General features: G+C 66.9%; 50 protein-coding genes (2 of these 50 only partly in view). 11 read left to right on the top strand and 39 right to left on the bottom strand.

Features of this window, described 5'->3' with window-relative positions; all coding sequences use genetic code 11:
- The 12 genes from A3AG_RS32265 to rfbB form a co-directional block, all read right to left on the bottom strand.
- Positions 1-1,087, bottom strand: partial view of a glycosyltransferase gene (locus tag A3AG_RS32265; protein ID WP_018008107.1) — the 5' end (the start) only. Its footprint begins 1,241 nt before the window's first position; 1,087 of the gene's 2,328 nt are visible here — the first part of the coding sequence; it begins with the start codon at positions 1,085-1,087; its stop codon lies beyond the left edge, outside the window.
- A gap of 44 nt (positions 1,088-1,131) precedes the next feature.
- Entirely contained in the window at positions 1,132-1,878 is a 747-nt protein-coding gene (locus A3AG_RS0125420) for an ABC transporter ATP-binding protein (protein ID WP_020384481.1), read from the bottom strand.
- 14 nt (positions 1,879-1,892) lie between these two features.
- Positions 1,893-2,675, bottom strand: coding sequence for an ABC transporter permease (locus A3AG_RS0125415; RefSeq protein ID WP_018008105.1), 783 nt, complete (start codon positions 2,673-2,675; stop codon positions 1,893-1,895).
- A 213-nt stretch (positions 2,676-2,888) separates the two neighbouring features.
- Entirely contained in the window at positions 2,889-3,980 is a 1,092-nt protein-coding gene (locus A3AG_RS0125410; protein WP_018008104.1) for an MraY family glycosyltransferase, read from the bottom strand.
- Entirely contained in the window at positions 3,973-4,770 is a 798-nt protein-coding gene (locus tag A3AG_RS32000; protein ID WP_035849603.1) for a glycosyltransferase, read from the bottom strand. Before A3AG_RS32000 ends, A3AG_RS0125410 begins: the two co-directional genes overlap by 8 nt.
- Before the next feature lie 10 nt (positions 4,771-4,780).
- A complete protein-coding gene (locus A3AG_RS0125400) occupies positions 4,781-5,824 on the bottom strand; it encodes a glycosyltransferase family 2 protein (protein ID WP_115678427.1) in 1,044 nt (347 codons plus the stop codon).
- 29 nt (positions 5,825-5,853) lie between these two features.
- On the bottom strand, positions 5,854-7,242 hold the full coding sequence (locus tag A3AG_RS0125395) for a rhamnosyltransferase WsaF family glycosyltransferase (RefSeq protein WP_145987509.1): 1,389 nt from the start codon (positions 7,240-7,242) through the stop codon (positions 5,854-5,856).
- The gene (locus A3AG_RS0125390) at positions 7,239-8,072 is read right to left on the bottom strand and encodes a glycosyltransferase (protein WP_026164462.1); all 834 of its coding nucleotides are present in this window, start codon (positions 8,070-8,072) and stop codon (positions 7,239-7,241) included. The genes A3AG_RS0125395 and A3AG_RS0125390 overlap by 4 nt, the downstream gene beginning before the upstream one ends.
- A gap of 47 nt (positions 8,073-8,119) precedes the next feature.
- Positions 8,120-8,671, bottom strand: a complete 552-nt coding sequence (rfbC, locus tag A3AG_RS0125385) for a dTDP-4-dehydrorhamnose 3,5-epimerase (RefSeq protein ID WP_018008101.1) — start codon at positions 8,669-8,671, stop codon at positions 8,120-8,122.
- Entirely contained in the window at positions 8,668-9,546 is an 879-nt protein-coding gene (rfbA, locus tag A3AG_RS0125380; RefSeq protein ID WP_018008100.1) for a glucose-1-phosphate thymidylyltransferase RfbA, read from the bottom strand. The genes rfbC and rfbA overlap by 4 nt, the downstream gene beginning before the upstream one ends.
- Before the next feature lie 10 nt (positions 9,547-9,556).
- Positions 9,557-10,471 (bottom strand): dTDP-4-dehydrorhamnose reductase, encoded by a 915-nt coding sequence (rfbD, locus tag A3AG_RS0125375; protein ID WP_018008099.1) that lies wholly within the window; start codon positions 10,469-10,471, stop codon positions 9,557-9,559.
- Positions 10,461-11,525, bottom strand: a complete 1,065-nt coding sequence (gene rfbB / locus A3AG_RS0125370; protein ID WP_018008098.1) for a dTDP-glucose 4,6-dehydratase — start codon at positions 11,523-11,525, stop codon at positions 10,461-10,463. Before rfbB ends, rfbD begins: the two co-directional genes overlap by 11 nt.
- 230 nt (positions 11,526-11,755) lie before the next feature.
- Here rfbB and A3AG_RS0125365 point away from each other — a divergent pair, with 230 nt between their 5' ends.
- Positions 11,756-12,604 carry a symmetrical bis(5'-nucleosyl)-tetraphosphatase gene (locus tag A3AG_RS0125365; protein ID WP_026164461.1) on the top strand — a complete coding sequence of 283 codons (849 nt, stop codon included), beginning with the start codon at positions 11,756-11,758 and terminating at the stop codon, positions 12,602-12,604.
- Positions 12,605-12,639: 35 nt separating this feature from the next.
- Here A3AG_RS0125365 and A3AG_RS0125360 read toward each other — a convergent pair whose 3' ends face one another.
- The 7 genes from A3AG_RS0125360 to A3AG_RS0125330 form a co-directional block, all read right to left on the bottom strand.
- Complete coding sequence (locus A3AG_RS0125360) at positions 12,640-13,473, bottom strand: lysophospholipid acyltransferase family protein (RefSeq protein ID WP_018008096.1); 834 nt, start codon at positions 13,471-13,473, stop codon at positions 12,640-12,642.
- The gene (locus tag A3AG_RS0125355; RefSeq protein WP_026164460.1) at positions 13,470-14,753 is read right to left on the bottom strand and encodes a dihydroorotase; all 1,284 of its coding nucleotides are present in this window, start codon (positions 14,751-14,753) and stop codon (positions 13,470-13,472) included. The genes A3AG_RS0125360 and A3AG_RS0125355 overlap by 4 nt, the downstream gene beginning before the upstream one ends.
- Before the next feature lie 83 nt (positions 14,754-14,836).
- A complete protein-coding gene (locus A3AG_RS0125350; RefSeq protein ID WP_018008094.1) occupies positions 14,837-15,808 on the bottom strand; it encodes an aspartate carbamoyltransferase catalytic subunit in 972 nt (323 codons plus the stop codon).
- A 101-nt stretch (positions 15,809-15,909) separates the two neighbouring features.
- Entirely contained in the window at positions 15,910-16,446 is a 537-nt protein-coding gene (pyrR, locus tag A3AG_RS0125345) for a bifunctional pyr operon transcriptional regulator/uracil phosphoribosyltransferase PyrR (RefSeq protein WP_018008093.1), read from the bottom strand.
- Complete coding sequence (gene ruvX / locus A3AG_RS0125340; protein ID WP_010813827.1) at positions 16,443-16,868, bottom strand: Holliday junction resolvase RuvX; 426 nt, start codon at positions 16,866-16,868, stop codon at positions 16,443-16,445. The genes pyrR and ruvX overlap by 4 nt, the downstream gene beginning before the upstream one ends.
- Positions 16,861-17,433 carry a YqgE/AlgH family protein gene (locus A3AG_RS0125335; protein WP_025583981.1) on the bottom strand — a complete coding sequence of 191 codons (573 nt, stop codon included), beginning with the start codon at positions 17,431-17,433 and terminating at the stop codon, positions 16,861-16,863. Before A3AG_RS0125335 ends, ruvX begins: the two co-directional genes overlap by 8 nt.
- 103 nt (positions 17,434-17,536) lie before the next feature.
- Entirely contained in the window at positions 17,537-18,244 is a 708-nt protein-coding gene (locus A3AG_RS0125330) for a 16S rRNA pseudouridine(516) synthase (protein ID WP_018008092.1), read from the bottom strand.
- A gap of 135 nt (positions 18,245-18,379) precedes the next feature.
- On the opposite strand from A3AG_RS0125330, the gene A3AG_RS0125325 reads away from it, so the two are divergent.
- The gene (locus A3AG_RS0125325; protein ID WP_018008091.1) at positions 18,380-19,939 is read left to right on the top strand and encodes a cryptochrome/photolyase family protein; all 1,560 of its coding nucleotides are present in this window, start codon (positions 18,380-18,382) and stop codon (positions 19,937-19,939) included.
- A gap of 21 nt (positions 19,940-19,960) precedes the next feature.
- Here A3AG_RS0125325 and A3AG_RS0125320 read toward each other — a convergent pair whose 3' ends face one another.
- Genes A3AG_RS0125320 through hemC form a run of 3 tightly spaced genes read right to left on the bottom strand, consistent with a single transcriptional unit; the run spans position 19,961 to position 24,350 of the window.
- Positions 19,961-21,151: a heme biosynthesis protein HemY gene (locus A3AG_RS0125320; protein ID WP_018008090.1), complete on the bottom strand. Its 1,191-nt coding sequence runs from the start codon at positions 21,149-21,151 to the stop codon at positions 19,961-19,963.
- A gap of 4 nt (positions 21,152-21,155) precedes the next feature.
- Positions 21,156-23,330 (bottom strand): fused uroporphyrinogen-III synthase HemD/membrane protein HemX, encoded by a 2,175-nt coding sequence (gene hemDX / locus A3AG_RS0125315; protein ID WP_018008089.1) that lies wholly within the window; start codon positions 23,328-23,330, stop codon positions 21,156-21,158.
- A 9-nt stretch (positions 23,331-23,339) separates the two neighbouring features.
- Positions 23,340-24,350: a hydroxymethylbilane synthase gene (hemC, locus tag A3AG_RS0125310; RefSeq protein WP_018008088.1), complete on the bottom strand. Its 1,011-nt coding sequence runs from the start codon at positions 24,348-24,350 to the stop codon at positions 23,340-23,342.
- 74 nt (positions 24,351-24,424) lie between these two features.
- Between hemC and ppc the strand changes: the two genes are divergently transcribed.
- The 4 genes from ppc (at position 24,425) to A3AG_RS0125285 (ending at position 32,086) form a co-directional block, all read left to right on the top strand.
- Complete coding sequence (gene ppc / locus A3AG_RS0125305) at positions 24,425-27,487, top strand: phosphoenolpyruvate carboxylase (RefSeq protein WP_018008087.1); 3,063 nt, start codon at positions 24,425-24,427, stop codon at positions 27,485-27,487.
- A gap of 558 nt (positions 27,488-28,045) precedes the next feature.
- A complete protein-coding gene (argH, locus tag A3AG_RS0125295) occupies positions 28,046-29,464 on the top strand; it encodes an argininosuccinate lyase (protein WP_018008085.1) in 1,419 nt (472 codons plus the stop codon).
- A gap of 291 nt (positions 29,465-29,755) precedes the next feature.
- On the top strand, positions 29,756-30,355 hold the full coding sequence (locus A3AG_RS0125290) for a TRAP transporter small permease subunit (protein WP_018008084.1): 600 nt from the start codon (positions 29,756-29,758) through the stop codon (positions 30,353-30,355).
- A 12-nt stretch (positions 30,356-30,367) separates the two neighbouring features.
- Positions 30,368-32,086 (top strand): TRAP transporter large permease, encoded by a 1,719-nt coding sequence (locus A3AG_RS0125285; RefSeq protein WP_018008083.1) that lies wholly within the window; start codon positions 30,368-30,370, stop codon positions 32,084-32,086.
- Positions 32,087-32,146: 60 nt separating this feature from the next.
- Here A3AG_RS0125285 and A3AG_RS31995 read toward each other — a convergent pair whose 3' ends face one another.
- Positions 32,147-33,061, bottom strand: a complete 915-nt coding sequence (locus A3AG_RS31995; protein WP_018008082.1) for a LysR substrate-binding domain-containing protein — start codon at positions 33,059-33,061, stop codon at positions 32,147-32,149.
- A gap of 126 nt (positions 33,062-33,187) precedes the next feature.
- Here A3AG_RS31995 and A3AG_RS0125275 point away from each other — a divergent pair, with 126 nt between their 5' ends.
- From A3AG_RS0125275 to A3AG_RS0125265, 3 genes are all read left to right on the top strand, one after another.
- The gene (locus A3AG_RS0125275) at positions 33,188-33,883 is read left to right on the top strand and encodes a glutathione S-transferase family protein (RefSeq protein WP_018008081.1); all 696 of its coding nucleotides are present in this window, start codon (positions 33,188-33,190) and stop codon (positions 33,881-33,883) included.
- Between the two features lie 243 nt (positions 33,884-34,126).
- The gene (locus A3AG_RS0125270; RefSeq protein ID WP_018008080.1) at positions 34,127-34,363 is read left to right on the top strand and encodes a FitA-like ribbon-helix-helix domain-containing protein; all 237 of its coding nucleotides are present in this window, start codon (positions 34,127-34,129) and stop codon (positions 34,361-34,363) included.
- Positions 34,350-34,775 carry a type II toxin-antitoxin system VapC family toxin gene (locus A3AG_RS0125265; RefSeq protein ID WP_026164459.1) on the top strand — a complete coding sequence of 142 codons (426 nt, stop codon included), beginning with the start codon at positions 34,350-34,352 and terminating at the stop codon, positions 34,773-34,775. The genes A3AG_RS0125270 and A3AG_RS0125265 overlap by 14 nt, the downstream gene beginning before the upstream one ends.
- A 55-nt stretch (positions 34,776-34,830) precedes the next feature.
- On the opposite strand, the gene A3AG_RS0125260 is transcribed toward A3AG_RS0125265, so the two are convergent.
- The 14 genes from A3AG_RS0125260 to apbC form a co-directional block, all read right to left on the bottom strand.
- Positions 34,831-37,101: an arginine/lysine/ornithine decarboxylase gene (locus A3AG_RS0125260; protein WP_018008078.1), complete on the bottom strand. Its 2,271-nt coding sequence runs from the start codon at positions 37,099-37,101 to the stop codon at positions 34,831-34,833.
- Positions 37,102-37,248: 147 nt separating this feature from the next.
- Positions 37,249-37,815 carry a dCTP deaminase gene (gene dcd, locus A3AG_RS0125255; RefSeq protein WP_018008077.1) on the bottom strand — a complete coding sequence of 189 codons (567 nt, stop codon included), beginning with the start codon at positions 37,813-37,815 and terminating at the stop codon, positions 37,249-37,251.
- Between the two features lie 94 nt (positions 37,816-37,909).
- A complete protein-coding gene (locus A3AG_RS0125250; RefSeq protein ID WP_026164458.1) occupies positions 37,910-38,740 on the bottom strand; it encodes a formate dehydrogenase accessory sulfurtransferase FdhD in 831 nt (276 codons plus the stop codon).
- Positions 38,741-38,796: 56 nt separating this feature from the next.
- Entirely contained in the window at positions 38,797-39,156 is a 360-nt protein-coding gene (locus tag A3AG_RS0125245) for a hypothetical protein (RefSeq protein ID WP_018008075.1), read from the bottom strand.
- 47 nt (positions 39,157-39,203) lie between these two features.
- Positions 39,204-40,430 (bottom strand): formate dehydrogenase subunit gamma, encoded by a 1,227-nt coding sequence (locus A3AG_RS0125240; protein WP_018008074.1) that lies wholly within the window; start codon positions 40,428-40,430, stop codon positions 39,204-39,206.
- Between the two features lie 49 nt (positions 40,431-40,479).
- Complete coding sequence (locus A3AG_RS0125235) at positions 40,480-40,716, bottom strand: hypothetical protein (RefSeq protein WP_018008073.1); 237 nt, start codon at positions 40,714-40,716, stop codon at positions 40,480-40,482.
- On the bottom strand, positions 40,713-41,423 hold the full coding sequence (gene fdh3B, locus A3AG_RS0125230) for a formate dehydrogenase FDH3 subunit beta (RefSeq protein ID WP_018008072.1): 711 nt from the start codon (positions 41,421-41,423) through the stop codon (positions 40,713-40,715). The genes A3AG_RS0125235 and fdh3B overlap by 4 nt, the downstream gene beginning before the upstream one ends.
- Positions 41,424-41,438: 15 nt before the next feature.
- Positions 41,439-44,471: a molybdopterin-dependent oxidoreductase gene (locus A3AG_RS0125225; RefSeq protein ID WP_018008071.1), complete on the bottom strand. Its 3,033-nt coding sequence runs from the start codon at positions 44,469-44,471 to the stop codon at positions 41,439-41,441.
- A 73-nt stretch (positions 44,472-44,544) separates the two neighbouring features.
- Entirely contained in the window at positions 44,545-44,760 is a 216-nt protein-coding gene (locus A3AG_RS0125220; RefSeq protein WP_018008070.1) for a hypothetical protein, read from the bottom strand.
- A gap of 167 nt (positions 44,761-44,927) precedes the next feature.
- On the bottom strand, positions 44,928-45,566 hold the full coding sequence (locus A3AG_RS0125215) for a TorD/DmsD family molecular chaperone (RefSeq protein ID WP_018008069.1): 639 nt from the start codon (positions 45,564-45,566) through the stop codon (positions 44,928-44,930).
- Positions 45,567-45,603: 37 nt separating this feature from the next.
- Positions 45,604-47,769, bottom strand: a complete 2,166-nt coding sequence (locus tag A3AG_RS0125210) for a 4Fe-4S binding protein (RefSeq protein ID WP_018008068.1) — start codon at positions 47,767-47,769, stop codon at positions 45,604-45,606.
- Between the two features lie 101 nt (positions 47,770-47,870).
- Positions 47,871-48,524 carry a DUF3306 domain-containing protein gene (locus A3AG_RS31990; RefSeq protein ID WP_018008067.1) on the bottom strand — a complete coding sequence of 218 codons (654 nt, stop codon included), beginning with the start codon at positions 48,522-48,524 and terminating at the stop codon, positions 47,871-47,873.
- A 31-nt stretch (positions 48,525-48,555) separates the two neighbouring features.
- Positions 48,556-49,089 carry a DUF3305 domain-containing protein gene (locus tag A3AG_RS0125200; protein WP_018008066.1) on the bottom strand — a complete coding sequence of 178 codons (534 nt, stop codon included), beginning with the start codon at positions 49,087-49,089 and terminating at the stop codon, positions 48,556-48,558.
- A 16-nt stretch (positions 49,090-49,105) separates the two neighbouring features.
- Positions 49,106-50,194: an iron-sulfur cluster carrier protein ApbC gene (gene apbC / locus A3AG_RS0125195; protein ID WP_018008065.1), complete on the bottom strand. Its 1,089-nt coding sequence runs from the start codon at positions 50,192-50,194 to the stop codon at positions 49,106-49,108.
- 336 nt (positions 50,195-50,530) lie between these two features.
- Between apbC and A3AG_RS0125190 the strand changes: the two genes are divergently transcribed.
- The gene (locus tag A3AG_RS0125190) at positions 50,531-51,169 is read left to right on the top strand and encodes a YiaD family glycine zipper/OmpA-like lipoprotein (protein WP_018008064.1); all 639 of its coding nucleotides are present in this window, start codon (positions 50,531-50,533) and stop codon (positions 51,167-51,169) included.
- 287 nt (positions 51,170-51,456) lie between these two features.
- On the top strand, positions 51,457-53,529 hold the full coding sequence (metG, locus tag A3AG_RS0125185; protein ID WP_018008063.1) for a methionine--tRNA ligase: 2,073 nt from the start codon (positions 51,457-51,459) through the stop codon (positions 53,527-53,529).
- Between the two features lie 78 nt (positions 53,530-53,607).
- Here the strand turns inward: metG and bamE are convergent, their stop codons facing one another.
- Both bamE and A3AG_RS0125175 read right to left on the bottom strand, forming a co-directional pair.
- On the bottom strand, positions 53,608-54,156 hold the full coding sequence (gene bamE / locus A3AG_RS0125180; RefSeq protein ID WP_018008062.1) for an outer membrane protein assembly factor BamE domain-containing protein: 549 nt from the start codon (positions 54,154-54,156) through the stop codon (positions 53,608-53,610).
- Positions 54,157-54,199: 43 nt separating this feature from the next.
- Positions 54,200-56,971: the 3' portion of a translocation/assembly module TamB domain-containing protein gene (locus A3AG_RS0125175; RefSeq protein ID WP_018008061.1), read on the bottom strand. The gene runs 1,356 nt beyond the window's last position; only the last 2,772 of its 4,128 coding nucleotides appear in the window; its start codon lies beyond the right edge, outside the window; its stop codon occupies positions 54,200-54,202.

The following is a 56,971-nucleotide window of genomic DNA, read 5'->3' as shown; positions in this document are numbered from 1 at the left end:
GGATCCAGGCTGGCACTTCCGGAGCCTTGAGGTCACGGCCCTCCCGGTCGCCGAAGCGCAGCCAGTGATGCAGCCCCGATGCGATCTTTCCCTGGGCCACCGACGCGCGCACGTCCTCGTTCGCATCCAGGTAAGCTTCTTCCGACCACGCCCTGACTGTGGCGCGCTGCGCCCGGGTGGGCAGCAGGCGGCCTTCCGCACGACCGAACAGTCGCCAGTGGTCCTTGCCGGACTTCATACTGCGCGCGCGCACGGCGTCCCTGACATCGGGATGGACCCGAAGATAAGCTTCCTCGTCCCAATCCGTGTCGGCCGCATCCACGGCAGGCGTATCCGTTGCCGGCGCCGACTTCCCTGCCAGTCCCAGCAAATCGGCACGGTCGAACAGGGAGGAATGCCGGATCAGCCGCGAGCGCTCGCTCGCAGCCGCATTACGGCTGCCCGAGGCCTTCAGCCGGATGAAGTGCACCGTATCGGCGGCAACGACATGCATGAAGCCTGCGGCAATCGTGTCGCAATTCCAATGCCAGTCTTCGTAGCCGAAACCGGAGCTCGCGGGCGTATCGCGATAAGGGATGGCCAAAAGCGTCTCGCGACGCACCACGCATAGTGCGGTCCACGCATTCTCGACCAGCAACTGTGACGCGCGAAAGTCGGCATCGCGCTGGTCCGGATGCCGCAGGATCCAACGCTCGGCACCGAAGTAGACGTTGTAGTCGGGATGGACGATATAGGCGGGGTTCTCGCGCGCTTGCCGCAATGCACTGGCCAGCCAGTTCTCGGAGCAGAGGTCGTCCCCATCAAGGATTGCGATGTACTCGCCGCGGGCATGCTGAGCGCCGTGGATTCGCGCCAGGCCCGGATCGCCGAAGTCGGTCGTCAGAATCCGCGTATCCGGCGGAAGGTGCGGGCTGCGCTGGAGATATTGCAGCGTTTCGCCGTCGGCTCGATCCGCGACCAGCAACAGCTCCGTACGGGCTCCCTTGACAGCCGCAAAGCGCATCGCACGCGCGATGCTGGCCAGGGTCTTGTGAGCAAGGATGCCTTCCTGGTGCAGCGTAACGATGCACGAGATATCAACCGTCATACGGACATCTTGATCAATGTGATTGGGCCGCGGCGCGGAGCAGCTTAATGATTGGCCTCGTAGACCGGCAGGACTTCCTCGACCGCACCCGCCATGCGGATCTTTCCGTGCTCCAGCCAGATGACCTTGTTGCACATCTTGCGAATGACCTCATTCGAATGGATGGCCAGCACCACGATCTGGGCGCGATTATGCAGATCATGCAGGCGCGCGTTGGCCTTGTCCTGGAACGATGCGTCGCCAACCCCGATCACTTCGTCAAGCAGCAGGATATCCGCGTCAACAGCAGTGGACACTGCAAAAGCCAGCCGCATGCGCATGCCGCTGGAGTAGGTGCGCAGCGGCAGGTCAAGCGAATCGCCGAGGTCGGTGAATTCGGCAATATCCTTTTCCTTGGCACGCAATTCGGCATCGCTCATGCCGAGCAGCAAGCCGCGCAGGCGGATGTTCTGGTAGCCCGTCGAGTTCTCGTCCATGCCGAGGCTGATATCGAGCAGCGGCACCGCCTTGCCCTGACGGTCATAGCTGCCCGAGGTCGGCGCGTAGATGCCGGCCAGCAACCTGAGCAGGGTCGACTTGCCCGCGCCATTGTGGCCGATCAGGCCGACACGGTCGCCCGGCTCGAGCCGGAGATCGATACCGTCGAGTGCCTTGACGACGACCACACCGGTAGCTTCTTCGGCGATCTGGTTACGCCGGCCAAGGCGAAGCACCCGCTTCTTCAGCGAACGCCCCTGGACGTCATAAATCGGAAGCTCGAGGCGGACATTGCGAAGTTCTATGTATGCCATGTTACTGAATTCGTTCACACCCAGTACGGGATGCGTTTGAGATAGCGCCCGGTCAGCCACAGTGCGGCAGTCCAGCCCACCACAGCCATGCCGAGCGAAACACCCCAGGTAAGCATCGACGGAAATTCGCCCACCAGCGGCGCACGTACCAGATGCAGCAAATAGGAGAGCGGATTGTAGTCAACGATCCACGAAAACCGGACCAGTGCATCCGGCCGGTACATGATCGGCGTGACATAGAAAGCCACCTGGAACAGGGACGAAATGATCTGCGGCAGATCGCGAAAACGCGCAGACAGCAAACCCGAAATCATTGCCATCCACATCGCATTCAGCACATACAGCAGGAGTGCCGGAATGAACAATGGCAGCGTGGCCCAATTTTTCACGCCAAAAATGATCAACAGCGCCACCACAATAATGAAGTTATGGCCCAGGATAATCACATTGCGCCACATCACCTGCAGCACGTAAAGCAACTTGGGGGTCGCAGCCTGGCGGATGAAATGGGCATTATGGATATAGACTACCGCGCCCTCGTTTACTATCGTCGCGAGCAGGAACCACATCACCAGCCCGATGCTGAGGAACGGCAGGTATTCACGCAACTCCTGGCCGAACAAGGTACCGTACACAGCACCAATCGACGCGATCATGATCGCCATGCTGATGGTCAGCCAGAACGGCCCAACCGCCGAACGCGCGTAACGCTGGCGAATTTCAATCCAGCCGAGTAACGACCAAAGGCGCCAGGAGGCAACGCTCTCCCGGAGGTCATCGATTGCAGTCAAAAGCATAGGGATTACCAAGATAGTACGATGCCGCGCCGGGTTCCCGGCGCGGTGATGCGGAATCAATCAACGCGGCGGCGGATTCACCGGCAGGTGCTGCCTTGCCGCGAAAGGCGCCACGATACCATAAAGACTTTGCCGTCAAGCAGCCGCGGCAACCCGTCGGGGGGCGCATACGGCGGCCTTGTGCGAGGGGATCAAAGCCGGTTGGGCGCACCCTCACGGCGCTGGCATCCGAGGCTTGCGGCCCTTCAGCATCCGGCGCCCGATCCGGATAAACCGCCATGCATTGCGGGTTACCAACAGATGCGCGCCGGTCACGGCAAGAAACGCCAGGAACAGGACCTGCTCGGAGACCCCCATTTTCCACCCGAGCACGCCGACGAAACCCATCAGCGCGTTGCTCAGCACGATCAGCCAGACGATGGTGCCGTGGCCAATATCCAGCCGCAGCAAAATGTGGTGCAGATGGGTGCGGTCCGCCGAGAGCGGGTTCTTGCCCTTCATCGCACGCCGCACCACCACTGCCAGCAAATCGATCAGCAGGAAGCCGAGAATCCACAGCATCACCACAGGGGGAAGCCGGGCCCCTCCGTTATAGACGGGCTGAGACAGCTCCACGGCAAACCATACAATGCCGAACCCAAGCATCAGGCTGCCGGCGTCTCCCAGAAAAACCCTTCGCTTGCCGCGCAGCGGATTGCGAATATTGAAGACCAGGAAACCGAGAACGGCGCCGCAGAAAATTACACAGATCCGCTGTGCCGCGTTATTGCCCAGTTCGCCGGCCACCACCGCCAGCCACACAAAGATGAAGAACGCCAGGCCGCCGGCAAGGCCATCGAGGCCGTCGCTCATATTCATCGCGTTTACCACCGAGACCACCGCGAACAGCGTCAGTGGAATGCCCCAGTTGAGCAACTCGATCTCGCGGCGGCCGAACAGGTCGCCCAACGAAGACAAATAGACTCCGCCCCACGATGTCATCAGGATCGCGGCGAACAGCTGGACCACCAGCTTGGCGGCCGGCGACATGCCTTTCAGATCGTCGACCATGCCTACCAGCGCAAGTACCGACAAACCGGCGAGCAATGCCACATAGTAGCCCTGCGTACGCATGAACATCAGCGCGCCGATCCAGACGGCCAGCGTGATGGCGATGCCGCCCACGAGCGGCACTTCGCCCTGATGCCGCTTGCGCATATCGGGCCGGTCCATCAGTCCCATGATCGGCGCCAGCGGCCTCAGTGCCATGATGGCAAAGGCGCATACCAGGAATACGAAGCACGGCACCCAGAAGAAATCAAACATGCATGGTCCTCTTGTCGTGACCTGAAGCAAAAAACCGGAACCGCCAGTATGTGCCGGAAGCGAACAGCCGCAACAGGCTCCCTATATGCCAGCGCAAATACTGCCAGTTGCGCCGGCTGGCGCGCTGGGCATCGTGAACGATGACGGCATTGGGCACCCACGACACATAGCCGCCGGACAAATGGATCTTCAAACAGATGTCGACGTCTTCGCAGTAAAGATGAAAGCGTTGGTCAAATCCGCCCACCCTGCGGTAGGAATCTGCATGGAACACCATGCACATTCCCGCGAGCCAGTCGACCTGCTGGATCTTTTGCGTAACCGCATAGTCAGCTTCGCAACGTTTGCGCAAAGTCCTGCGCAGCAGCCGGACCACGGAAGGAACACGCCGGGCGCTGTCTTCGACACGCCCGTCCGGTGCCAGCACGCGCGGTCCGGCCACACCCGGCGATTGCGCGGCACAGTCGAGCAGCGGCAGCAGGCTTCGCGGTTCCAGCCGCACGTCTGGATTCATCACGCAGAAAAATGGCGAACGGCAATATGTGAATGCAGCATTGTGATTCTCGGCAAAGCCGAGCGGGCCTGTATTGACGATCCAGGTCAGCCGGAAATCTTCGGATTCCTCGACCGGAATACGGGGCTCCGGCAGGTTCAGCGTGACAATGACGTGCATCCGCACCTGCCGCGAAGCCTCACGCAACTGGTGCAGCAGCGGCGCGAGCAGCTGGCCCTGGCCATGGCTGACGACCGACACGGTCAGCCGCGGCATCCACGGGGTGGAAGGATGCATGGCCGCGTCCTCAGAGATGAATGGCATCTCGCACCATGCCGGCGAAGCCATCGGCAAACCGGTGATAACCGCGCGCCTTGTATTCGTGCCGGATGCTGGCCAGCCGCGACACCGGGCTGCGTCCAAAGGCGATACGTCGGGCATAGTGGGCAATCGCTTCGTCGACCAGCGCAAGCTTGTCGACCGCCGCCGGATTGGTTGCGACCAGCCTGCTGCGCAGCGCCTGCAAGCGACGCAACTTGTATTGCAGGTGTTCGTCGCGGGGTGTTCTTGCCACGCGGATTGCGTAGGACATAAGACGCGAGACCGTGCCAACGGGAATACCAATGACGTTGGTCCGATGCTGGCGATACTGTGTGAGCTTGTCCGCGAGCATGCCGACCTTGCCTTCGGATGCCGCGCATGCCGCCAGCCATTCGTCGTGGATCCAGTCCTCGGCAAACGGCAGCGCCACGTCAAGCAACTGCCGGCGGAAGGCGGCGGTCGTGCCAGTCACCAGGTTGCGTCGGCAATACACCTCGAAGAACTTGCCCTGTCGCACCAGCGCTTGTTCCCGTTCCGACAGCCTCAGCGCGGCAAAAAGCGACTTGCCCAGGTCGTGTCCTTGCTCGTCGATCAGTTCCGCGTCGGAGTGCACCAGCAACAGCTCCGGATCCGCCGCAAAGCACTCCAGCAGCGCACCGACCTTGCCGGGCGTCCAGACATCGTCCTGGTCAGCGAGAAAGATGATGTCTGTATCCAGCAACCGGATCGCCTGTTCGAAGTTCCGGGTCACGCCGAGGCGCGGATCGTTACGCAACAGCGTAACGCGGATGCCGCGCTGTGCCTGGGTAGCTGCTGCCCAGGACTGCAGTACCGTCCAGGTGTCGTCGTCCGACCGGTCATCGCTGATAACGATCTGATCCGGCACCACGGTCTGATTGACAATGGATTCGAGCTGCTGATGGATAAAGACGCCTGCATTGCAGGTGCACATGGCAACCCCAGTGCTAAGGCTGCGGGCCGAATCGCGCTCGGCGTCAGTGTTTTGCGCGCTGGGGGAGCAGGGATGCATGCAGGAACTTCGATTGAGGACCAAGGCGCTTACGCGGTAGTTCTGGCCGCCAGCGCAGGCGTGCCGGTCTGGCCGGCCGCAGGACGGTCGAGAAGCAGATCCAGTTCTTCGAAGCACGCGGCAAAGGCCGATTGCCAGTCCAGCGGCAGAATGCTGCGCTTGACGTTGGCCAACCGCTCCGATTCACTCATCTGCGACGCCTTCACCACGGCCTCGATCATCGCTTCCAGATCGGCCGGCACGCAAAGGATGTTCTCCGAATAGCTGCCGAGGCTATGTTTGGGCCCGTAGCGCGACGTCACGACGGCGGCCCCGGCCAACGCCAGCTCAAGCGGCGGATAGCTGGGATGCGGCGCCATCATCAGCGACAACGCCACGTCGGTCTTCATCTTCAGCGCGTCGTATTCATCGAGCGTCAGCTTGCCCAGATTTCGGATCACCACCCCGGACTCGAGCTGGATATTGGGCGCCGATCCTTCACCGGCCATTACCACGTCCCACTCTTCAGCGCGCAACAGGCTGCGCGAGAACACCTCGTTCAGGATGCGCAGGCCAAAATAGAACAGATTGCGCTCCACGCTCGGACGCCCATAGAAGAACAGCGTGCGCTTTGCGCGAGCCGTGCCCTGCGGCTTGGTCCTCGGCAGCCTGGCCACCATGGGCTCAAAATGCAGCACCGGCGTGTCCTTCGCCAGCTTCCCGCTTTCACTAATGCACTGCGCCATCAATACCGTATTGCAGACCGCGACAAAATTGCCGCTGGCGTAGCTCTGCTCAGCCAGCAATTTCTGGTCGCTGTTGGCGTAGAAAATTGGCTCGTAGTCCTGCACCAGATAGATGAACTTGCGACGCAGCGGGAAGGCTGCGACCAGTGCGGCATCCCACCAGGCGCTGACCACCAGCTGATCCTCGGGATGCAGGTCCAGGTAGCCATAGAAGTTATGGCGGCGCTCCGCCACGCTCAGGACTTCCACCGTTGCGGCGTTGACCGGGATGCCATATTTGTCGAACAACCCCTGCAGGCGGCTGGCTTCGCCATTGACAACGGTCTGCACCACGCGCAGCGGCATACCGCGCCGCTGGCTCAGCAATGCGGCGAATATCAGCGCCGTGGCAGCCCCGCCGAACAGCGATGAATTCGACAAGGTTGGCAGCAGCAGCACCACGGCCGGCTCGCGCCCCGCCCGGGGAAGCGCCGGCATGACCGGCGTGACGGCGGCGTTGGCGCCGTAATAGACCTCGGCAAATTGCCTTGCCTTCGCCACCATCCCGTCCCCTGCAACCACGGGTCGCGACTCGATCATGGCGCTCAGGCGATGCTCAGTATCCGAGGCCAGCTGATACAGGCGGTTGGTAGCCTTGCGACCAATAAAGACCAGGCGTCGGATGACACGTAGCAGGAAAATTCGTTGACTCATGTATGAGCGGCCTTGTATTTCGTCGGGACGAAGCGGTCCCCCCGTTTCGGATCGTAACTTTCCAGGTAAGAGAGATACGAGCGGTAGAAGTCGTTGAACGGGATCGGCTTGTGCGCCCGTGACTGGCTTTCCTTGTGCAGGATGAAGCCGGAGTTGGCTCCTGCCAGCACCGTCTGATAACCAAGCTTCTCGAGGCGGATGCACATGTCGACGTCACCACCGCAGATGATGAAGCCCTCGTCGAACCCCCCGATCTCGGCAAACTTTGATCGCTGCACCACGGTGACTGCACCAGTCACGGCGCTGAGCCGTACGTCGCCACGAATATCCGGTTCGACCCGGCCGGCCTTGCAGTCTTCCAGCACGTCGGCCAACCGACGCCCGACATACAAATGATCGGCAAGTCCGCCGGATACCAGGAACACCCCGCCGTGCTGGATGGTCTTGGCATCGCCATACAGCAATACACACCCTACCGCGCCGACCTCGGGCGCGTGCGCACGCTCCACCATCGATTCCAGCAAACCGCGCGACTGCTCGACCAGTTCGGTATCGTTGTTCAGGAACAGCAGGTCGCTTCCCTGCGACTGCGCTACGGCCCAGTTATTCAGCTTCTGGTAGTTGAAGGGCTGGTCGTAGACCAACACGCGCGCGTTGTCGTACTTCGCCAGGCCCTGCTCGACCGCCTTCAACTCCGCTGCCGATGAATTGTTGCTGATCAGCAGGATTTCCCGGCATGCAGGGCCGAACCGGTACAAGGAGTCGACGCATTGCAAAGTCATCTCCGCCTTGTCTTTGAATGGAATAAGTACGGATAAGTCACTGTGCATGGGCACCCCTTCCTTCTGCCATACCGAACCGTCGCGCCAGCGTTCGCTCAGTCAAACAATTCAGCCTGGCTCAACAGACTGCCAGCCTCGTCCTTTTTCGCCAACACTGGCGTTCCTGCGATCGGCCATTCGATGCCGATATCGGGATCGTTCCAGCGGATACTGCGTTCAAACTCCGGCGCGTAGTAATCCGTGGTCTTGTAGAGAAACTCTGCGGACTCCGACATCACGAGAAAGCCGTGGGCAAAACCCTCCGGAATCCATATCTGGCGCTTGTTCTCGGCAGAGAGGCTAACCCCGACCCATTTGCCGAAATTAGGGGAGCTGCGCCGGATGTCGACCGCGACATCAAACACTTCGCCCGAGACCACACGCACCAGCTTGCCCTGTGGGCACTGGATCTGGTAATGCAGGCCCCTCAGCACGCCTTGCGCGGACCGCGAATGGTTGTCCTGGACGAACTGCCGTTGCAGGCCGGTAACCTGCTCGAATTCCCTGGCATTGAAGCTTTCGAAGAAAAACCCGCGCTCGTCCCCAAACACCTTGGGCTCGATAATCAGTACTTCCGGCAGCGAAGTAGGAACAACTGTCACACTCATTTAATCGGCTCCGAAATAATTTGCTGGAGATACTTGCCATAGCCGTTCTTCAACAATGGCGTCGCCAGTTCGGCGACCTGCTCTGCAGAAATCCACTTGTTGCGGAAGGCAATCTCCTCGGGGCACGCCACCATCAGGCCCTGTCGGCTCTGCAAGGTCGCGATAAAGCTTGCCGCCTCGAGCAGCGAATCGTGCGTACCGGTGTCGAGCCAGGCGTAGCCACGCCCCATGATCTCCACGTCAAGCTTCGCCAGTTCGAGGTAGCGCTTGTTCACATCGGTGATCTCCAGCTCGCCGCGCGCCGAGGGCCGGATGTCCGCCGCAATGTCGCAGACCTGGCTGTCGTAAAAATACAGGCCCGTCACCGCGTAGTTGGAGCGCGGCTTCGCGGGTTTTTCTTCAAGCGACAGGGCGCGGAAATTCGCGTCGAACTCCACCACGCCGTAGCGTTCCGGATCGTGCACGTGATAGGCAAAGACGGTAGCCCCGCTCTGCTGGGCCGAAGCGCGCTGCAACTGCGCCACCAGATCGTGACCGTGGAAAATGTTATCCCCCAGGATCAGCGTGCTCGGATCAGCGCCGACAAAGTCACGGCCGATAATGAAGGCTTGCGCCAGTCCGTCCGGAGAGGGCTGCACCGCATATTGGAGATTGATACCCCACTTGCTGCCATCCCCCAGCATTTCGCTGAAACGCGGGGTATCCTCGGGCGTGGAGATAATCAAAATATCTCGAATGCCCGCCAGCATTAGTGTCGACAGCGGATAGTAAATCATCGGCTTGTCATATACGGGCAGCAACTGCTTGGACACCGATCTCGTGATCGGGTAGAGCCGGGTGCCGGAACCCCCAGCCAGGATAATGCCTTTACGCATGGTGTCTAGCTCAGGAGAAAATCTGGTCCAACAGGTAGTGCACGCCCTGCTGCCAGTCTGGAAGATGGATGCCGAAGATCTGACGCAGCTTGCTCGTGTCCAGGCGCGAGTTCGCCGGGCGCGGTGCAGGCAACGGATACGCCGTGGCGGGAATCGCTTCGATGCGGGCCGGGTCTACCTTCAGTTCGATGCCTTTGGCGGCGGCGTAGCGCAGCACTTCGCTGGCGTACGCATGCCAGGTGGTTTCGCCAGCCGCGGCAAGATGGTAGATGCCGGAGGTGAACGATGTCCGGTCGCCCGACAGCCAGTGTCGCGCCACCACCTGCGCAGTCACATCGGCAATCAGCGCGGCCGTAGTCGGGGCCCCAAATTGATCGGCAATCACGCGCAGGCTGTCGCGCTCGCGACCCAGCTTCAGCATGGTCTTGGCAAAGTTGCCGCCATGCGCGCCGGCAACCCAGCAGGTGCGGAAGACGAGATGGGCTGCGCCGGCCGCGGCAATGGCCTGCTCGCCCGCGAGCTTGCTTTTGCCGTACACCGATTGCGGGTTCACCGCATCGGTTTCGACATAGGCCCCCGCCTTGCTGCCATCGAACACGTAATCGGTGGAGTAATGCACCAGCAGGCTGCCGAGCGCCTTTGCCTCCGCGGCCAGCACTTCCACAGCCGTGCCATTGATGGCGTAAGCCAGCTCCGGTTCCGACTCCGCCTTGTCGACCGCCGTATAGGCGGCCGGATTGACGATGACATCGGGCTGGTGCTCACGCACCACGCGACGGATGTCGTCGGGCCGGGTCAAGTCACAGCTCAAACGATCGAGCGCCACGACCTTGCCCAGCGGTGCCAGGCTGCGGCGCAGTTCAAAGCCGACCTGGCCGTTGCTGCCAGTTACAAGAAAAGTGGGAATGGCGGCGTCACGCGGCATATTGCTTCGCCACCCAATTCCGATACTCCCCCGACATCACGTCCTGCACCCAAGCCTGGTTATCCAGATACCACTGGACCGTCTTGCGCAGACCGCTTTCAAACGTCTCGGCCGGTTTCCAGCCCAGTTCGCGTTCCAGCTTGCGTGCATCGATCGCATAGCGGCGATCGTGTCCCGGGCGATCCTTGACGAAGGTGATCTGGTCGCGATACGAGCCGGCGGCCTTGGGCGACAGTTCGTCGAGCAGGTCGCACAGCGTGTGGACGACGTCGAGATTTGTCTTCTCGTTCCAGCCGCCAACGTTGTAGGTTTCCCCCAGGCGGCCGCGTGCCAGCACCTCGCGGATGGCCGAGCAGTGGTCGCGCACGTACAGCCAGTCACGCACATTCAGGCCATCGCCGTAAATGGGCAGCGGCTTGCCTGCCAGTGCATTGGCGATGATCAGCGGGATCAGCTTCTCGGGGAAATGGTAGGGACCGTAGTTGTTCGAGCAGTTCGTCGTCAGAACCGGCAAGCCATAGGTATGGTGATATGCGCGCACCAGGTGGTCCGATGCGGCCTTGGATGCCGAGTACGGGCTGTTGGGCGCGTAGGCGGTGGTTTCCGAGAACTGCGGGTCGGTTTCGCTCAGCGAGCCGAACACCTCGTCGGTCGACACATGCAGGAAGCGGAACTCGGACCTGGCCGGTTCTTCCAGGCCGCTCCAATAGGCGCGCGCGGCTTCCAGCAGCGTAAAGGTGCCAACGATATTGGTCTGGATAAACTCGCCGGGCCCATGGATGGACCGGTCAACGTGACTCTCGGCGGCAAAGTGCACCACGGCACGCGGCTGGTAGGTGGCGAAGAGCTGGTCCAGTGCGGCACGGTCGCAAATATCGGTTTGCGAAAACACGTGGCGGGGGTCGTCCTCGACCGATGCCAGGGTCTTTCGATTCCCCGCATAGGTGAGCTTGTCGACGTTGACCACACCGTCCGCGGACTTGTCGCTCAACCAGGCGAGAACGAAATTGGCGCCAATGAACCCGGCGCCCCCAGTGACCAAAATATGGGACAAAACTTGCTCCTTGCCTCGATATGTTTCGATGACCCGACAAAAGCCGAGCGCCCACCTTGTCCTCAATCTGGACGGCGGGGCCTAAGTGCCTGCAGAAGTGGCGGTATTCTATCCGACGGAATGCCCTAGCCTGCGTGGCGGCGGCGCCTTTTTGTAGCCTCATGTAACCGTGCCACGGTATATCGGTCACAAAACTACAAATAGAAGCGAATTTGTTCTCCATGGACCAGATGCCCAACAACAAAGTTACCCATTCATCACTTTATGCGATAGGCGACCTGCAAGGTTGCGCGCCTTCCCTGGACGCCTTGCTGGGTCGCATGCCGGCGCAGCCAGCCGTGCGCCTGGTTGGCGATCTCGTCAACCGTGGCCCCGCCTCTCTTGCAACCCTGCGCACCATCCGCGCCATGGGCGGCCGCGCCGAAACCGTCCTCGGCAACCACGACATCCACCTGCTGGCCGTAGCCTCCGGCGTGCGCAAGAAAGGCCGCCACGACACCCTGGACGACATCCTCGCCGCACCCGACCGGGACGACCTGCTGACCTGGCTGCGCCACCGCCCGTTGGCCCTGCTGGAAAACAACTTCCTGCTGGTCCACGCAGGCGTCCTCCCCCAATGGACCGCATCCCAGGTGATCGACCTCGCCCACGAAGTCGAAGAACAGCTGCAGGGCGCCAACTGGCAAGGCTTCCTTGCCGACATCTTCGGCAACGCCTCCGACCGCTGGCACGACGACCTGCGCGGCATCGACCGTCTCCGCGTGGTGGTGAATGCCCTCACCCGCCTGCGCTATTGCACGCCGGACGGTGTCATGGACTTCAAGACCAAGGATGGCCCGGGCAAGGCGCCGGAAGGCTTCATGCCCTGGTTCGATGTGCCTGGGCGGCGCACCGAGGACGTGACGGTGGTCTGCGGGCACTGGTCGACGCTGGGCCTGGTCATGCGGCCAAACCTGATGGCGCTGGATACGGGCTGCGTCTGGGGTGGCAAGCTGACGGCCGCGCGCCTGGCGCACGATCCGGCCGAGCGGACGGTGATCCAGGTCGATTGCCCGCAATACTGCGATCCGCTGGCGTGACTCGCTATCCTGCGTTGGCGGGGACGACAGGACGGCTAGCCGATGGCAACGGATGCCGGCTGTGCCGCGCCGCCCGGTTCTGATGGCTGATTCAGCCGTTGCGCGGCCGTGGCGGCGTGCTCGGCGGCGCCCTGGCTGAGATGGGCGACGACTTCCCTTGCGGAAGCCGCCAGTTCGCGGCGGTCGCCCGAGGCCGGCACCAGCGCCGGCCCGAGCACCAGCCGCGCCTTGATCCGCGGCGCGCGCAGGACCGCCTCCAGCGATTGCAGCAGCGTGGTGTCGCCGATATAGGCAGCGGCCAGCGTCGGCTGGCCGGTGGCGGCATCGAGGTAGTTCAGGCCCAATGGCTGCACCGGCAGCCCGCCCGAAATCGGCGCCTGCATCAGGTTGGCATGGAACGGCAGCACGCTGGTTCCGTCCGTGGTCGTTCCTTCCGGAAACACCCCGACCAGGTCGCCCTGCAGCATCACATCCGTAATGTCGTGCAGCACGCGGTGCGCGTCCCGCTTGCGCGCCCGTTCGATAAAGATGGTGCCGGTCTTGTCGCACAGCCAGCCGATCAGCGGCCAGCTGCGGATCTCGGACTTGGCGACGAAGCGCACCGGCTGCCAGCTGTGGATGACGTAGATGTCCAGCCACGAGATGTGGTTGGACACCACCATCGCTCCCTGGCGCGCCGCGCCGGTGTGCGTGGCGCCGGTGGCGTCGACCACCTCCACTTCCACCCCGCAGATCTGCAACAACCGGCGCGACCAGCGCCGGATATGCCATTCGCGCGAGCGCACGCCCAGCCATGGGAACAGCAAGGCGCAGGTCAGCAACCCGCGCAGCAGGTGCAGGACCAGTGCGGTCTTGCGCAGCCAGATCATGCCTGGGCGTGGTTGCCGTAGACGACTTGCCCGCCGACCAGGGTCATGCGGACCTTGCCTTCCATTTCGTAGCCGAGCCACGGCGAGTTCTTGCCCTGGCTCTTGAGCGAGCGGCGCTCGACTTTCCACACCTGCTTCGGATCGAACAAGCACACGTCGGCGGCGCTGCCGACAGCGAGCGTGCCGGCCTTGAGGCCGATCACGCGGGCGGGCTCGGCGGTGATGCGGGCCAGCGCCTGCGCCAGCGGGACCTTGTGCTCGCTGGCCCAGCGCAGCGTCAGCGGCAGCAGCAGCTCCAGGCCGGTTGCGCCCGGGGAAGCTTCGGCGAAGGGCAGCAGTTTCTCGTCGTCGTCGACCGGCGTGTGATCCGAGCACAGCGCGTCGATGGTGCCGTCGGCCAGCGCGGCGACGATGGCGTCGCGGTCGCGCGGGCTGCGCAGCGGCGGCGAGAAGCGCATCTGCGAATTGAAGTAGCCGATATCCATGTCGGTCAGCGAGACGTGGTGGATATTGACGTCGCAGGTCACCTTCAGGCCTTCGCGCTTGGCCTGGCGCACCAGTTCCAGCCCGGCGGCGGACGACAGCCGGCACAGGTGCACGCGCGCGCCGGTGCTGCGCATCAGCTCGAAGATGGTATGCAGGCGCACGGTCTCGGCAATGACCGACACGCCCGACAAGCCCAGGCGCGACGCCACCGCGCCGCTGGCGGCGACGCCGCCGCCAAGGAACGGGTCTTCCGGGCGCAACCACACGGTAAAGCCGAAGGTCTGCGCGTATTGCAGCGCGCGCAGCAGCACCTGGGTGTTGCGCACCGGCGCCTCGGCCTGGCTGAAGCCGACGCAGCCGGCCTCGGTCAGCTGGCCCATCTCGGTCAGGGTCTCGCCCTTAAGGCCCAGCGTCAGCGCGCCCAGCGGGTAGACGTGGGTCTGGTTCAGCGTGCGCGCGCGGAACTTCAGCATTTCGACCAGGCCGGGCTCGTCGAGCACCGGCTCGGTGTCCGGCGGGCAGACCAGGCTGGTCACGCCGCCGGCGGTGGCGGCGGCGACCTCGGACTCGAGCGTGGCCTTGTATTCGTAGCCGGGCTCGCGCAGGCGCGCGGACAGGTCGACCAGGCCGGGGCACACGATCAGGCCCCTGGCGTCGATGACCTTGTTGGCGGTGAAGTCCGCCGGGGCGCTGCCGACGCCGACGATCTTGCCGGCGGCGATATAGAGGTCCTGCGCGGCGTCGGTGTTGCTGGCCGGATCGATCAGGCGGCCGCCCTGGATGTGAATCTTCATAGCTTGGCTTGTCGTGTCGCTGGGCTGGTTCGGTGTGTTCTGGCTGGCGTGCGGGCTGGCGTGCGAGGTGGGGCTGGCCGGCATCAGTCGTTGTTCCCGGCGACGATGCCCATCACCGCCATGCGCACGGCGATGCCGAAGGTCACCTGGTTCAGGATCACCGACTGGGAGCCATCGGCCACGGCGGAGTCGATCTCGACGCCGCGGTTCATCGGCCCCGGGTGCATCACGATGGCGTCGGGCCTGGCCAGCGCCAGGCGCTCCGGCGTCAGGCCGTAGGCCTTGAAGTATTCCTGCGCGGACGGCAGCAGCGCGCCGCTCATGCGCTCGTTTTGCAACCGCAGCATGATCACCACGTCGACGCCCTTGAGGCCCTCTTCCATGCTGTGGAACACGCGCACGCCCATCTGCTCCAGCCCGGACGGCAGCAGCGTGCGCGGGCCGATGGCGCGCACCTCGGGAACGCCCAGCGTGGTCAGCGCGTGGATGTCGGAACGCGCCACGCGCGAGTGCAGGATGTCGCCAACGATGGCCACCGTCAGGTTGGTGAAGTCCTTCTTGAAATGCCGGATGGTGTACATGTCCAGCAGGCCCTGCGTCGGGTGCGCATGGCGCCCGTCGCCGGCATTGATCACGTGCACGTGCGGGGCGACATGCTCGGCGATCAGGTAAGGCGCGCCCGAGCTGGCATGGCGCACCACGAACATGTCGGCGGACATCGCCGACAGGTTGTTGATGGTGTCCAGCAGCGACTCGCCCTTGCTGGTCGACGAGGCGTTGATGTTCAGGTTCAGCACGTCCGCCGACAGCCGCTTGGCGGCGATCTCGAAGGTGGTGCGGGTGCGGGTCGAGTTCTCGAAGAACAGGTTGAACACGCTCTTGCCGCGCAGCAGCGGCACCTTCTTGACATCGCGGTCGGAGTCGGACAGCGAGACAAACTGGCTGGCGGTGTCGAGGATGTGCGTGATCATGTCACGCGACAACCCCTCGATCGACAGCAGGTGCTTCAGTTCGCCGTTCTTGGTGAGCTGCGGGTTGCGGAACGTCTTGGTCATGGCTGGTCGGGCGCGGGCAAAAAACGGGGGTGGTCTGGTCTCGGGCAGGCTTTCGGGCTTTCCGGCGTTCGGGCGCGCCGGGCGCGCCCCTCGGTGCCGGTTCAGCCGGTGACGGAATCGGTGGGTTCGGTGGCGAAGGTGAATTGCGCGGCGGCGCCTTCGCCCTGGCGCGACAGCACCAGGGTCGTGCCGGGCGGCAGCGCCATCTCGGCCGCGCACAGGTCGGCGGCGATCGGCAGCTGGCGTCCGCCGCGGTCGACCAGCACGCCCAGCGCCACGCGCGCGGGGCGGCCGTAGTCGAACAGCTCGTTGACGGCGGCGCGGATGGTGCGGCCGGTGGCCAGCACGTCGTCGATCAGCAAGATGTTGCGCTCATCCACGGCAAACGGCAGCGTGGTCGGCTGGGCCTGGCTGTGCAGGCCCTTCTTGGCGTAGTCGTCACGATGGAAGGCGACGTTGATCACGCCGTGCTCGGGCAGCTGCAGGTCCGCCGCCAGCCGCGCGGCGATCCAGGCCCCGCCGGAATGGATGCCGGCCACCGACCAGCGCGCGCGCTCGGCCTCGGGGATCAGCGCCTGCGCCTGCTCCAGCAGCTTGCGGTACAGCGACTCGGCGTCGGGAACGGAAATCTGCGTCATAGCGGGAATTGGTCGAAATACTGTTGCAGGATGATGCGCGCGGCCTCGGCATCGAGTTCGCCGCGGCGGGCACCGGCCATCGACGCGGCGCGCGAGGTGTAGCGCTCGTCCACCCATTCCACCGGCAGGCCGAAGCGGCCGTTGAGCTGGTTGCCGAAGCGCCGCGCCAGCTTCATCGACGGTTGTTCGCCGCCTTCCGGGTTGACCGGCATGCCGACGATCAGCTGCACCGGGTTCCACTCCTGGATCAGCGCGGCCACGGCCTCGAAGCGGCCTTCGACGGTGATATTGGGGAGGATGGTCAGGGCACGCGCCTCGCGCGTGATGAAGTTGCCCAGCGCAACGCCGATTTTTTTTTCGCCGTAGTCGAATGCCAGGACCGTGCCGTCGCGGGGCAGTTCACGCCCCACGGCATCAGGCATGCCCGGCCTCGCCGGACAGCATGGTGAAATCGATGCCCAGCAGTCGGATGGCGGCGGCGAAGCGCTCGTCGGGCGGCACGCTGAAGATGATCTCGGGATCGGCCTGGACCGTGAGCCAGCCGTTGCGGCTGAGTTCTTCCTCCAGCTGGCCGGCGCCCCAGCCGGAATAGCCCAGCGTCAGCAGGAAGCGGTGCGGACCGCTGCCGTTGGCCACGGCCTCGAGCACGTCCTTGGAGGTGGTCATCTCCAGCCCGCCCGGCACGGCCAGCGACGAGACATAGACGCCGACCGGGTCGTGCAGCACGAAACCGCGCTCGGTCTGGACCGGGCCGCCGAAGTAGACCGGCTGGTGCGCCACGGGCTGGATCTCGAGCTTGAGGTCGATCTTGTCGAACAGCGTGGCCATGTCGATGTCGATGGGCCGGTTGATCACCAGCCCGAGCGCGCCACGCTCATTGTGTTCGCAGATATAGACGACGGAACCCGAAAAGGTCGGATCGGCCATGCCGGGCATGGCAATCAGGAACTGATTGGTCAGATTGATGGGTGCTTCGGGCTTCGCCATGCCTTGCATTTTATCAAATCGCCGGGGGTCTTCCGGAAAAGATTGGCGGGCATCCCAGTGCAGCAATGGGCGCTCCGCGAGGCGCCGCGAGCGGCGCGACGGCTCACGCCTTGCCGCTCAGCACGGCCAGTTCCTGCGCCGTGAGCCAGCGCCATTCGCCTTCGGCCAGCGCCGGATCCAGCTGCAGGCCGCCGATGGCGCTGCGATGCAGCGCGTCGACGTGGTTGCCCGCGGCCGCGACCATGCGCTTGACCTGGTGGTACTTGCCTTGCACCAGCGTCAGCCGCAGGCTGCGTTCGCCGGTGATCTCGCAGGCTTCCGCCGCGATCGGCGCCGGTTCGTCCAGCAGCTGCACGCCGCTGCGCAGCGCCCCGGTCTGCGCCGGCGTGACCGGCTCGGCGGTGGTCACTTCATAGACCTTGGGCACCTTGCGCTTGGGCGAGGTCTGGGCGTGGATGAACTGGCCATCGTCGGTCAGCAGCAGCAGGCCGGTGGTGTCGTGGTCGAGCCGTCCCACCGCCTGCACCTCGCGCTGGCGCAGCGGCACCGGCAGCAGGTTGTAGACGCTGGGGTGATGGCGCGGGCGCTGCGAGCATTCGTAGCCGGCGGGCTTGTTCAGCATCAGGTAAGCCTTGGTGCAGGCCAGCCATTCCTCGCCGTCGACGGTCAGGCGCAGGCCGTCCACCTCGAACTGCGCGCGTGGGTCCTCGCACAGCTCGCCGTTGACCTCGACCAGCCCGGCGGCGATCAGGTCGCCGCAGTACCGGCGCGTGCCAAAGCCCTGGGATTGAAGAATACGTTCGAGAGTCATGAGCTTCTGTAGAGAATGGAATGGCGGCATTGGCCGGTGTGCCGGCCTGGTACCGCTATGTTAGGGTATCGGCGCGATCGATCCGGCGTTGCACAAGGTCCAGCGCCGGCAAACCCGTCAGACAGGCAAGCGAACATGCAGGCAGCAGCCCACCCGGCTACGTCCCGGCCACCGTACCGGATCGGCAACACCTTTGCACGCGGGCTGGTCTGGTTCCGGCGCGACCTGCGCGCCACCGACCACGCGGCGCTGCATTATGCCCTGCGGCACTGCGCGCAGGTGTGGTGCGTGTTCGTGTTCGACCGCGACATCCTCGACCCGCTGCTCGCGCGCGGGCTGCAAAGCGACCGCCGGGTAGAGTTCATCCGCCAATCGCTGGTGGAACTCGCCGGGACACTGGCCGCGGCCGGCGGTGGCCTGATCGTGCTTCACGGCCGCGCGCAGACCGCCATCCCGGCGCTGGCGCGCGCCCTGGAGGTGGAGGCGGTCTTTGCCAACCACGACTACGAGCCGGCTGCCAATGCCCGCGACCAAGCGGTGCGCCAGGCGCTGTCGGCGCAGGCCTGCGCACTCTTTACCTTCAAGGACCAGGCGGTGTTCGAGCGCGACGAGATCCTGAACGGCCAGGGCAAGCCGTTCGCGGTGTTCACCCCGTACAAGAACGCCTGGCTCAGGACCGTCGAGCCGTTCGACCTGCGCCCCTATGCCGTCGAACCATACCTGCCGGCGCTGGCGCCGGTGCCCGCGGCGTACCGCCAGCCGGTGCCGACGCTTGCGCAACTCGGCTTTGGCGCCAGCAACCTCGCCGAGATCGCGATGCCCACCGGCGCCTCGGGCGCGCAGGCCTTGTTCGCGGAATTCGTCGAGCGCATGGGCGACTACGGCCGCCGGCGCGACTACCCTGCCCTGCGCGGCCCCAGCTACCTGTCGGTGCACCTGCGCTTCGGCACCATCTCGATCCGCACGCTGGCGCGCACGGCGCACGCAGCCGTGCTGCGCGGCGGCGCCGACAGTGCGGGCGCGGCGGTGTGGCTGTCGGAGCTGATCTGGCGCGACTTCTACTTCATGATCCTGCATCACCATCCGCGCGTCGGCGCCGGGGCCGCGTTCCACCCGGCCTATGACGCGATCCGCTGGCAGGATGGCGACACCGGCGAGCGCTATTTCCGCGCCTGGTGCGACGCCGCCACCGGCTATCCGCTGGTCGACGCGGCGATGCTGCAGATCCGGCAAAGCGGCTATATGCACAACCGCCTGCGCATGGTCACGGCCAGCTTCCTGGTCAAGGACCTGGGCGTCGACTGGCGCCGCGGCGAGCAGTACTTTGCCGACCAGCTCAATGACTTCGACCTGGCCGCCAACAACGGCGGCTGGCAATGGGCCGCATCCACCGGCTGCGACGCGCAGCCGTGGTTCCGCATCTTCAATCCGGTGACGCAGTCGCAGAAGTTCGATCCGCAGGGCCGCTTTATCCGCAAATACCTGCCGCAGCTGGCGGCCTTGCCGGACAAGTACCTGCATGCGCCGTGGACCGCGCCGGAAACCGTGCTGGCCGAGGCCGGCGTGCGGCTGGGTGACAATTACCCGCGCCCGCTGGTGCAGCACGATGTGGCGCGCCAGCAAACGCTGCGGCGCTATGAAGTGGTGAAGCAGGTGGTGAAGCCGGAGGTAAAGGGCGCCGGCGCGGAGGACTGAGCGCGCCGGCCGCCGTGCGGCTCAGGCGGCCAGCATCGCGCTTTCGCGATAGTGGCGCTGCGCGTCTTCAAAGCGCTCGGTTTCCTCGAACAGCCGCGCCAGCGCCAGGTGCGTGCGCACGCGCAGGCGGCGCTGCTGGTCGGGGTCGGCATACTTGAGCGCCCGCTCGAAGCTGGACTGGGCCTTGCCCCACAGCTTCTCGCCCAGGCACAGCACGCCCAGCGTGTAGTACAGGTCGGCGTCGGCGGGATGCGCGGCCAGCCATTTCTCGGCCTGCTGGATCTGCGGCAGCGCATGGCCCGGCACGGCGCAATCGGCATAGCGCAGCACCAGGCGGCTGTCCCAGTTGACCTTGAGCGCGTCTTCGATGATGCGGCGGGCCTCGTTCTGCCGGCCGAGCGCAGCGAAATAGCGCGCCGCCGGTTCGGCGATGCGGGTGGCGCGGCGCTCGTCGGCGGACAGCGAGCGCCAGAACTCGGACAGCGCCTCGGCATCGTGGCGGCGCTCTTCCAGCATGGCTTCGACCGCCATCTGCTTGAGCCGCAGCGCCAGCACCGGATGCAGCGCGTTGCGCTTCTCCAGCGAGCGCGCCAGGCGCAGCACCTCGGACCAGTTCTTCAGGTGCTGGTGCGCGCGCAGCGCGATGCGCTGCACATGGATCTGGCGCGCGCCCTGCGACTGCAGCTGGGCGATGGTCTCCAGCGCGCCGTCGGCGTCGCGGGCGTCGACCAGCAGCTCGGCCATCGACACCAGCCGGGCCTGCTCGCGCTCCGGGTCGGTCACCTGCGCCATCCAGGCGTCGCGCCGCTCGGTTTCCTGCATGCGGTGGGCGGCGCGCGCGCCGATCAGCGCGGCGGTCTGGGCCTGGTCGTGCCATGACTGGGCTTCGCGCGCGGCGCGCTCGGCGCGGGCGAAACGACCGGCGAACAGGTTTTCGATCGACTCGCGCAGCGCCGCCTGGGCCTTGCTCATGCGGCTGCGCTCCCGGTAGGCGGCGGCGCGGCGCGGCATCTCGGCCAGATGGCGGATGGTGGACATCACCGTCCACACCACGAAGAAGATCAGCAGCAGCAACGCCAGCGCCAGGTTGAGCGACAGCTCGACGCGGTACGGCGGATAGAACAGCACCACATTGCTGTGGTTGAACTGCGTGAACAGGGCCAGCCCGACGGCGCCGCCAAACAGGACCGCAACCCAGAACAGAAGGCGCATGGGCTTACTCCTTCTTCAGGGCCTGCAGCGCGCCCAGGCTTTCGGCCATGGTCGGCAGCTGCACCGAGACCGCGCCGGCCTGCGCCTGGCGCAGCAGCGTCAGCACGCCCTGCACGCGGCGCGACTTGGTATCGAAATAGCGGCTGATCATCGCCTGTGCCGCGGCCAGGTCGTTGCGGAACACGGGCTCGTTGCGCGACAGCAGCGCCAGGCGCGCATTGAGCAGGCGCAGCTTGACGTTCTCGCGCAGGAACCAGCCCTGGTCGCCCGAAAGCAGCAGCGCCTCGGCATCGTCGACCTTGCGGATGCGGATCACCTGCGCCAGCTCTTCGCGCAGGTAGTCCCAGAAGCGGGTGAACCAGCCCGCGCCGCTGCCGCTGGCGGCGGCCGGCGCGCTGGCGCCATTGGCGCCATTGCCACCGTTGGCGGCGGCGCCCTTGCGGGCATCGGCCTCGCTGCGCTCGAGCATGCGTTCGCTGGACAGCAACGGCAGCGCGTCGACCTGGTTGATGGCTTCGTCCAGCTTGATCGCGGCGCCGGTCAGGTCGGTGTCGGGTACCGCCTTCATGCGCGCCACGTCGCGCGCGATGGCCCGGCGCAGCAGGTTGTATTGCGGCTTGTCGGCGCGCGCCAGGCGCGCATCGGCGCTTTGCAGCGCGGCCAGTGCGACCTGCACGTTGCCGGTCAGCTGCAGCTGCTGGCCGGCGCTGGTCAGCAACTGCTGGATCTCGGCGATTTCCCAGTCGTCGCGGTTGCGCATCAGGTCCTGGTAGACCTGCTCCAGCGCCACCTGCTTGTCGCGGGTCTCGCCGACCTGGTTCTCCAGCGCGCCGACCTTGGCCTGCAGTTCCTTGACGGTGTCCTGGGCGTTGCGCGTCAGCACGCGCGACTCCTGCACCAGCGCGTCGTTGCTTTGCTGGCGGCGCGCCAGCTCGCCGGTCAGGTGGTCGACACGCTGCTGCAGCCACCAGAAGCCGCCGGCCGTCGCCACCACCAGCACGGCGACCAGCGCCCATAGCGCGGCGGAGCGGCGCGCGGCGGGACGGGCAGCGCCGGCGTGGCCGGCGCCTTGCGGCGGCACCGCTTGCGCGGACTGCGCCGTGTGGACAGAGGCGGCGCCGGGCGGCGGCGTAGCGGAGGAGGACGTGGTTTCTTGCGTCACGCGTTCGACCTTCGTTGACATTGCAGGGACTGCGGCAGGGACGCTGGCGGCCGGCGGCGTTGCTTCGACCGGCTTGGCAGCCGCCGCCGCGGTCGGCGCCGGCAGGCTCGATCGCGCAGGACCGGCGGGCGCGGGGCCAGCAGGCGGAGGACCAGCATAAGCATCGGCCCACTGCAGGCACGCCGCCAGCAGGCCGGCATCGCCGGGCGCGGCGCGCTGGATATGGGCGAAGCCCAGCGCCAGCGCCTGTTCGGCGATTCTCGCATGGGGCGCGATGCACTGCACCTGCCGCAGGGAAGCGTCTTCCTGGGGCGACAAATGCTGCCGTGCCAGCACGTCGAGGTTGCGCACCGCCTCGGAACTGGTTAGCAGCCAGGCGTGCGGGGCGGCGCCGGGAAGCAGGTGGTCGCGTACGGCCTGCCATTGCATCGCGGTCGGTTCAGGCAGCGTGCGCTGGTAGGCCTCGACGGCCTCGACCCGGGCGCCGGCCTCGCGCAGGCGGTCGCCGAGCCAGTCGCGCCCGCCGTTGCCGCGGATGATCAGCACCGGCTTGCCGGCCAGCGCGACGGGATCGAGCTGCGCCCACAGCGCCTCGGAATCGAAGCGCAGCACCTCGGCATCGGGCACCGTATCGTCATGGCCCGCCCCGTTGGCGCTGGCGCCGGCGGGCGCGATCACGCGATACGCCGGTGCGGCGATGCCGCGCTCGGCCAGCGCGGCGACGCTGGCCGGACCCACCACCGCCACCGCGACCTGAGCCGGCCAGCGCGCCACGGCCGAGCCCTGCACGCCGGCGAGCGCGTCCAGCGCAAAGGCAATGGCATTGGGACTGACGAACACCACCAGCGCAAAGGTGTCCAGCCGCGCCAGCGCCGCGCGCAGCGGCGCGTCGTCAGCGGCCGGGCCGATCGCCAGCAGCGGGAAGCTGAGTACGTCCAGACCGGCGCCCTGCAGGGCCTCGGTCAGTTGCCGGGACTGCCCGGCGGGTCGTGTGACAACGACGGTCGGGCGGGGCATCGGGCAGCCTCAGGCGGGAGATGGAGCAGCGGCGTCGCCTGAATCGGCCAGCGCGGCGAGGATCGACTCGGCGCCCTGCGCCAGCAGGTCGCTCGCGCAGGCCTGTCCGAGCGCTTCGGCGGCACCCAGGTCGGCGGCCGGCCCCGTCGCCGCGGCGCGGATGGCGCGGCTGCCGTCGGGCAAGGCGACAAAGGCCTCCAGCCGCAGCTGGTCGCCGTCCCAGCGCGCGTGCGCCGCCAGCGGGACCTGGCAGGAGCCGCCCAGCCGGCGCGACACGGCGCGCTCGGCGGTCACGGCCAGCGCGGTCGGCTGGTGGTTCAGCGGCGCCAGCCATTCGGCCAGTTCGGGGCGGGTGGAAAGGGTCTCGATCCCCAGCGCGCCCTGCCCCGCGGCCGGCAGCGACGCCTCGACCGGGATCAGCGCGCGGATGCGTTGGCCCAGTCCGAGCCGCTTCAGGCCCGCGGCGGCCAGGATGATGGCGCCATATTCGCCGCGATCGAGCTTGCCCAGCCGCGTGTCCAGGTTGCCGCGCAGCGGCTTGACCACCAGGTGCGGGTAGCGGCTGCGCAAAGCGGCTTCGCGGCGCAGGCTGGAGGTGCCAACCACGGTGCCGGCCGGCATCTCGTCCAGCGACGCATACGCGGACGACACCAGCGCGTCGCGCGGGTCTTCGCGCTCCATCACCGCGGCCAGGGTGAAGCCCGGGGGCAGCTCCATCGGCACATCCTTGAGCGAATGCACCGCGAGGTCGGCCCGGCCTTCGTCCATCGCGAACTCCAGTTCTTTGACAAACAAACCCTTGCCGCCGACTTTGGACAGCGTACGGTCTAGAATCTGGTCTCCGCGCGTGGTCATGCCGAGAATGGACACGTCGCACGCGGGATAGTATTGTTGCAATGCAGCACGCACATGTTCTGCCTGCCACAGCGCCAGACGGCTCTCTCGGGAGGCAATGACGAGCTTTTGCGGAAGGTTGCGAGACACGACAGCGGTAGCGGAAGACGGGGTGGCGGACGACATGCGTCAATGGTAGCACGCGCCCCAATCGCCCCTCCGCACCATTAGATAAGCTTAGAGAAGCAAGAGGAGATTGCATGACGCAGCATGCTGCGCGGCCCAATGGTCGGAAGACCGCTGCGGCCGCCAAGGATTCGGCCGCCGCAAAAGGTGACGCAACCGGCGCAACCGGCGCAACCGGCGCAACCGGCGCAACCAGCGCCAAAGCGCCCCGCCCCGCCCCCCGCGCAGCCAAGCGCTCCCCCAAGCCCAGGCTTTCGATCGTGTCGAGCAACGGAACCACCATCGCCGCCGCCCCCGCCCGCCGCACCGCTGACAAGGACGTGCCGCTGCGCGAGGACATCCGCTTCCTGGGCCGCCTGCTGGGCGACTGCCTGCGCGAGCAGGAAGGCGACGCCGCCTTCGAGGTGGTCGAGACCATCCGCCAGACCGCGGTGCGCTTCCGCCGCGAGAACGACCGCGCCGCCGGCGCCGAGCTGGACCGGCTGCTCAAGCGCCTGTCGCGCGACCAGACCAACCAGGTGGTGCGCGCCTTCAGCTATTTCTCGCACCTGGCCAATATCGCCGAGGACCAGCACCACAACCGCCGCCGCCGCGTGCATGCGCTGGCCGGCTCGCCGCCGCAGGACGGCAGCCTGCAGCACGCGCTGGAAAAGATCGATGCCGCCGGCGTCACCGGCAAGCAGCTGCGCAAGTTCCTCGACGAAGCGCTGATCGTGCCGGTGCTGACCGCGCACCCGACCGAAGTCCAGCGCAAGAGCATCCTCGACGCCGAGCGCGAGATCGCCCGCCTGCTGGCCGAGCGCGACCTGCCGATGACCGCGCGCGAGCGCGAGCACAACACCGCCCAGCTACGCGCCAAGGTCACCACTCTGTGGCAGACGCGCATGCTGCGCGACGCGCGCCTGACCGTGGCCGACGAGATCGAGAACGCGCTGTCGTACTACCGCACCACCTTCCTGCGCGGCATCCCGCAGCTGATGAGCGAGCTGGAAGAAGACATCGCTGCGGTGTTCCCGGCCACGCGCAAGCGCAAGGGCGCCCCCGGCGCCCCGGGCACGCAGGCAGCGCCGCTGGCGCCGTTCCTGCAGATGGGTTCCTGGATCGGCGGCGACCGCGACGGCAACCCGAACGTGACCGCCGAGACCCTGGAGCACGCCGCCAGCCAGCAGGCGCAGCTGATCCTGGACTGGTACCTGGAGGAAGTGCACACGCTCGGCGCCGAGCTGTCGATGTCGACGCTGATGGTCGACGCCAGCCCGGAACTGCTGGCGCTGGCCGAGCGCTCGCCCGATCATTCAGAGCACCGCGCCGACGAGCCCTACCGGCGCGCGCTGATCGGCATCTACGCGCGCCTGGCCGCCACCTGCAAGGCGCTGAGCGGACACGCCGCGACCCGCCGCCCGGTGGCGCCGGCCGAGCCCTATGACAGCGCCGAGGCCTTCGGCGCCGACATCCAGGTCGTGATCGACTCCTTGCGCGCGCACCACGGCCAGGCGCTGGCCAGCCACCGCATCGACGCGCTGGCGCGCGCCATCGCCGTGTTCGGCTTCCACCTGGCCTCGGTCGACATGCGCCAGGTCTCCGACGTGCACGAGGCGGTCATCGCCGAACTGTTCGCCGCCGCCGGCATCGCCCCCGACTACGCCGCGCTGCCCGAGTCGCGCAAGCTGGAACTGCTGCTGGCCGAACTGCGCCAGCCGCGCCTGCTGACGCTGCCATGGCACCAGTACTCGGAGCAGACCCGCAAGGAACTGGCGATCTTCGCCGCCGCGCGCGAGCTGCGTGCGCGCTACGGCAAGCGCGTCGCGCGCAACTACATCATCTCGCACACCGAGACGCTGTCGGACCTGGTCGAGGTGATGCTGCTGCAGAAGGAATCCGGCATGCTGCAGGGCACGCTCGGCAGCAAGACCGACCCGGCGCGCATGGAGCTGATGGTGATCCCGCTGTTCGAGACCATCGAAGACTTGCGCAACGCCGCCGGCATCATGCAGTCGCTGCTGGACCTGCCGGGCTTCGACGCGGTGATCGCGCACCATGGGGTCGAGCAGGAGGTGATGCTGGGCTACTCGGATTCGAACAAGGACGGCGGCTTCCTGACCTCGACCTGGGAGCTGTACAAGGCCGAGCTGGAGCTGGTGCAGCTGTTCGAGCAGCGCAACGTCAAGCTGCGCCTGTTCCATGGCCGCGGCGGCACCGTCGGCCGCGGCGGCGGCCCGACCTACCAGGCCATCCTGTCGCAGCCGCCGGGCACGGTCAACGGCCAGATCCGCCTGACCGAGCAGGGCGAGATCATCAACAGCAAGTTCGCCAACGCCGAGATCGGCCGCCGCAACCTCGAAACGGTGGTGGCCGCGACGCTGGAGGCCTCGCTGCTGCCGCAGCAGAACGCACCGAAGGACCTCGATACCTTCGAGGCCGTGATGCAGCAGCTGTCGGACCGCGCCTTCACCGCCTATCGCGACCTGGTCTACGAGACCCCCGGCTTCAAGGACTACTTCTTCGCCACCACGCCGATCACCGAGATCGCCGACCTGAACCTGGGTTCGCGTCCGGCCTCGCGCAAGCTGATGGACAAGAAGAACCGCCGCATCGAAGACCTGCGCGCGATTCCGTGGGGCTTCTCGTGGGGGCAGTGCCGCCTGCTGCTGCCGGGCTGGTACGGCTTCGGCAGCGCGGTGCGCTCGCTGCTCGACAGCGCGCCGGACGACAAGGCGCGCAAGCAGGCCGTCACCACGCTGCGGCGCATGGTCAAGACCTGGCCGTTCTTCTCGACGCTGCTGTCCAACATGGACATGGTGCTGGCCAAGACCGACCTGGCGGTGGCCTCGCGCTACGCCCAGCTGTGCGACGACGCCGCCCTGCGCCGCAACGTGTTCAACCGCATCAGCAAGGAATGGCACCTGACCTGCGACATGCTGGCGCTGATCACCGGCCACCAGGAGCGGCTGGCCGACAACCCGCTGCTGGCGCGCTCGATCAAGAACCGCTTCGCGTATCTCGATCCGCTGAACCACTTGCAGGTGGAGCTGCTCAAGCGCTACCGCGCGGGCAAGGATGGCGACGACATCCGTGTACGGCGCGGCATCCACCTGACCATCAACGGGGTGGCGGCAGGGTTGCGCAATACGGGTTGACAGGCCAACCCCAACCTCGGCCAAGAGAGCGGTTTTGGATGCTCCAAAGCCGCCCGACCTGGCCCAAGCAAGGTGTTCCCCCTCTCCCCTCACGGGGAGGGGGCCGGGGTGAGGGGCGGTTTGACGAGGAACCACATCCAGCAAGGCCAACGGTGTTAAACCCCCCCGGCCTCAGCCTTTGACGCGCCTGCCCTCTCCCCCCGACCCCTCTCCCGCGCGGGGGAGAGGCGAGCAAACCCTCTTCGTGGTGCGCCGGCTGGAGCACCTGCGCCCGAGCGATCAGCAGGTAATGCAGCCATAGGCCGCTACCGGACCGCGGCATGCCACAGTCCCTGCGCCTGATCTGCCGTGTACCACAAGCCACGGCTGGCACCGGCCCACCGGCCCGCGGTGTCAAGCGCCCCGTGCTCCACAGCCGGCCCTGACCACCGCCCCGCCTTCGCCGCCCGCACCGCCAGCGTGCCGCCGGGCGATATAATCGCCGTTTCCCAATTTTTCGCGCCCGCCGCCGACCGCACGCCGGCCGCCATGCCGCGCGAGCCACTGCAGCCGACGTCCATGTCCACCTCCCAACTTGCCAAGAAAGGCGAAGCCTGGTCCGCCCGCTTCTCCGAACCGATGTCCGACCTGGTGAAGCGCTACACCGCCTCGGTGTTCTTCGACAAGCGCCTGGCCCTCTTCGACATCCAGGGCTCGCTGGCCCACGCGGCCATGCTGGCGAAGCAGGGCATCATCGCCGAGGCCGACCGCGCCGAGATCGAGCGCGGCATGGCGCAGATCAAGGGCGAGATCGAGGCCGGCAGCTTCGAATGGAAGCTGGACCTGGAAGACGTCCACCTGAACATCGAGGCGCGCCTGACCGCGCTGGTGGGCGATGCCGGCAAGCGCCTGCACACCGGCCGCTCGCGCAACGACCAGGTCGCCACCGACATCCGCCTGTGGCTGCGCAGCGAGATCGACAACATCCTCGTGCTGCTGGGGGCGCTGCGCACCTCGCTGCTGGACCTGGCCGAGCAGCACGCCGACACCATCCTGCCGGGCTTCACCCACCTGCAGGTGGCGCAGCCGGTCACCTTCGGCCACCACCTGCTGGCGTACAACGAGATGTTCACGCGCGATGCCGAGCGCATGGCCGACTGCCGCAAGCGCGTCAACCGCCTGCCGCTCGGCGCCGCCGCGCTGGCCGGCACCAGCTACCCGATCGACCGCGAGTTCGTGGCGCAGCAGCTGGGCTTCGACGGCGTCTGCCGCAATTCGCTCGACGCCGTCTCGGACCGCGACTTCGCCATCGAATTCTGCGCCGCCGCGGCGCTGGTGATGACCCACGTGTCGCGCTTCTCTGAAGAGCTGGTGCTGTGGATGAGCCCGCGCGTGGGCTTTATCGACATCGCCGACCGCTTCTGCACCGGCAGCTCGATCATGCCGCAGAAGAAGAACCCGGACGTGCCCGAGCTGGCGCGCGGCAAGACCGGCCGCGTCAACGGCCACCTGATCGGCCTGCTGACGCTGATGAAGGGCCAGCCGCTGGCGTACAACAAGGACAACCAGGAAGACAAGGAGCCGCTGTTCGACACGGTCGATACCGTGGTCGACACGCTGCGCATCTTCGCCGACATGGTGCCGGGCATCAGCGTCAAGCCCGAAGCGATGCGCGCCGCCGCGCTGCAGGGCTATGCCACCGCCACCGACCTGGCCGATTACCTGGTGAAGAAGGGCCTGCCCTTCCGCGACGCGCACGAGGCCGTGGCCCACGCCGTGCGCGCCTGCGACGGCCGCCAGTGCGACCTGGCCGACCTGACCGTGGCCGAGCTGCGCGAGGTCTCCGGCCTGGGCGACCAGGCCGCGCTGATCGGCGACGACGTGCATGCGGTGCTGACGCTGGAAGGCTCGGTCGCGGCGCGCAACCATATCGGCGGCACCGCGCCGGACCAGGTGCGCGCGGCCATCGCCACGGCGCGCCAGGCGCTGAACGGCTGAGATCCTGCCCGGGTAACCCGGCAAGCCGCAACGGGAGCGCACGCTCCCGTTTTTCTTTTCCGTCCGCGGGCGCGGCGACGACTGTTGCATATTGCATGAAGGGACCAGGCCGCGTCGCCATTTCCCCCACAGGGAATATCGAATCGGCGAGGCATGGCGGCGAATCTGCACATAACCGGTGCAAGTTGGCCGAAAAATGTGATGCACTGGGGATTCACCCTAAAGATGCGGGGCTGCCGACGCCGTAGACTAACGCGCCACCCCTGTATCCCCCATCCCTAGGACGATCACATGTCTTCCCTCATGAGGATCTCGCGGCTTATCGACGCCGTGAATGCTTTCATCGGGCAGTGGGCGAAATGGCTGGTCCTGCTGGCCGTGCTGGTCTGCGCAGGCAACGCCATCATTCGCTACACCTTCAGCATCAGTTCCAACGCCTGGCTCGAACTGCAGTGGTATATGTTCGCCGGCGTGTTCCTGCTCGGCGCCCCGTATACCCTGCGCCGCGACGAGCATGTGCGCATCGACGTGATCGCCGGCCGCTTCTCCGAGCGTACCCAGGTCTGGATCGATGTGTTCGGCATCCTGTTCTTCCTGCTGCCGATCTCCGCGATCATCCTCTGGCTGGCGATCCCCTACTTCTGGTTGTCCTACGCCGGCCACGAGATGTCCGGAAATGCCGGCGGCCTGATCCGCTGGCCGGCCAAGTTCCTGATCGTCGCGGGCTTCGCCCTGATGATCCTGCAGGGCCTGTCCGAGCTGATCAAGCGCTTTGCCTACCTGAAGGGGGAACTGCCGTTCTCGGCCTTCCGCAAGCACGCGGTCGACCCGGCGCTGGAGATTGCCGCGATCGCGGAGGCCAACCAGACCGCCGCGTCTGAAAAACGATAAGAGGCGCGCACGATGACGCAATTCCTGATTGCGAACATGGCACCGATCATGTTCGCCTCGCTGGTGGTATTCCTGCTGTCGGGCTTCCCGATCGCCTTTGCGCTGGCCGCCAACGGGCTGCTGTTCGCCTTTCTCGGCATCGAGCTGGGGATGCTGCCGCCCGAGTTGCTGCAGGCGCTGCCGAGCCGGCTGTTCGGCATCATCGAGAACGATACGCTGCTGGCGATCCCGTTCTTCACCTTCATGGGCCTGATCCTGGAACGCTCGGGCATGGCCGAGGACCTGCTCGACACCATCGGGCAGCTGTTCGGCCCGATCCGCGGCGGCCTGGCCTACGCGGTGATCTTCGTCGGCGCGCTGCTGGCGGCGACCACCGGCGTGGTGGCGGCCTCGGTGATCTCGATGGGGCTGATCTCGCTGCCGCTGATGCTCAAGTACAAGTACGACAAGCGGCTGGCCTCGGGCGTGATCGCGGCGTCGGGCACGCTGGCGCAGATCATCCCGCCGTCGCTGGTGCTGATCGTGCTGGCCGACCAGCTCGGCCGCTCGGTGGGCGACATGTACAAGGGCGCGTTCGTGCCGGGGCTGGTGCTGACCGGCCTGTACATGCTGTACGTGCTGCTGGTCACGCTGATCAAGCCGGCCGCCGCGCCGGCACTGCCGCTCGAGGCGCGTACCTTCCGCGAGCCCAGCGGCAAGAGCGGCGCCGCCTCGGTGCTGGTGCTGACCGGGCTGGCGGTGGCGGTGGGCGTGCTGGTGGACCTGTTCTACAAGCCGGAGGCGCCGCTGGACGAGCGCCTGGTGGTCTCGGTGGGCGCGGCGATCCTGTTCGCCTTCGTGCTGGCGGTGATCAACAAGACGCTGAAGCTCGGCCTGCTGTCGCAGATGGCGGAGAAGGTCACCTTCGTGCTGATCCCGCCGCTGGCGCTGATCTTCCTGGTACTCGGCACCATCTTCATCGGCGTGGCCACGCCCACCGAAGGCGGCGGCATGGGCGCGCTCGGCGCGCTGATTCTGGCCATGGTCAAGCGCCGCCTCGACCTGGGCCTGACCAAGCAGGCCATGGAAGCCACGCTCAAGCTGTCGGCCTTCGTGATCTTCATCCTGATTGGCGCGCGCGTGTTCTCGCTGACGTTCTACGGCGTCGACGGCCATCTCTGGGTCGAACACCTGCTGACCGCGCTGCCCGGCGGCCAGACCGGCTTCCTGGTGGCGGTGAACGTGCTGTTCTTCCTGCTGGCGTTCTTCCTCGACTTCTTCGAGCTGGCCTTTATCCTGGTGCCGCTGGTCGGCCCGGTGGCGGACAAGCTCGGCATCGACCTGATCTGGTTCGGCGTGCTGCTGGCGGTGAACATGCAGACCTCGTTCATGCACCCGCCGTTCGGCTTCTCGCTGTTCTACCTGCGCTCGGTGGCGCCGCGCGAAGTCAAGACCTCGGAAATCTACTGGGGCGCGGTACCGTTCGTGGTGATCCAGCTGGTGATGGTGGCGCTGATCATCGTCTTCCCCGGCCTGGTCAGCACCGGCACGCAGAAGGCGCAGGACCGCAGCATCACGCGCGACCTGAACATCGACCTGGACGGCAGCAGCCCCAAACCCGCCACGCCGGGCTTGTCGATTCCGGGCCCGGGTTCCGCGCCGGCCGAGTCCGGCTCGCTCGAGTTGCCGACGCAGCCGCCGGCGGAAAGCGAATCGGCCGCGCCGCAGTTCGAGTTCGAGAAGAAGAAATAAGCCTGCCCCAGCGGCAGTCTCAGGCAAACCCGCCAGGCCCCGCAGCGATGCGGGGCTTTTTCATTGCGGCATGGCAGTGCCGGCGCTGCCGGGCGCCAGGCATTGCGCCAGGAAGTCGACGGTGGCCCGCACCCCGGGCAACTGCCCGCGCCGTGCCGGCAGCAGCAGCGTGGTGGTCACGCTGCCGGCGGTCCACTGCGGCAGCACGCGCGCGAGTTGACCGGCCGCCAGCGCCGCGCGGCACAGCTCGTGCGGCAGCGGCACGATGCCCAATCCCGCGATCGCCGCGCCGAGCAGCACGGTGGATTCGTTCACGGTCATGCGGGGCACCGGACTGGCTTCCGCGCGCGCACCCTGTGGACCCCACAGGCGCCACGTGCCCGCGGTCGCCCCGGTGAGCAGCCCGTCGTGGCCGGCCAGCTGCGCGGGCGCTTCGGGCGTGCCGCGCCCGTCCAGGTACCCGGGCGACGCCACCAGCACGATGTCCTCGACGGCAAGCTGGCGTTGCACCAGGCCAGAGTCGGGCAGCGGCGCGAAATGGCTGCGCACCGCGATATCGAAGCCTTCCTGCACCAGGTCGACCATGCGGTCGGACACCTCCAGCTGCACGTGCAGGCGCGGATAGGCGCGCGCCAGCGCCGGCAAGTGCGGCGCCAGGTAGCGCTGCGCGGTGGGCACCGCGGCCGTGATCCGCACCGTGCCGCTGGGCTCGGCCACGCGCCGCTGCACCGCCTCTTGCGCGGCCTCGGCCTCGATCAGCGCGGCGTGCGCATGATCGTAGAAGTCGCGGCCGGCATCGGTCAGCGTGAAGCTGCGCGAACTGCGGTAGAGCAGCCGCGCCTGCAGGGCCTGCTCCAGCTCGGCCACACGCTTGCTGACCGTGGACTTGGGCACCCCCAGCGCCCGCCCCGCGGCGGCAAAACCGCCATGGGTCACGGCGACGACGAAGAAGCGCAGGTCGTTGAGGTTGATCATGGTGCGCAAAGTCTATGAATGTGGACGATGGGTCGGATTTTTGCCCACTATTCGCGCAAAGTCCATGCATCTACAGTTCCGCTGTGCCCGCTCGACGGGCCCCCACCAAATCCAAGGAGAATTCCCATGACGACCCCCATCCTCTTTTACGGCGTTCCCTCCGGCTGCTCGTTCGGCTCGATCGTGGCGCTGGAATGGCTTGGCCTGCCCTATCGCCTGAGCCGCATCGACATGCCCGAAGTCGTGACCAGCGATGCCTACCGCCAGATCAACCCGGTCGGCGAAACGCCGACACTGATGGACGCGCAAGGCAATTTCCTCAGCGAAAGCATGGCGATCCTGAACCACATCGGCGCGCGCGGCATCGAGCGCAAGCTTGGCTTTGCCCAGGGCACGCGCGATTTCGACCGGCTCAACCAGCAACTGGCCTACCTCAACACCAGCTACTTCGGCGCCTTTGCGCCGCTCTGGCACGCCCTGGAAGGCGTGGACGAGACCGACCGGCCGGCGCTGGTCCGCTACGGCACGAAGCAGGTCCGCCATGTGCATCAGGAACTCGAAGCCATGCTGGGCGAGCGGCCCTGGCTGCTGGGTGAGCACCGCACCGTGGCCGACGCCTACTTCAGCGGCATCGCGCGCTGGGCGAAGTACCACAAGGTGCTGAACGTCGAAGACTTCCCGAACCTGCAGCGCCTCTGCAACCAGCTGGAAGCCGAGCCGGCGGTGCGCTTCGCCCATGCCATCGAGCGCCAGGCGCCGGCGCAAAGCGCGGGCGGTTTCCAGGGCCACGTGACGCTGGAGGAAGTGCTGGCGCAGCGCTGATGCGCCAGGCATCGGCGTCGCGGCGGGGCAACCCGGCCAATTGCGAATCGGCTCATCGACCAGCGGGCCGGCACGGCCCAGACTGGTGCCTGCGTCCAGCCCATGACCCAGGAGAACAACATGCCGAGCACCAAATGCACGGGGCATTCCGCCGCGACCCCGATCTACTGCCTGCCATCGATACGTGACCGCCGTAATGATAACAATGCTATCATCACGCCATCCAACGGTGAGGAGTTCAAGATGGCAACCCTACTGGTTCGGGGCGTCGATGAAGCGCTGGTGCAGCGCCTGCGCGAGCAGGCCGTCGCCAATGGCCGCAGCGCCGAGGCCGAACACCGCGCCATCCTGGCGCAGGCGCTGGGCGGCACGGCCCGGCTCAGCTTTGCCGAGGTGCTGGCGGCCATGCCAGACGTCGGGCAGGACGCCGACTTCGAGCGCATCCAGGATACGGGCGAGGCGCCGCGTGTATTTGATTGATACCAACGTCATCAGCGAGACCCGCAAGCGGGAGCGCGCCAACCCCGGCGTCCGTGCCTTCTTCCGGCAGGCCGCGCGCGATGGGGCCGCGCTCTACCTGTCGGCGCTGACCGTGGGTGAACTCCAGCGCGGCGTGGCACTGATCCGCCATCGCGGCGACGCGGTGCAGGCAGCGCTGCTGGAGCGCTGGCTGGCCCATGTGCTGGAGGACTTCGGCCGCCAGGTGCTGCCGGTCGATGCCGAGGTCGCGCAGGTCTGGGGCCAGTTGCGGGCGGCGCGGCCCGAGCACGCGCTGGACAAGTTCATCGCCGCGACCGCGCTGATCCACCGCCTTACCATCGTCACGCGCAATGTCGCGGACTTCCGCGGCACCGGCACGATGGTGATGAATCCGTTCAGCCAGGACAAATAGAAAGGGCCCCGCCAAGGCGGGGCCCCTGTTGCATCAGCGGAAGGCCGGCTGGCGCTCAGGCGCCCTGCTTCACGCAGTCGACGAAGTATGCCTTCTTGCCGTCGACCTCGTCCTCCACCAGGCCGTGGATATCGGTCTCGAAGCCCGGGAACAGCTTGTTGAATTCGCGCGCGAACTTCAGGTATTGCACGATGGTGCGGTTGAAGCGCTCGCCCGGGATCAGCAGCGGAATGCCCGGCGGGTACGGCGTCAGCAGGATGGCGGTGACACGGCCTTCCAGGTCGTCGACCGGCACGCGCTCGATCTCGCGGTGGGCCATCATGGCCCACGCGTCCGACGGCTTCATCGCCGGTTCCATGTCCGAAAGATACATCTCGGTGGTCACGCGCGCCACGTCGTTGGCCTTGTAGACGCTGTGGATCGCATCGCACAGGTCACGCAGGCCCATGCGCTCGTATTGCGGATACTTGCCGACGAATTCCGGCAGCACGCGCCACAGCGGCTGGTTCTGGTCGTAGTCGTCCTTGAACTGCTGCAGCTCGGTCACCAGCGAATTCCAGCGGCCCTTGGTAATGCCGATGGTGAACATGATGAAGAACGAGTACAGCCCGGTCTTCTCGATGATGATGCCGTGCTCGGCCAGGTACTTGGTGACGATGGCCGCCGGGATGCCGCGCTCGCTGAACTCGCCGTCGACGTCCAGGCCCGGGGTGATGATGGTGGCCTTGATCGGGTCGAGCAGGTTGAAGCCATCGGCGAGGTCGCCGAAGCCGTGCCAGCGCTCATTGGCCTTCAGCATCCATTCCTCGCGGTCGCCGATGCCGTCCTCGATCAGCGCGTCCGGGCCCCATACCTTGAACCACCAGTCGCCGTTGTTGCCGGCATCGTAGTCGCCCTCGACCTTGCGCATGGCGCGGCGGAAGTCCATCGCTTCCTGGATGCTCTCTTCCACCAGCGCGGTGCCGCCCGGCGCTTCCATCATCGCCGCGGCCACGTCGCAAGAGGCGATGATCGAGTACTGCGGGCTGGTCGAGGTGTGCATCAGGTACGCTTCATTGAAGCGGTAGCGGTCCAGCTTGCGCGTCTCGGAGTCCTGCACCAGGATCTGCGAGGCCTGCGACAGGCCGGCCAGAAGCTTGTGCGTGGACTGCGTCGCGAACACCAGCGCATCCTTGCTGCGCGGACGGTCCTTGCCGATCGCGTGCATGTTGCGATAGAAGTCGTGGAACGCCGCGTGCGGCAGCCAGGCTTCGTCGAAGTGCAGCGTGTCGATCTCGGCCGCCAGCATTTCCTTGATCTGCTCGGCGTTGTACAGCACGCCGTCGTAGGTGCCCTGGGTGATGGTCAGGATGCGCGGCTTCTGGTTCTTCGCCTTGCTGGCGAACGGGTGGCTGGCGATCTTCTTCCTGATCGTCTGCGGATCGAACTCGCTCTTCGGGATCGGGCCGATGATGCCGTAGTGGTTGCGCGTCGGCATCAGGAACACCGGGATCGCGCCGGTCATCATGATCGCGTGCAGGATCGACTTGTGGCAGTTGCGGTCCACCACCACGATGTCGCCCGGGGCCACGTTGGCATGCCACACCATCTTGTTCGAGGTGGAGGTGCCGTTGGTGACGAAATACATGTGGTCGGAGTTGAAGATGCGCGCGGCATTGCGCTCCGACGCTGCCACCGGACCGGTGTGGTCCAGCAGCTGGCCCAGCTCGTCGACGGCGTTGCAGACGTCGGCGCGCAGCATGTTCTCGCCGAAGAACTGGTGGAACACCTGGCCGACCGGGCTCTTCAGGAACGCCACGCCGCCCGAGTGCCCCGGGCAGTGCCACGAATACGAGCTGTCCTGCGCGTAGTCGATCAGCGCCTTGAAGAACGGCGGCGCCAGCGTGTCCAGGTAGACCTTGGCCTCGCGGATGATGTGGCGCGCCACGAACTCGGGCGTGTCCTCGAACATGTGGATGAAGCCGTGCAGCTCGCGCAGGATATCGTTGGGGATATGGCGCGAGGTGCGGGTCTCGCCGTACAGGAAGATCGGCAGGTCGGAGTTGCGGCGGCGCACCTCGGCGACGAAGGCGCGCAGCTTCTCGATCGCGGCGGCCTCGAGCTCCTCGCTGTCGCTGGCGAACTCGTCGTCGTCGATCGACACGATGAAGGTCGATGCCCGGCTGGCCTGCTGGGCGAACGAGGTCAGGTCGCCGTAGCTGGTCAGCCCCATGACTTCCATGCCCTCTTTCTCGATCGCCTCGGCCAGCGCGCGGATGCCGGAGCCGGAGATGTTCTCGGAGCGGAAGTCTTCGTCAATGATGATGACGGGGAAGCGGAATTTCATCGGGCATCCTTGATGGAAAGCAGGACATAAAGGACTTGAGCCACATGGCCGGCAGGGGTTCCCCGCGACGGCGGCATGTGGCTCTCACGTCAGGTTTGGCGGCCCTGGGGGGCCCGCCGTGCCGGCAGACGCCGGATTGTAATGCGCTCAGGTCTTCGGCAGTGTGACACCGTGCTGGCCCTGGTACTTGCCGCCCCGGTCGGCATACGAGGTCTCGCAGATCTCGTCGCTCTCGAAGAACAATACCTGGGCGCAGCCCTCGCCGGCGTAGATCTTGGCCGGCAGCGGCGTGGTGTTCGAAAACTCCAGCGTCACATAGCCTTCCCATTCCGGCTCGAACGGCGTCACATTGACGATGATGCCGCAGCGGGCGTAGGTGCTCTTGCCCAGGCAGATGGTCAGCACGCTGCGCGGGATGCGGAAATATTCCATCGTGCGCGCCAGCGCGAACGAGTTGGGCGGAATGATGCAGACCTCGCCCTTGAAATCGACGAACGACTTCTCGTCGAAGTTCTTCGGATCGACGATGGTGCTGTTGATATTGGTGAAGATCTTGAATTCGTCGGCACAGCGGATATCGTAGCCGTAGCTCGAGGTGCCGTACGAGACGATCTTGCGGCCGTCGGCCTCCCGGACCTGGCCTGGCTCGAACGGCTCGATCATGCCGTGCTGCTCCGCCATGCGGCGGATCCATTTGTCGGATTTGATGCTCATAAGGTTGGGAGGGATAGACGGCTCGGAGTGCGCCGCATTGTACAACCATTCGGCGCACACTCCTCAAGCCCGCGGCAGGCGGGGCAAGTGGCCGCTACACCACTACATCTTCGGGCTGGCGGTGGCGGAAGCGCTCGCGGCCGGTATAGAGCAGGAAGTGCTTGCCGGTGCAGCGCGCGAACAGCGTCAGGTTGACGCGCCTGGCCATCTGGTAGCCCATCTGCGTCACGCCGGAGCGCGACAGCAGGAACGGGATGCCCATCTGCGCGCCCTTGATCACCATTTCGGAAGTGAGGCGCCCGGTGGTGTAGAAGATCTTGTCGCCGCCAGTCATGCCTTCGAGCCACATGCGCCCGGCAATCGCGTCGACGGCATTGTGGCGGCCGACGTCCTCGACGAACATCAGCAGTTCGGTGCCCTGGAACAGCGCGCAGCCATGCACCGAACCGGCCTGCTTGTACACCGACTGCTGCAGCCGGATGGTGTTGATGATGCCGTACAGGGTGTCCTGGTCGAGCATGGCGCCAACCGGCAGGCGGATGCTGTCGACCTCGTCCAGCAGCGAGCCGAACACGGTGCCCTGGCCGCAGCCGGTGGTCACCACGCGGCGCGCGGTGCGCTCCTCGATGCGGTCGACACCGGTGCGGGTGGTCACCGCGGCGGATTCGGTTTCCCAGTCGACCTGCACCGCGGCAATGTCCTCGATCGATTCCACCAGGCGCTGGTTGCGCAGGTAGCCCAGCACCAGGTGCTCGGGCGCGCCGCCCAGCGTCATCAGCGTGACCAGCTCGCGCTTGTCGAGATAGACCGTCAGCGGCCGCTCGCCCGGCAGGTAGGCCGCGCGCACGCGCCCTTGCTCGTCGACGACTTCAACTTCTTCGATCAGGGGAACGGCTGCCTGGGTAAGCTCGGGACGCAAGGTCATGACGAGGGTCTCGGGGCTGCGGGTGAAGGCCCCGAGCGGCATGCAGGGGGCGGAAGTTACGGCGCCTTTGCGGGCGATTGTACCGCGCCTGCCGCGGGTGCACCGGCGGTGCTGGCGATGGCAGGAACCGGGGCCACAAATGGTCCCGGGTCGGCGCAGGCGGCCGTCTGCACCGGCTCGCGCGGCGGCTGCCCGTGCGCCTTGCGGTCGGCCAGGTAATGCGCGGCGATCTTGTCCTGGGCACGGCACAGCTGGTACGCCGCGACCTTGTCGGACCAGGCGGCGCGTGCCCTGGTCTCGGCGGCCCTGGCCTGCTGGGCCTCGGTCGGCGCGGGCAGCTTGGCCAGCGCGCCCGGGGCGAAGGCCGCGCAGGCGGCACCGGCGGCTACGGCGATCAGCGTCGGGATGCGTGTCATGGTTCTGGTTTCCTGCTGTGTCGTGGGGCCCGCTCGCCAGGCCTGCGTCAGGCTTCGCCGGGACTCTGCCGCGCCGGCCGGGCCGCGGCGGCATCCTGGCTGGCCGAACGCTGGGCCGGGATCTTGCCTGACTTGATGTCGTCGTACCAGAGCTCGTGGTGTTCCTTGGCCCAGGCCTCGTCAACCCAGCCATCGCGCATGGCGCGGTACGCGCCTTCCATGCCGATGGTGCCCATATAGATATGGCCGCACGCCATGGCAATCATCAGCACCGCCGAGATCGCGTGGATCACGTTGGCGATCTGCATGGTGGCGCGGTAGTAGTCCATGCCGGGTACGATCATGTCGAGCACCCAGCCCGAGGCCGACAGCACCAGACCGAATACGAACACGCCGACCCAGAACCACATCTTCTCGCCGGCGTTGAAGCGCCCGCTCGGCACGTGCCTGCCCGAGGCCAGCCCGCCGAGGCTGGTGACCCAGCGGACGTCGTCGCGGCTGGGCAGGTTGTCGCGCAGGAACACCACGAAGGCGACGATCACCGACAGCGTGAAGATCGGCCCCACCACGTTGTGCAGGTTCTTCAGGATGTAGCTGAGCCAGCCGAACAGCATATGGCCCATCAGCGGCAGCAGGAAATGCTTGCCCAGCAGCATCACGATGCCCGACACCGCCAGCACCACGAAGGAAATCGCCATGGTCCAGTGGACGATGCGCTCGAGCGGGGTAAAGCGCTCGATCATGCGGCCGGTCCTGGGCGTGCGCAGCGGGATGGTGCCGCGCCACAGGAAGAAGCCGAGGATCGCCACCGGCACGATCAGCAGCAGCCAGCCGCCCCAGACCGTGATCACGCCGTTGCGGAACAGCCGCCACGACTGGCCGGTGCGCTGGATCAGCACCCCGGCTTCCTTGTCGGGCAGGCTGCTGTAGTGGCGCTGGTCGGAATTGACCTCGCGCCACATCGGCGCGTTGTTGCCGGGCTGCGTGACGCTGCGCTGCTGCTGCGACCTGGCCTCGGCGGCGATGTCGCGCGGCGGGATGTTGAAGATGTTCTCGGACGCAATGCCGGCCAGCGGCTGGGCCGGATGCGTGGCCGGGTTGTTGGCGTCGGCGCCGGCCGATGCGGTCGCCGGTCCGGTCGACGGCCCGGGCGCGGGTGCCGGGGCCTGTGCCACGGCATTGCCGGCCGCGGCCAGCGCCAGCGCGCCGGCAGTCAGCCAACCCCGCCAGCCGCGCCAGCCTGCGGCGCGGCATCGATTGTGCGACGGCGTCATAGCCCCTCCTTCAGTTCCCGGCTGGCGGGAAGTCCACACGGCGGCGCGCTCATTGCACCCGGTTGTACTCGTTCTGCAACTGGTTGCGCTGGCGGATCTGGTTGTTCCAGCTGTTGCGGTCGCCCGCGGTCCAGCCCTTGGCCACGAACGGATCGTCCGGGGCCCCTTGGAACGCCTGGGCGTCGGCCTTGCGGTGCGACGGGCCGATGGTCTGCGGCTTCTCGCCGCACGCGGCCAGCAGCACGCCGCACAGCGACACCAGTGCAACGACGCGGATGCGATTCATGACGCTTTCCCTCCTGCAGGTACCGTCGCTGCGGGCGCGGCCGGCGCGGCGGGCGCGGCGGGCGCCGTGGTCGCGGGTGCGGCCTGCTGCGCCGGTGGCGCGGGCTTCGCGCCGGCCTGGGCATTGCCATAGGCCGTGCCCCAGCCGAACACGTCGCCGCCGGTGCCGCGCTTGATCACGCGGTTGCGCAGGATGTCGGCAATCACGTCGCCATCGCCGCCCAGCAGCGCCTTGGTCGAGCACATTTCGGCGCACAGCGGCAGCTTGCCTTCGGCGAGCCGGTTGCGGCCGTACTTCTCGAACTCGGCTTCCGAGCCGTTCTTCTCCGGGCCGCCCGCGCAGAAGGTGCACTTGTCCATCTTGCCGCGCACGCCGAAGGTGCCGGTCGAAGGAAACTGCGGCGCGCCAAACGGACAGGCGTACGAACAGTAGCCGCAGCCGATGCAGACGTCCTTGTCGTGCAGCACCACGCCGTCTTCGGTGCGGTAGAAGCAGTCGACCGGGCAGACCGCCATGCAGGGCGCGTCCGAGCAGTGCATGCAGGCCACCGAGATCGATTTCTCGGCGCCGACCATGCCGTCGTTGACCGTGACCACGCGGCGCCGGTTCACTCCCCAGGGCACCTCGTGCTCGTTCTTGCAGGCAGTGACGCAGCTGTTGCACTCGATGCAGCGCTCGGCGTCACAGATAAATTTCATGCGTGCCATGGTGTTCCTCTGCGCTTAGGCAAACCGCTCGATCTGGCAAATGGTGGTCTTGGTTTCCTGCATCATCGTCACCGAGTCATAGCCATACGTGGTCGCGGTATTGACCGCTTCGCCACGCACCACCGGCATCGCCCCCTCGGGGTAGTAGTCCTTGAGGTCCTTGCCCTGCCACCAGCCCGAGAAATGGAACGGGATGAAGGCGGTATCGGGCCCGACCCGCTCGGTCACCAGCGCGCGCACCTTCAGCGTGGCGCCGGTCGGGGTCTTGACCCAGCAGTAGTCGCCGTTGCGGATGCCGCGGTCGGACGCGGCGCGCGGGTTGATCTCGACGAAGTTCTCCTGCTGCAGCTCCGCCAGCCACGGGTTGGAACGGGTTTCCTCGCCCCCGCCCTCGTACTCGACCAGGCGCCCGGAAGTCAGGATGATCGGGAACTTCTCGGCCACCTTGTTCTCGAGATTGCGCTGCTGCACCGACTTGTACAGCGTCGGCAGCCGCCAGAACGCCATCTTGTCGTCGTGGGTCGGGTACTTCGCGACCATGTCGGGACGCGTGGAGTACAGCGGCTCGCGGTGCTGCGGGATCGGGTCCGGGAAGTTCCACACCACCGCGCGCGCCTTGGCATTGCCGAACGGGTGGCAGCCGTGGTTCTTCAGCACCACGCGCTGGATGCCGCCGGACAGGTCGGTCTTCCAGTTCTTGCCTTCGGCCTTGGCCTTCTCGGCATCGGTCAGGTCGTCCCACCAGCCCAGCTTCTTCAGCAGCACGTGGTCGAACTCGGGATAGCCGGTGGTGATCTCCGCGCCCAGCGAGTGCGAGCCGTCCTCGGCCAGCAGGTTGACGCCGTCGCGCTCGACGCCAAAATTGGCGCGGAAGTTGCCGCCGCCGTCCATCACATGCTTGGTGGTGTCGTACAGGTTGGGCGAGCCCGGATGCTTCAGCTCCGGCGTGCCATAGCATGGCCACGGCAGCCCGAAGTAGTCGCCGGTCAGGTCGTAGCCGGTGACCGGGTCCTTGCCCGACTTGCAGCGCAGCGTCTTGACGTCGAACATCTGCATATTGCGCATGTGCGACTTCAGGCGTTCGGGCGACTGGCCGGTGTAGCCAATGGTCCAGTTGCTGGCGTTGATCTCGCGCAGGATCGATTCCGGCTCGGGCTCCATCCAGGTCCGGCCGGCCCGCTTGACCTCGATCATCTTGAAGTTCTTCGACAGCTCCTTGCCGAAGCCGAGCTTGTCGGCGAACGCCTGCATGATGGTGTGGTCGGGCATCGATTCGAACAGGGGCTCGATCACCTTCTCGCGCCATTGCAGCGAGCGGTTCGACGCCGTGCACGAGCCCGAGGTCTCGAACTGCGTGGCCGCGGGCAGCAGGTACACCGCGCGGTTGGGATTGACCTTGTCGCCCTCGGCCGGCGGCATGTTGGCCATGGCCGCGGTCGCCGACGGGTACGGGTCCACCACCACCAGCAGGTCGAGCTTGTCGAGCGCCTTCTTCATTTCCAGCCCGCGCGTCTGCGAGTTCGGGGCATGGCCCCAGAAGAACACGCCGCGCACGTTGTTGTCCTGGTCGATCAGCTCGTTCTTCTCGGTGACGATATCGATCCAGCGCGACACCGTGGTGCCGGACTTCTCCATCATCGTCTGCGACACGAACTGCTTCTTGATCCATTCGTAGTCCACGCCCCAGACCGCCGCGTAGTGCTTCCACGCGCCGGTGGCCAGGCCGTAGTAGCCCGGCAGCGAATCGGGATTGGGGCCCACGTCGGTGGCACCCTGCACGTTATCGTGGCCGCGGAAGATGTTGGCGCCGCCGCCCGACACGCCGATGTTGCCCAGCGCCAGCTGTACGATGCACGAGGCGCGCACGATCGCATTGCCAATAGTGTGCTGGGTCTGGCCCATGCACCACACCAGCGTGCTGGGGCGGTTCTTGGCCATGGTCTCGGCCACCAGGTAGACCTGCGCCTCGGGCACGCCGGTGACTTCCTCCACCTTGTCCGGGGTCCACTTGGCCAGCACCTCTTCCTTGATCTTGTCCATGCCGTAGACACGGTCGTTCAGGTACTTCTGGTCTTCCCAGCCGTTCTTGAAGATGTGGTACAGCACGCCGAACAGGAAGGCGATATCGGTGCCCGAGCGGATCCGCACATAGTGGTGCGCCTTGGCCGCGGTGCGCGTGAAGCGCGGATCGACCACGATCACCTTGCAGCCGTTCTCCTTGGCATGCAACAGGTGCAGCATCGACACCGGGTGCGCCTCGGCCGCGTTGGAGCCGATATACAGCGCCGCCTTGGCGTTCTGCATATCGTTGTACGAGTTGGTCATCGCACCGTAGCCCCAGGTGTTGGCCACGCCCGCCACGGTGGTGGAGTGGCAGATGCGCGCCTGGTGGTCGGTGTTGTTGGTGCCGAAGAAGGACACCCACTTGCGCAGCAGGTAAGACTGCTCGTTGCTGTGCTTGGAAGAGCCGACGAAGAACATCGAGTCCGGGCCGCTCTGCTGGCGGATCTCCTTCATCTTCGCGGTGATCTCGTCGAGCGCCTGGTTCCAGCCGATGCGCTGGTACTTGCCGTTGACCAGCTTCATCGGGTACTTGAGCCGGTATTCGCCGTGGCCGTGCTCGCGCAGCGCCGCGCCCTTGGCACAGTGCGCGCCCATGTTCAGGGGCGAATCGAACACCGGCTCCTGGCGGATCCACACGCCGTTCTGCACCACCGCGTCGACCGCGCAGCCGACCGAGCAGTGGCCGCACACGGTGCGCCGGACCACGATGCCGGTCTTGCCGTCGCCGGCGGCCTTCTTGTCGTCGGCGGCATCGGCCTTGCGCAGCAGCGTCAGCTGCGAGGCCGCGAGGCCGGCGCCGACGCCGATGCCGGAGCGCTTGAGGAAGCTGCGGCGGTCCATGGTCGGCATGGCGCCGGCCAGGCTGGCCGCAAGTCGTTGGGAGAGCCGGCCGGAGCCTGCGCCGGCGGATTCGGGCCGATTGCCGAGGCCATCAGCGAGGCGGGCGGATGCGCCCTGCGCCGCGCGTTTGCGGGTCAAGATCATGTCTCACCTCAGAAACGGACGATTGGGTAGCGTCCGGTTGCAGGCGGCGCGCCAGACCACGCCGCCGTGGCAGTTACACCAGCGTGGTCCGGTAATACTTGCGGATGTGGTCCGAGACCCGGTAACCCTTGCTGTCCGATGGAGGATCGGTGGGTTCCGGCAGGGCTGCAGCCTGGCCCGGCATGGCGGGTGTGCGCGTGCTCAGCGCTGCCGCACCGGTGGCGGCGGCTACAACTCCGGCGCCCGCTAGAAACGTGCGGCGCGCGACCCTGGTTGGCTTCTCTCTCATGTGGGGGCTCCTCGGCTGTCAAAGCCCGATGGTTGTGCCGTTATGCGTTGTTATGCATATTCTAGAATCAACTGGAAGGAAAGACCATGACAAGCACGGGTTTTTCCTTACCTTCTGTTCCAACTTGAGCTAAGAAGCCAGCGCCTTGCGCCGCATCGGTCCCGCGCTCAGGTCATCTCCAGCGCCACCGCCTCGACGCCGGCGAAGGTGCCCAGCAGTCCGGCCACGCTGCGATAGAAGCGCGCCTGCGGGTGCGCCACCACCGCCTCGCACAAGGGCTCGATCCAGGGCTGCAGATGCTTTGCATAGAAGCGCTGCTGCTCGCCCAGGTTGGACACCGACAGGTCGTCCCCGGCCACCAGGAAGCGCATCACCTCGCACAGCGTGGCGATGTGGTCCTCGGTCTCGCTGACGCCTTCGTGGCGCTCCAGGCCATAGCGGGCCAGGTCTTCGCGCAGCGCCACCAGCGGGCGCTCGTTGAGAAAGCCGGTCAGATAGAAAGAGGCGTACAGGAAGACGTCCTGGCGGCCCACGCCGACGAACAGTTGCCGGTATTCCTCTTCGGCCTCGGCCGCGGTGGTCTCGGATGCTGCGTCGCACAACGCATTCCACGCCTTGCCCAGTACGGTCTGCGCGTCTTCGCCCACGGCGCGGTTGGCCGCGATGTGATGCAGCAAGGCCGCGTCCGGGGCGCGGTAGAACAGCGTGGCCAGCAGGCCGTACAGGTCGGCGCGGGCGGTGTCTTCGCTGTCCGCAGGGTCGGCGGGCGGCGCGGCGGTGAGCTGGATCGGCTGGAAATCTGTCATGTCGTGATGAATTGTGCCCGGTGGCCCGGGCCGGGTCTCAGCGCAGGGTGGCGCCGCTGACGGCGCCAGGGTCGCGTTCCATCATATCCACCACGCGGCAGTCCGGGCACATCCTGAGGCGCTCCGCGGCCGCGCCGGCAAAGGCGGGATGGCCGGCCAGGCGCACCAGCATCGACTCGACCATCTGCGCCGTGCCGAACGGCTTGGCGCAGCGCACGCAATGGAACGGCTGGGCCTCGTTGAGCGTGACCGGGCGCCGGGCCGCGTCGCCGGCCAGCAGGCGCGGCACCAGGGTTACGGCGTCTTCCGGACAGGTCTTCTGGCACAGCCCGCACTGCACGCAGTTGCGCTCGATAAAGCTGAGCACGGGGCGCTCGGGGTTGTCGCGCAGCGCCTGGGACGGGCACGCGCCCACGCACGCCAGGCACAAGGTGCACTTGCCGGTATCGACGGCGATGGCGCCGATCGGCGCGCCCGCCGGCAGCGGCACGCTCTGCGCCGGCGACGGCGCATGGCGCACCAGGTGGTCGAGCGCGAAGTCGAGCATCTCGCGCTTGGCCGCGACCGGGCCGAAGGCCGCGGGCGGCAATGCGTTACCGGCCGGGCGCAGCGCCGCCAGGCCGGCATCGAGCGCTTCCGTGTCGGCGGCCTCGAGCAGCGACAGCGCCTCGCCGTCATAGCCCAGGCCCGACAGCAGCGCGCGCCCGACCGCCATCTGCTCAAGCAGCGCGGTGCGGTATTGCGGCGCCTCGTCGCCGGTCAGCAGCACGGCGACGCGGCTCGCGCCCCAGCACAGCGCCGCCAGCCACAGCTCCAGCCCCACCGAGGCCGGATGGAACAGCGACAGCGGCATGACCTGCGCGGGCACGCCGCGCGCCTTGCCGCCGCGGGCGGCGCGGCCCAGCGCCAGCAGCGCGGGCGTGCCGGATTCCTCGCCGTGCAGCAGCACCATCGGATCGCGCGCGCCGGCCTGCCGGTAGGCGGACAGCAGCGTGCGCAGCCGCGCGCCGGTGGTCTCCGGCCCGGGGTAACCGTAGCTGATGGCGCCGCTGGGGCAGACCGTGGTGCACGCGCCGCAGCCCATGCACAGGTTGGGCGTGACCTCGATGCGGCCCTTGCCGTCATGCCAGCGCGAGACGATGGCCTGGGTCGAGCAGATGTCGATGCAGGCGGTGCAGCCGGTGGTCTGGTTGCGGCCGTGCGCGCACAGGCTTTCCTTGTAGCGGAAGAACCTGGGCTTCTCGAACTCGCCCACCAGCCCGGCCAGCGCCAGCGCCTGGGCCTGCTGCCGGGCCGGGTCGGCACCGGCATGCAGGTAGCCCTGCGGCGGCTGGTGCATGGTGAAGGCGGGCGTGTCGCACAGGTCGAAGACCAGGTCGAAGCGGCCCGCGCCGGTGCCCTGCGGACGGTCGAAGTCGATCGCCGCGGCGGCGCCGCAGGCGCGCACGCAATCGCGGTGCGCGCGGCAGCGCGACAGGTCGATCTGGTAGCTGAAATCGATCGCGCCTTCCGGACAGGCTTCGATGCAGGCATTGCAGCGCGTGCACAGGTCCAGGTCGATCGGATTGCTGCGGCCGGCGCCGGTCTCCCAGCTCGCCTCGAAGGCGCCGAGCCAGCCCGTCAGCGCCGCCAGCCGGCCGCTGTGGACCGGATATGCGCGCGCCGCGGGTTGCGCCGCGGTGCCGTCGCGCGCGTCGCCGCCGGTCAGCAGCACCGTGACTTCGAGCTGCATCGCGGCCAGCCGCTCGGCCCACGGCAGCGCGCGCGCGGCCGGCCCCAGCACCAGCACCGCGCCGTCGCTGCGGTAGTCCACCACCGGCACCGGCTCGGGTTCGGGCAGCGCGGCCACCGCCAGCAGCGCGGCGATCTTGGCGTTGGCGGTCCTGGGATCGCGCCGGGCGCCCTGCGACCAGCCGCCGGTCTCGCGGATATTGACGAAGCGCACCGGCGCGGTCACCACCGGTTGGCCATCGCGGCCCCGCGCGGCCTGCGCGGCAACCTCGGTAAACAGCTGGCGCTCCTGGGTGCAGGCGACGATCACGTCCTCGGTGCCGTCCAGCGCGGCGGTGAAGTCACCGATTTCGCGCCGGCACAGCAGTCGATGGACCTTGAGCGGCCCCTGGCCGGGGGCGGGGGTTGCGTCTGACAATGCCGCCCCGTCCAGCGGCATGGTGTCGTTGCAATTGCAGATCAGCGTCGGCATGGCGAGTGCGGCTGACCGGTCCGGACGTCCCTTCTTGGCGGGGGTCTGCGGGCCGGCGGATTGTGGGGGATGCCTATTGTAGGCTGCGCTGCCGGTGGGGGCTACGCGCGTTTATCGGGTCTTGCGTGCGGGTCTTGCTGGCCCTGTTGTTCGCTTTGACTGGCGTGCGGCGGCGGCGTTTCGGCGCCGGCCGGTGCATCGGCCTGCACCGGCGGCGCGTCGGCGCCTTCGCCTGTTGCTGCGCCCGCCTGATGCGGTTCCTGCTGCGCGTCCGTTTGCGCTGCTGGCGGTACCTGTTCCGGCTCCGATACCCGGGCAGCGGCTGCGGCCGCGGCGCGTTCCTCGTCGGTGGGCTCGAACAGGCCCAGCGTCTGCGCCTGGCGCAACTGGCGCAGGATCTCGGCCGGGATCGGGTCCGGCTTGCTGTAATCGTCGATGTAGATATCGAGCCCGTCCATCACATTGAAGTGCGGATCGGCGAACAGTGTCTTCAGCGCGGCGCGCTTGACCGATTCGTCCACGCCGCGCGCGACGAAGCGGGCGATCTCGTCACCGGGCCGCAATGCCGCGACATCGGCCAGCGTCGGCGGCGGATCCCGCGGCGCCTCGGCAGCGGCTTCGACGGTCGCAGGGACAGGCCCGCTCTCGGGCTGCCGCGGCTGCGGCGGCTGCGGCGGTTCGGCGGGAACGGCCACGCCCTCGCGCACCGCGGCCTTGCGGCGCGACCAGCGCGACAGGAAGGACGATTCGCTCATGGGCAGGGCCGCCTCTCGGTGGTGTCAGGGATCAGTAGCGTGCGCGCTGGTCCGGCGCCTTGAACGATTCGGGCCGGCGCCGCTGCTTGGGCTCGGGCCGGTAATGTTCATTGACGTAGGCCTGCAGCCAGTCGCGCTGCTCCGGCGCCAGCGGCACGTTCTCGACGGTCTCGCCGGCATCCAGCCAGCGGCCGGCCTCGTTGTACGACAGCGATACGGTGACCGGCACCGGATGCGCCCGGTCTGCGTCGCCCTCATCCTCGGGCATGCGCCACAGCACGAACCAGCATGGCGTGACCGAGGTCAGGTTCAGGTAGTAGCCCTCGCCCTGGTCGCGGAACAGCTCCACCTCGTAGCCGGGATACAGCCAGCGCGCGCCATGGGCATCATGCTCCAGGCACACCGGCTGCGTGCCGAACTCGCCCAGGTCCGGCAGGACCGCGTCGAGCTGCCACTTCCAGGGCTGCCAGCGGCTGGCCAGCGCGACCTTGCGCATCACCACGGCCATGGTGACGGCGGGGCGGGCACCGGGCGGCGGCAGGTTGGCGGTGGGCTGCATGTCCATGGCGGCAGGCGGGCGCTCAGGTGTTCTGCACCACGATGCTGGGGAACTTGCTGGTCATGTCGCGCGCCTTGTCGGCGACCTTGATCGCCACCTTGCGCGCGATGGCGCGGTACATCTCCGCCACCGGGCTGTCGGGCTCGGCGACCACGGTCGGGCGGCCGGAATCGGCCTGCTCGCGGATGCTCAGGTTCAGCGGCAGGCTGCCGAGCAGGTCGACGCCGTAGTCGGCGCACATCTTCTCGCCGCCGCCATGGCCGAAGATATGCTCGACATGGCCGCAGTTCGGGCAGCAATAGACCGCCATGTTCTCGACGATGCCGAGGATCGGGATGCCCACCTTCTCGAACATCTTCAGGCCCTTCTTGGCATCCAGCAGCGCGATGTCCTGCGGCGTGGTCACGATCACCGCGCCGGTGACCGGCACCTTCTGCGACAGCGTCAGTTGCACGTCGCCGGTGCCCGGCGGCATGTCGACGATCAGGTAATCGAGGTCGCGCCAGTTGGTCTGGCGCAGCAGCTGCTCCAGCGCCGACGTGACCATCGGGCCGCGCCATACCATGGGGTTGTCCTGCTCGATCAGGAAGCCGATCGAGTTGGCCTGCAGGCCGTGGCCCTCCAGCGGCTCCATGGTCTGGCCGTCGGCGGATTCGGGGCGGCCGTCGATGCCCAGCATCATCGGCAGGCTGGGGCCGTAGATGTCGGCATCGAGCATGCCCACGCGCGCGCCTTCGGCGGCCAGCGCCAGCGCCAGGTTCACGGCCGTGGTCGACTTGCCCACGCCGCCCTTGCCCGAGGCCACCGCGATCACGTTCTTCACTCCCGGCAGCAGCTTGACGCCGCGCTGCACCGCGTGGGCGACGATCTTCATGTTCACGGCCACGCTGACATTGGTCACGCCCTGCAGCTGCCGGACCGCGGCCACCACCAGCTTGCGGATCGGATCGAACTGGCTCCGGGCGGGATAGCCGAGTTCGACCTCCAGCGATACCTCGCCGCCATCGACGCGGATGTTGCGGGCCGAGCGGGTGGAGACCAGGTCCTTGCCCGTATTGGGGTCGATGACGGTGCGCAGGGCTTCGGTAACCTGCTCAGTGCTGAGGCTCAAGACAAACTCCGCTTGGATAGTGGGAACGGGCGCATGATGGCCTTGCGCCTAATGTATCAAAGTATGCAACACCGGCCATGAACGCCGGAAGTCCGCGCGCAATCCCCTCTATGGGGTGGGGGATTACAGACAATTACAAATCTCACAAGCTTGCACTTGTGCGCGCGCCGCCATATCCATATTGTAGTGCGGTTGGACGGCCCGGCAGGTCGACACCGCAAGCGGTGCCGCGCCCGGCCGGGCCGACGCGCACAATGGGTTACCTGCCGCTTGCCTTGGCGTTACCATCGCGACGCGGTACCAAGAACATTTACGGGAACATCAGAAGGAGAAAGCATGAAGATCAAGCTCGTTACCGTTTCGCTCGCAGCCGCCACGCTGCTGGCCGCTGGCTGCGCCACCGAACAGCAAACGCATACGGCGGTCGGTACCGGCGTCGGCGCCGCGGTCGGCGCTGGGCTTGGCAACCTGATCGGCGGCAACACCACCGGCACGCTGGTGGGCGCCGCCGTCGGCGGCGCCATCGGCGGCGCGACCGGCTACAACTGGAACGCAATCCGCGGCAAGCTGAACAAGGACACCGCCGGCACGGGCACGCAGATCACCGAGCAGCCGGACGGCTCGCTGAAGGTCAATATCCCGAGCCAGGTCACCTTCGACACCGACAGCGCCACCATCAAGCCGTCGTTCCGCTCGGTGCTCGACCAGGTCGCGCAGACCCTGGGCCAGCACCAGGACGTCAGCGCCAACGTGGTCGGCCATACCGACAGCACCGGCAACCCCAACTACAACATGCAACTGTCGCAGCGCCGCGCCCAGAGCGTGGCCGGATACCTGGGTGATCGCGGCGTCGCACGCAACCGCCTGAGCGCCGAAGGCCGCGGCCAAAGCCAGCCGGTCGCGGACAACGGGACCGAGGCCGGACGGGCACAAAATCGCCGCGTCGAAATTTTTTTGAAACCAATTCAAGGGTGACCCTGTCATAGAAACAGGTGCCGCTTGCCACCGTTGCTGGCTCGCGATGGGTGGCTGACCTCCCGGGCGGTACCTGATTTCTCCTCCTTTTCCGTTGTGGAAAGCTGCGCCGGCACTGACCGGCGCTTTTTTTTGCCCGTGCGCAGTCGGCGTCCCGCCCATTCCGCGATGCGGAACCGCCGCGCGGCGGCCGGCCAGTTGTTAAAATAGCCCCTTCCCGGCACGCGCCCGCCCGTCCTGGCTGGCGCCGTCCCCACGATTTCCCCGCTCCTGACCGGCTCCTGTTTATGACCGCACGTCGCATCCTCGTCACATCCGCCCTGCCCTACGCCAATGGCCAGATCCATATCGGCCACCTGGTGGAGTACATCCAGACCGATATCTGGGTGCGGTTCCAGCGCATGATGGGCAACGAGGTCTATTACGTCGGCGCCGACGACACCCACGGCACCCCGGTCATGCTGCGCGCCGAGAAGGAAGGCATCACGCCCAAGGCGCTGATCGACCGCGTCTGGACCGAGCACAAGCGCGATTTCGACAGCTTCCTGGTGTCGTTCGACAACTACTACAGCACCGACGCCGAAGAAAACCGCGAGCTGTGCGAGAAGATCTACCTGGCACTGAAGGCCGAGGACCTGATCGCCGAGCGCGAGGTCGAGCAGTTCTACGACCCGGTCAAGAACATGTTCCTGCCCGACCGCTTCATCAAGGGCGAGTGCCCGAAGTGCGGCGCCAAGGACCAGTACGGCGATTCGTGCGAGGTGTGCGGCACCACCTACGTGCCGACCGACCTGAAGAACCCCTACTCGGTGGTGTCCGGGGCGACGCCGGTGCGCAAGTCGTCGGCCCACTACTTCTTCAAGCTGTCCGATCCGCGCTGCGAAAGCTTCCTGCGCGAATGGGTGGCCGACCTGGCGCAGCCCGAAGCCGCCAACAAGATGCAGGAATGGCTGGGCGCCGAGGGCGAGGCCTCGACCCTGTCCGACTGGGATATCTCGCGCGATGCGCCCTACTTCGGCTTCGAGATCCCGGGCGCGCCGGGCAAGTACTTCTACGTGTGGCTGGACGCGCCGATCGGCTACTACGCCAGCTTCAAGAACCTGGCGCAGCAGCGCGGCATCGATTTCGACGCCTGGGTCGGCCCGCACTCGACCGCCGAGCAGTACCACTTCATCGGCAAGGACATCCTGTACTTCCACACGCTGTTCTGGCCGGCGATGCTGCGCTTCTCGGGCTACCGCAACCCGACCAATGTGTTTGCCCACGGTTTCCTGACCGTCGACGGCGCCAAGATGAGCAAGTCGCGCGGCACCTTCATCACCGCCCAGAGCTATATCGACACCGGCATGAACCCGGAGTGGCTGCGCTATTACTTCGCCGCCAAGCTCAACGCCAGCATGGAAGACCTCGACCTGAACCTCGATGACTTCATCGCGCGCGTGAACAGCGACCTGATCGGCAAGTACGTCAACATCGCCAGCCGCGCCGCCGGCTTCCTGGTCAAGCGCTTCGACGGCAAGGTCGACGAGGCCGCGCTGGCCCATCCGCTGCTGGAGCAGTTGCGCCAGGCGGCGCCGCAGGTGGCCCACCTGTATGAAAGCCGCGAGTACAGCAAGGCGCTGCGCCTGGTGATGGAGCTGACCGATGCCGTCAACGCCTTCGTCGATACCGAGAAGCCGTGGGAACTGGCCAAGGACGACAGCAAGCGCGCCGCGCTGCATGCGGCGTGCTCGGTCTCGCTGGAGGCGTTCCGCCTGCTGACCATCTACCTCAAGCCGGTGGTGCCCAACGTGGCCGCCGGCGTCGAACGCTTCCTCAACATCGCGCCGCTGGACTGGCGCGCGATCGACCAGCAGCTGTCGGCCGCCAGCCCCGTGCAGCCCTACCAGCACCTGATGACGCGCGTCGATGCCAAGCAGGTCGACGCGCTGCTCGCCGCCAACCGCGAGTCGCTGCAGGCGGCTGCCGCTCCGGCCAACACCGCGGCCACCAGCGCCGCCGCGATCGAGCCGATCGCCGACACCATCACCATCGACGACTTCGCCAGGATCGACCTGCGCGTGGCGAAAATCGTCGAATGCCAGAAGGTGGAAGGCTCGAACAAGCTGCTGCAGCTGACGCTCGACCTGGGCGAAGGCCGCACCCGCAACGTGTTCTCCGGCATCCAGTCGGCCTACACTCCCGAGCAGCTGGTGGGCAAGCTGACCGTAGTGGTGGCGAACCTGGCGCCGCGCAAGATGAAGTTCGGCGTCTCCGAAGGCATGGTGCTGGCGGCCTCGGCCGCGGATGAAAAGGCCACGCCCGGCCTGTACATCCTGGAGCCGCACAGCGGCGCGGTGCCCGGCATGCGCATCGGCTGATCGTTCGGTATCGCTGGTCCCTCTCCCGGCACGCGGGAGAGGGCAGCTGGCGCGGGCCGCCGGGGCGGCCGAACCGCTTCAGCCGCCCTGCATCCGCGACGGATCGTCGCTGCGCGAGGTGGTGGTGACGCTGCCGTCGCTGTTGAAATGCACGTTGAAGAAGGCCTTGTCGGTCGAGGTCTCCATCCAGCGGTAGCCCCACACCTCTTCCTTCTTCAGCGCGAACGCTTCCACCCTGCTGGGCTTGCCCAGCAGGCGGCGGATATCGTCTTTGCTCATGCCGGCGCGCACGCGTGCGAAATTCTCGGCCGACAGCACCTGCTCGATCTTCGCGACCTTGCCGTCGGCGCCGATGGTGACCATCCACGTGGTGGTGCCCTCGGGGCCGCGCGGGTATTCCAGCCGGCGCCCGCCGTCGGCCTCTTCCCAGACGATCTCGGGCTTGCCGGCCTGGCGGCGCAGCTCTTCCTCGGTCGACTGGCCCGGCACGATGCCCTTGAACAGCTCGCTGTCGGGCTTGATCGCGTTCCACGTGTTGCGGACGGTCTCGCCCGCCTTCTTCATGGCTTCATCGACCTTCTGCTGGTCGCAGCCGAACAGCGCAAGCATCGAGGCAATCAGTCCCATGGCGGCAAGGCGTCGCGGCGACGCGGCGAAGGTCGAAGGGAAATCACCGGCGCACCGGCTCGGCGATGGCGGCCGAGGCCGCCTGCGCGGCGCTGTCGGGGTCGAGTGGCTGGCTTTCATCCTGCTGGCTCCTCCTGGTGCCGCGATTCGGGGCCCCGCTGAACAGGTTGGCCCAGGTATCGAAGCGGCGGTTGAACAAGACCGACAAACCGTTGATGGAACCGCCCTTGGCAATCAGCGACCAGCGCCGCGAGAACTGCCAGCTCAGCTTCACCACGTTCGAGGCCGAGGTCAGGCTCTGCTCGTAGCCGACCGACATGCGCTCGGTGATGGCCTTGCCCATGCTGACCACCTGCTGGTCGTTCAGGCCCGCGGTGCTGGGCCCGATCGAGAACTCGTCGATGCCGAAATGCGAGACGATGCCCTTGCCGGCCTTGCCGCCGATCAGCCCCAGCGCGGCGCCGCCCAGCGCCGAGCCGCTCAGCTGACGCTGCTGGCCGGCGCCCGCGCTTTCCGCGCCGTAGCCGAACATCAGCCACGACAGCTTGTCCTCGTCGGGCACGTTGGGCTCCGACACCAGCCGCACCCGCGGCAGCCGCACCGTGCCGGTGACCTCGACGCCGGCCTCGACCTCCTGGTTGCGGCGCATGGCGCGGATGTTCATGTTCGGGTTGTCGATCGGGCCGTTGAAATTGATGATGCCGCGTTCGATGTCCAGCTTGCGCCCGAAGGCCTCGTAGGTGCCGTCGGTGACGCGCACCGTGCCGGTGGCCTTCATCGGTGCCAGCGGCTCGCTCTTCACGCCCATCTGCCCGGCCAGCAGCAGGTCGGCGCCGGCGCCGCGGAAGCGGAAGTTGTTGCCCAGGTCGACGGTCAGGTCGATCACCGGGCTGAAGCGGCTGGCGGGCTTGCTTTCCGGCACCGGCGTGGCCGCGGTCTTGACCGCGCGCTGGTCCTTGCGCCGGATCACCACGACATCGTCGCCCAGCACCGGGGCGCCGGCCTTGGGCAGGTCGAACAGGCCGCGGTCGACGCGGAACCTGCCGCGGATCACCACCTGCTTGTTCTCGTTGGCAATGCTGGCATCGCCCGACACCACCAGCGTGCGTTCCGGGCTGGCGAACAGCTGCAGCTTGTCGGCGACGATCCGGCCGGTCAGGTTGGGATCGGCCTCGCCCAGCTTGATGTTGCCGGTGGCGGTGAGCTTGCCGTCGCCACCATGGAACTCCACCTGCCGCAGCTCGACCGTGTTCTGGTCCAGCACCACGCGCACGGTGCCGTCGGTCAGGCGCAGCCCCTGGTCGTACAGCGTGACCGCAAGGTTGTCGCCGTTGATGGTGCCGGTCAGCAGCGGCGCCCCCACCGTCCCCGCCAGCCGCATCGCCGCGGCCAGGCGGCCGTCGAAGGCGTACTGCGGGCCGGTCAGCGCTTCCAGCGACTTCAGCCGCGGCACGTCGACGGTGACGGTGCCGCCCAGCGTCGAATCCGGGCCCACCGTCTGCAGCCCCTGCTCCTGCACCAGGCCGGCCGAGGCGTCGACCACCACCTTGCCGATGCGGCCCGACACCATGCCGCCGCGCAGCGCGATGCGGTTGCCGCCGGCGTCGGCGCGCAGGCTGGTCTCGCCCAGGCCGAGCGTGGTGAAGCCCCGCCCCGCGTTGACCGACAGATCGCCGCTGCGCCGGCGCAGCTCGGCAAAGCCGGTGGCGGTCTCGGCCAGCGCCAGGTTCCAGCGGCCGTCGATGACCAGGTCGGAACGCACCGGCGGGCGCTCGCCGGTGATGGTTTCCATCAGCTCCAGCACGCGCCCCACCTGCAGGCCGTCGAGGCTGCCGGCGCTGCGGATGCGGCCGTGGTCCCAGTCCAGGCTGTCGATCGCCAGCGTGGCGCGGTCCAGCAGCAGGCGCGTCGCGCCCAGGCGCACGCGCTGATCGGCCACCAGCAGCTGCGTCGGCGCGGCCAGGCGCAGGTTGACGGTGCCGCGCTCTTCGAGCGTGCGGATGGTGCCGTTCCAGCCGTCCTTGCCCCGCCACGCGCCCTGCCCCGCCAGCGCCAGCTGCAGGGGCCGCTGGTTGAGGCTGCCGGCCGCCTTGACGTCGAAGCCGTGGTTGGCCTGGGTGCCGTTCAGGGTTGCATCGAGCGTGGCCAGGCTGGCGTGCGGGCCACGGTAGCCGCGCGCGGCCAGCTGCACCGACAGCGGGCCGTCCAGCCCGCCGCGGATCTCGGCGCGGCCGCTGGCGCTGGCCACCTTGTGCGGGCCCACTTCCAGCGTTTGCGCGTTGTAGTCGGCCACCACCTCGGGCTTCTTCAGCGTGCCGGTGATGGTGGCATCGAGCTTGAGCTTGCCGGCCACGCCGAACTTCAGGCGCTCCAGTTGCGGCGCATCGACCGCGAGTTTCAGCGCGTCGCCGCGCGCGCCGAAGCTGCCGCGCAGGCTGGCCTGGTTGCCGGCCATGCTGAGCGCGGCCTCGCTCGGCAGCAACCGCTCGCCCGCCAGGCGCAGCTTGCCGCCGCCGGTCATCGGCAGGCCCGCGTATTCGCTTTCATGCACGGCGAAGTCCAGCGCCACGCCCAGTTGCGGCGCGAGCTCGCCGGTCGCGGTGAAATCCGCGTTGATCCGGCCCGCGGCCACCCTGGCCAGGCGCGACGGATCGAACGCCGACAGCCTGCCCTTGAAGCTGTACGGCTGCTTGTCCTTCAGCCCCAGCTTGCCTTCTGCAGTCAGCAGCCCGGTGCCGACCACCGCGCGCAGCGCGGCCAGGGTCACGGTGTCGGCATCCATGCTGGCGTCGGCAAATATCTTGAGCTGGGCGCC

The organism is Cupriavidus neocaledonicus, assembly GCF_000372525.1.
Taxonomy (GTDB): domain Bacteria; phylum Pseudomonadota; class Gammaproteobacteria; order Burkholderiales; family Burkholderiaceae; genus Cupriavidus; species Cupriavidus neocaledonicus.
Note: the sequence above shows the minus strand (reverse complement) of the source record. Positions and strands in the feature narration are given on the sequence as shown.

Excerpts from the sequence above, each read along its gene's own strand:
- A3AG_RS0125420 (WP_020384481.1), bottom strand. The coding sequence starts at position 1,878 with ATGGCATACATAGAACTTCGCAATGTCCGCCTCGAGCTTCCGATTTAT.
- A3AG_RS0125415 (WP_018008105.1), bottom strand. The coding sequence starts at position 2,675 with ATGCTTTTGACTGCAATCGATGACCTCCGGGAGAGCGTTGCCTCCTGG.
- A3AG_RS0125410 (WP_018008104.1), bottom strand. The coding sequence starts at position 3,980 with ATGTTTGATTTCTTCTGGGTGCCGTGCTTCGTATTCCTGGTATGCGCC.
- A3AG_RS32000 (WP_035849603.1), bottom strand. The coding sequence starts at position 4,770 with ATGCATCCTTCCACCCCGTGGATGCCGCGGCTGACCGTGTCGGTCGTC.
- A3AG_RS0125400 (WP_115678427.1), bottom strand. The coding sequence starts at position 5,824 with ATGCATCCCTGCTCCCCCAGCGCGCAAAACACTGACGCCGAGCGCGAT.
- A3AG_RS0125395 (WP_145987509.1), bottom strand. The coding sequence starts at position 7,242 with ATGAGTCAACGAATTTTCCTGCTACGTGTCATCCGACGCCTGGTCTTT.
- A3AG_RS0125390 (WP_026164462.1), bottom strand. The coding sequence starts at position 8,072 with ATGCACAGTGACTTATCCGTACTTATTCCATTCAAAGACAAGGCGGAG.
- rfbC (WP_018008101.1), bottom strand. The coding sequence starts at position 8,671 with ATGAGTGTGACAGTTGTTCCTACTTCGCTGCCGGAAGTACTGATTATC.
- rfbA (WP_018008100.1), bottom strand. The coding sequence starts at position 9,546 with ATGCGTAAAGGCATTATCCTGGCTGGGGGTTCCGGCACCCGGCTCTAC.
- rfbD (WP_018008099.1), bottom strand. The coding sequence starts at position 10,471 with ATGCCGCGTGACGCCGCCATTCCCACTTTTCTTGTAACTGGCAGCAAC.
- A3AG_RS0125365 (WP_026164461.1), top strand. The coding sequence starts at position 11,756 with ATGCCCAACAACAAAGTTACCCATTCATCACTTTATGCGATAGGCGAC.
- A3AG_RS0125360 (WP_018008096.1), bottom strand. The coding sequence starts at position 13,473 with ATGATCTGGCTGCGCAAGACCGCACTGGTCCTGCACCTGCTGCGCGGG.
- A3AG_RS0125355 (WP_026164460.1), bottom strand. The coding sequence starts at position 14,753 with ATGAAGATTCACATCCAGGGCGGCCGCCTGATCGATCCGGCCAGCAAC.
- A3AG_RS0125350 (WP_018008094.1), bottom strand. The coding sequence starts at position 15,808 with ATGACCAAGACGTTCCGCAACCCGCAGCTCACCAAGAACGGCGAACTG.
- pyrR (WP_018008093.1), bottom strand. The coding sequence starts at position 16,446 with ATGACGCAGATTTCCGTTCCCGACGCCGAGTCGCTGTACCGCAAGCTG.
- ruvX (WP_010813827.1), bottom strand. The coding sequence starts at position 16,868 with ATGCCTGATGCCGTGGGGCGTGAACTGCCCCGCGACGGCACGGTCCTG.
- A3AG_RS0125335 (WP_025583981.1), bottom strand. The coding sequence starts at position 17,433 with ATGGCGAAGCCCGAAGCACCCATCAATCTGACCAATCAGTTCCTGATT.
- A3AG_RS0125330 (WP_018008092.1), bottom strand. The coding sequence starts at position 18,244 with ATGACTCTCGAACGTATTCTTCAATCCCAGGGCTTTGGCACGCGCCGG.
- A3AG_RS0125325 (WP_018008091.1), top strand. The coding sequence starts at position 18,380 with ATGCAGGCAGCAGCCCACCCGGCTACGTCCCGGCCACCGTACCGGATC.
- A3AG_RS0125320 (WP_018008090.1), bottom strand. The coding sequence starts at position 21,151 with ATGCGCCTTCTGTTCTGGGTTGCGGTCCTGTTTGGCGGCGCCGTCGGG.
- hemDX (WP_018008089.1), bottom strand. The coding sequence starts at position 23,330 with ATGCCCCGCCCGACCGTCGTTGTCACACGACCCGCCGGGCAGTCCCGG.
- hemC (WP_018008088.1), bottom strand. The coding sequence starts at position 24,350 with ATGTCGTCCGCCACCCCGTCTTCCGCTACCGCTGTCGTGTCTCGCAAC.
- ppc (WP_018008087.1), top strand. The coding sequence starts at position 24,425 with ATGACGCAGCATGCTGCGCGGCCCAATGGTCGGAAGACCGCTGCGGCC.
- argH (WP_018008085.1), top strand. The coding sequence starts at position 28,046 with ATGTCCACCTCCCAACTTGCCAAGAAAGGCGAAGCCTGGTCCGCCCGC.
- A3AG_RS0125290 (WP_018008084.1), top strand. The coding sequence starts at position 29,756 with ATGTCTTCCCTCATGAGGATCTCGCGGCTTATCGACGCCGTGAATGCT.
- A3AG_RS0125285 (WP_018008083.1), top strand. The coding sequence starts at position 30,368 with ATGACGCAATTCCTGATTGCGAACATGGCACCGATCATGTTCGCCTCG.
- A3AG_RS31995 (WP_018008082.1), bottom strand. The coding sequence starts at position 33,061 with ATGATCAACCTCAACGACCTGCGCTTCTTCGTCGTCGCCGTGACCCAT.
- A3AG_RS0125275 (WP_018008081.1), top strand. The coding sequence starts at position 33,188 with ATGACGACCCCCATCCTCTTTTACGGCGTTCCCTCCGGCTGCTCGTTC.
- A3AG_RS0125270 (WP_018008080.1), top strand. The coding sequence starts at position 34,127 with ATGGCAACCCTACTGGTTCGGGGCGTCGATGAAGCGCTGGTGCAGCGC.
- A3AG_RS0125260 (WP_018008078.1), bottom strand. The coding sequence starts at position 37,101 with ATGAAATTCCGCTTCCCCGTCATCATCATTGACGAAGACTTCCGCTCC.
- dcd (WP_018008077.1), bottom strand. The coding sequence starts at position 37,815 with ATGAGCATCAAATCCGACAAATGGATCCGCCGCATGGCGGAGCAGCAC.
- A3AG_RS0125250 (WP_026164458.1), bottom strand. The coding sequence starts at position 38,740 with ATGACCTTGCGTCCCGAGCTTACCCAGGCAGCCGTTCCCCTGATCGAA.
- A3AG_RS0125245 (WP_018008075.1), bottom strand. The coding sequence starts at position 39,156 with ATGACACGCATCCCGACGCTGATCGCCGTAGCCGCCGGTGCCGCCTGC.
- A3AG_RS0125240 (WP_018008074.1), bottom strand. The coding sequence starts at position 40,430 with ATGACGCCGTCGCACAATCGATGCCGCGCCGCAGGCTGGCGCGGCTGG.
- A3AG_RS0125235 (WP_018008073.1), bottom strand. The coding sequence starts at position 40,716 with ATGAATCGCATCCGCGTCGTTGCACTGGTGTCGCTGTGCGGCGTGCTG.
- fdh3B (WP_018008072.1), bottom strand. The coding sequence starts at position 41,423 with ATGGCACGCATGAAATTTATCTGTGACGCCGAGCGCTGCATCGAGTGC.
- A3AG_RS0125225 (WP_018008071.1), bottom strand. The coding sequence starts at position 44,471 with ATGATCTTGACCCGCAAACGCGCGGCGCAGGGCGCATCCGCCCGCCTC.
- A3AG_RS0125220 (WP_018008070.1), bottom strand. The coding sequence starts at position 44,760 with ATGAGAGAGAAGCCAACCAGGGTCGCGCGCCGCACGTTTCTAGCGGGC.
- A3AG_RS0125215 (WP_018008069.1), bottom strand. The coding sequence starts at position 45,566 with ATGACAGATTTCCAGCCGATCCAGCTCACCGCCGCGCCGCCCGCCGAC.
- A3AG_RS0125210 (WP_018008068.1), bottom strand. The coding sequence starts at position 47,769 with ATGCCGACGCTGATCTGCAATTGCAACGACACCATGCCGCTGGACGGG.
- A3AG_RS31990 (WP_018008067.1), bottom strand. The coding sequence starts at position 48,524 with ATGAGCGAATCGTCCTTCCTGTCGCGCTGGTCGCGCCGCAAGGCCGCG.
- A3AG_RS0125200 (WP_018008066.1), bottom strand. The coding sequence starts at position 49,089 with ATGGACATGCAGCCCACCGCCAACCTGCCGCCGCCCGGTGCCCGCCCC.
- A3AG_RS0125190 (WP_018008064.1), top strand. The coding sequence starts at position 50,531 with ATGAAGATCAAGCTCGTTACCGTTTCGCTCGCAGCCGCCACGCTGCTG.
- metG (WP_018008063.1), top strand. The coding sequence starts at position 51,457 with ATGACCGCACGTCGCATCCTCGTCACATCCGCCCTGCCCTACGCCAAT.
- bamE (WP_018008062.1), bottom strand. The coding sequence starts at position 54,156 with ATGGGACTGATTGCCTCGATGCTTGCGCTGTTCGGCTGCGACCAGCAG.